This is a genomic window from Prevotella amnii CRIS 21A-A (assembly GCF_000177355.1).
GTDB classification, from domain to species: Bacteria; Bacteroidota; Bacteroidia; order Bacteroidales; family Bacteroidaceae; genus Prevotella; species Prevotella amnii.
Map to the genome: position 1 here is coordinate 115343 of NZ_ADFQ01000086.1, position 57671 is coordinate 173013.

General features: G+C 36.7%; 41 protein-coding genes and 1 pseudogene (2 of these 42 running past the window's edge). 29 read left to right on the forward strand and 13 right to left on the reverse strand.

Annotated elements, in window-relative coordinates:
• A protein-coding gene (locus HMPREF9018_RS08310) for an HU family DNA-binding protein (protein ID WP_008450471.1) crosses the window boundary here: on the reverse strand, positions 1–170 show its 5' portion. The gene continues 109 nt to the left of window position 1, outside the view; the window shows 170 of its 279 coding nt (coding positions 1–170); it begins with the start codon at positions 168–170; its stop codon lies off the left edge, out of view.
• Positions 171–349: 179 nt separating this feature from the next.
• On the opposite strand from HMPREF9018_RS08310, the gene coaW reads away from it, so the two are divergent.
• On the forward strand, positions 350–1198 hold the full coding sequence (coaW, locus tag HMPREF9018_RS08315) for a type II pantothenate kinase (RefSeq protein WP_008450374.1): 849 nt from the start codon (positions 350–352) through the stop codon (positions 1196–1198).
• 75 nt (positions 1199–1273) lie between these two features.
• Here the strand turns inward: coaW and HMPREF9018_RS08320 are convergent, their stop codons facing one another.
• From HMPREF9018_RS08320 to HMPREF9018_RS08345, 6 genes are all read right to left on the reverse strand, one after another.
• Complete coding sequence (locus HMPREF9018_RS08320; RefSeq protein WP_008450295.1) at positions 1274–2977, reverse strand: DEAD/DEAH box helicase; 1704 nt, start codon at positions 2975–2977, stop codon at positions 1274–1276.
• Positions 2978–3053: 76 nt separating this feature from the next.
• Positions 3054–4271 carry an LptF/LptG family permease gene (locus HMPREF9018_RS08325; protein WP_039864707.1) on the reverse strand — a complete coding sequence of 406 codons (1218 nt, stop codon included), beginning with the start codon at positions 4269–4271 and terminating at the stop codon, positions 3054–3056.
• 23 nt (positions 4272–4294) lie between these two features.
• Positions 4295–5422 (reverse strand): tRNA guanosine(34) transglycosylase Tgt, encoded by a 1128-nt coding sequence (gene tgt / locus HMPREF9018_RS08330; protein ID WP_008450233.1) that lies wholly within the window; start codon positions 5420–5422, stop codon positions 4295–4297.
• Positions 5419–7878, reverse strand: a complete 2460-nt coding sequence (gene lon, locus HMPREF9018_RS08335; RefSeq protein ID WP_039864709.1) for an endopeptidase La — start codon at positions 7876–7878, stop codon at positions 5419–5421. Before lon ends, tgt begins: the two co-directional genes overlap by 4 nt.
• Before the next feature lie 83 nt (positions 7879–7961).
• Positions 7962–8666: a tRNA1(Val) (adenine(37)-N6)-methyltransferase gene (locus tag HMPREF9018_RS08340; protein WP_008450447.1), complete on the reverse strand. Its 705-nt coding sequence runs from the start codon at positions 8664–8666 to the stop codon at positions 7962–7964.
• A 2-nt stretch (positions 8667–8668) separates the two neighbouring features.
• Positions 8669–9664: a diacylglycerol/lipid kinase family protein gene (locus tag HMPREF9018_RS08345; RefSeq protein ID WP_008450260.1), complete on the reverse strand. Its 996-nt coding sequence runs from the start codon at positions 9662–9664 to the stop codon at positions 8669–8671.
• A gap of 207 nt (positions 9665–9871) precedes the next feature.
• On the opposite strand from HMPREF9018_RS08345, the gene spt reads away from it, so the two are divergent.
• From spt to gltA, 14 genes are all read left to right on the forward strand, one after another.
• Positions 9872–11062 carry a serine palmitoyltransferase gene (gene spt / locus HMPREF9018_RS08350; protein ID WP_008450250.1) on the forward strand — a complete coding sequence of 397 codons (1191 nt, stop codon included), beginning with the start codon at positions 9872–9874 and terminating at the stop codon, positions 11060–11062.
• 376 nt (positions 11063–11438) lie between these two features.
• Positions 11439–12986 (forward strand): Eco57I restriction-modification methylase domain-containing protein, encoded by a 1548-nt coding sequence (locus HMPREF9018_RS08355; protein WP_008450436.1) that lies wholly within the window; start codon positions 11439–11441, stop codon positions 12984–12986.
• Positions 12987–13000: 14 nt separating this feature from the next.
• Positions 13001–13102 carry a HincII family type II restriction endonuclease gene (locus HMPREF9018_RS11395; RefSeq protein WP_262498017.1) on the forward strand — a complete coding sequence of 34 codons (102 nt, stop codon included), beginning with the start codon at positions 13001–13003 and terminating at the stop codon, positions 13100–13102.
• Between the two features lie 464 nt (positions 13103–13566).
• The gene (ileS, locus tag HMPREF9018_RS08360; RefSeq protein WP_008450351.1) at positions 13567–17229 is read left to right on the forward strand and encodes an isoleucine--tRNA ligase; all 3663 of its coding nucleotides are present in this window, start codon (positions 13567–13569) and stop codon (positions 17227–17229) included.
• Between the two features lie 79 nt (positions 17230–17308).
• A complete protein-coding gene (locus HMPREF9018_RS08365) occupies positions 17309–17692 on the forward strand; it encodes a TraR/DksA family transcriptional regulator (RefSeq protein WP_008450222.1) in 384 nt (127 codons plus the stop codon).
• The gene (locus HMPREF9018_RS08370; RefSeq protein WP_008450310.1) at positions 17692–18357 is read left to right on the forward strand and encodes a lipoprotein signal peptidase; all 666 of its coding nucleotides are present in this window, start codon (positions 17692–17694) and stop codon (positions 18355–18357) included. The genes HMPREF9018_RS08365 and HMPREF9018_RS08370 overlap by 1 nt, the downstream gene beginning before the upstream one ends.
• On the forward strand, positions 18358–19314 hold the full coding sequence (locus tag HMPREF9018_RS08375) for a DUF4296 domain-containing protein (RefSeq protein WP_039864713.1): 957 nt from the start codon (positions 18358–18360) through the stop codon (positions 19312–19314).
• A 15-nt stretch (positions 19315–19329) separates the two neighbouring features.
• Positions 19330–19539, forward strand: a complete 210-nt coding sequence (locus tag HMPREF9018_RS08380) for a hypothetical protein (protein ID WP_008450367.1) — start codon at positions 19330–19332, stop codon at positions 19537–19539.
• A 7-nt stretch (positions 19540–19546) separates the two neighbouring features.
• Positions 19547–21184, forward strand: coding sequence for a M23 family metallopeptidase (locus HMPREF9018_RS08385; protein WP_008450409.1), 1638 nt, complete (start codon positions 19547–19549; stop codon positions 21182–21184).
• Positions 21185–21212: 28 nt separating this feature from the next.
• Positions 21213–22853: a dipeptidase gene (locus tag HMPREF9018_RS08390; protein WP_008450330.1), complete on the forward strand. Its 1641-nt coding sequence runs from the start codon at positions 21213–21215 to the stop codon at positions 22851–22853.
• A 263-nt stretch (positions 22854–23116) separates the two neighbouring features.
• A complete protein-coding gene (gene rplU, locus HMPREF9018_RS08395; RefSeq protein WP_008450517.1) occupies positions 23117–23434 on the forward strand; it encodes a 50S ribosomal protein L21 in 318 nt (105 codons plus the stop codon).
• A gap of 18 nt (positions 23435–23452) precedes the next feature.
• The gene (gene rpmA / locus HMPREF9018_RS08400; RefSeq protein WP_008450267.1) at positions 23453–23743 is read left to right on the forward strand and encodes a 50S ribosomal protein L27; all 291 of its coding nucleotides are present in this window, start codon (positions 23453–23455) and stop codon (positions 23741–23743) included.
• Positions 23744–23969: 226 nt separating this feature from the next.
• The gene (serS, locus tag HMPREF9018_RS08405) at positions 23970–25259 is read left to right on the forward strand and encodes a serine--tRNA ligase (RefSeq protein WP_008450476.1); all 1290 of its coding nucleotides are present in this window, start codon (positions 23970–23972) and stop codon (positions 25257–25259) included.
• A gap of 93 nt (positions 25260–25352) precedes the next feature.
• A complete protein-coding gene (gltA, locus tag HMPREF9018_RS08410; protein ID WP_008450439.1) occupies positions 25353–27653 on the forward strand; it encodes an NADPH-dependent glutamate synthase in 2301 nt (766 codons plus the stop codon).
• 432 nt (positions 27654–28085) lie between these two features.
• Here gltA and HMPREF9018_RS08415 read toward each other — a convergent pair whose 3' ends face one another.
• Both HMPREF9018_RS08415 and HMPREF9018_RS08420 read right to left on the reverse strand, forming a co-directional pair.
• Entirely contained in the window at positions 28086–28766 is a 681-nt protein-coding gene (locus HMPREF9018_RS08415; RefSeq protein ID WP_008450275.1) for a hypothetical protein, read from the reverse strand.
• Between the two features lie 183 nt (positions 28767–28949).
• Positions 28950–30233, reverse strand: a pseudogene (locus HMPREF9018_RS08420) (malic enzyme-like NAD(P)-binding protein); the annotation flags it as partial.
• Positions 30234–30431: 198 nt separating this feature from the next.
• On the opposite strand from HMPREF9018_RS08420, the gene HMPREF9018_RS08425 reads away from it, so the two are divergent.
• From HMPREF9018_RS08425 to HMPREF9018_RS08455, 7 genes are all read left to right on the forward strand, one after another.
• A complete protein-coding gene (locus tag HMPREF9018_RS08425; RefSeq protein WP_036854648.1) occupies positions 30432–31838 on the forward strand; it encodes an SGNH/GDSL hydrolase family protein in 1407 nt (468 codons plus the stop codon).
• Positions 31839–31925: 87 nt separating this feature from the next.
• Complete coding sequence (locus tag HMPREF9018_RS08430) at positions 31926–33413, forward strand: MBOAT family O-acyltransferase (RefSeq protein ID WP_394330090.1); 1488 nt, start codon at positions 31926–31928, stop codon at positions 33411–33413.
• A gap of 89 nt (positions 33414–33502) precedes the next feature.
• Positions 33503–35563, forward strand: coding sequence for a DUF5686 family protein (locus HMPREF9018_RS08435; protein ID WP_008450224.1), 2061 nt, complete (start codon positions 33503–33505; stop codon positions 35561–35563).
• 21 nt (positions 35564–35584) lie between these two features.
• Entirely contained in the window at positions 35585–39007 is a 3423-nt protein-coding gene (locus tag HMPREF9018_RS08440) for a UvrD-helicase domain-containing protein (RefSeq protein ID WP_008450505.1), read from the forward strand.
• A gap of 25 nt (positions 39008–39032) precedes the next feature.
• Positions 39033–41921 carry a PD-(D/E)XK nuclease family protein gene (locus HMPREF9018_RS08445; RefSeq protein WP_008450229.1) on the forward strand — a complete coding sequence of 963 codons (2889 nt, stop codon included), beginning with the start codon at positions 39033–39035 and terminating at the stop codon, positions 41919–41921.
• A 331-nt stretch (positions 41922–42252) separates the two neighbouring features.
• Positions 42253–42957, forward strand: coding sequence for an HAD family hydrolase (locus HMPREF9018_RS08450; protein ID WP_008450308.1), 705 nt, complete (start codon positions 42253–42255; stop codon positions 42955–42957).
• Between the two features lie 61 nt (positions 42958–43018).
• Positions 43019–44119: an Mrp/NBP35 family ATP-binding protein gene (locus tag HMPREF9018_RS08455; protein ID WP_008450265.1), complete on the forward strand. Its 1101-nt coding sequence runs from the start codon at positions 43019–43021 to the stop codon at positions 44117–44119.
• Positions 44120–44168: 49 nt separating this feature from the next.
• On the opposite strand, the gene HMPREF9018_RS08460 is transcribed toward HMPREF9018_RS08455, so the two are convergent.
• Both HMPREF9018_RS08460 and HMPREF9018_RS08465 read right to left on the reverse strand, forming a co-directional pair.
• The gene (locus HMPREF9018_RS08460; protein WP_008450532.1) at positions 44169–44753 is read right to left on the reverse strand and encodes a GDSL-type esterase/lipase family protein; all 585 of its coding nucleotides are present in this window, start codon (positions 44751–44753) and stop codon (positions 44169–44171) included.
• A 245-nt stretch (positions 44754–44998) separates the two neighbouring features.
• Complete coding sequence (locus HMPREF9018_RS08465; RefSeq protein WP_019036237.1) at positions 44999–45427, reverse strand: hypothetical protein; 429 nt, start codon at positions 45425–45427, stop codon at positions 44999–45001.
• A 465-nt stretch (positions 45428–45892) separates the two neighbouring features.
• Here HMPREF9018_RS08465 and HMPREF9018_RS08470 point away from each other — a divergent pair, with 465 nt between their 5' ends.
• The 4 genes from HMPREF9018_RS08470 to HMPREF9018_RS08485 all read left to right on the forward strand — a co-directional run bounded on the left by HMPREF9018_RS08470 (position 45893) and on the right by HMPREF9018_RS08485 (position 50416).
• Complete coding sequence (locus HMPREF9018_RS08470; protein ID WP_008450365.1) at positions 45893–46222, forward strand: hypothetical protein; 330 nt, start codon at positions 45893–45895, stop codon at positions 46220–46222.
• A gap of 198 nt (positions 46223–46420) precedes the next feature.
• Complete coding sequence (locus HMPREF9018_RS08475; RefSeq protein ID WP_008450455.1) at positions 46421–48550, forward strand: TonB-dependent receptor; 2130 nt, start codon at positions 46421–46423, stop codon at positions 48548–48550.
• Between the two features lie 27 nt (positions 48551–48577).
• Positions 48578–49339, forward strand: a complete 762-nt coding sequence (locus tag HMPREF9018_RS08480; protein WP_231725358.1) for a hypothetical protein — start codon at positions 48578–48580, stop codon at positions 49337–49339.
• A 30-nt stretch (positions 49340–49369) separates the two neighbouring features.
• Positions 49370–50416, forward strand: coding sequence for a hypothetical protein (locus tag HMPREF9018_RS08485; RefSeq protein ID WP_008450474.1), 1047 nt, complete (start codon positions 49370–49372; stop codon positions 50414–50416).
• 149 nt (positions 50417–50565) lie between these two features.
• Here the strand turns inward: HMPREF9018_RS08485 and HMPREF9018_RS08490 are convergent, their stop codons facing one another.
• Positions 50566–52530 (reverse strand): beta-N-acetylglucosaminidase domain-containing protein, encoded by a 1965-nt coding sequence (locus HMPREF9018_RS08490; RefSeq protein ID WP_008450492.1) that lies wholly within the window; start codon positions 52528–52530, stop codon positions 50566–50568.
• A 283-nt stretch (positions 52531–52813) separates the two neighbouring features.
• On the opposite strand from HMPREF9018_RS08490, the gene HMPREF9018_RS08495 reads away from it, so the two are divergent.
• Both HMPREF9018_RS08495 and HMPREF9018_RS08500 read left to right on the forward strand, forming a co-directional pair.
• Positions 52814–54715 (forward strand): LptF/LptG family permease, encoded by a 1902-nt coding sequence (locus HMPREF9018_RS08495; protein WP_008450456.1) that lies wholly within the window; start codon positions 52814–52816, stop codon positions 54713–54715.
• Positions 54716–54743: 28 nt separating this feature from the next.
• The gene (locus HMPREF9018_RS08500) at positions 54744–55952 is read left to right on the forward strand and encodes a bifunctional 3,4-dihydroxy-2-butanone-4-phosphate synthase/GTP cyclohydrolase II (RefSeq protein WP_008450380.1); all 1209 of its coding nucleotides are present in this window, start codon (positions 54744–54746) and stop codon (positions 55950–55952) included.
• Between the two features lie 322 nt (positions 55953–56274).
• Here HMPREF9018_RS08500 and HMPREF9018_RS11040 read toward each other — a convergent pair whose 3' ends face one another.
• Positions 56275–56463 carry a hypothetical protein gene (locus HMPREF9018_RS11040; protein ID WP_157794596.1) on the reverse strand — a complete coding sequence of 63 codons (189 nt, stop codon included), beginning with the start codon at positions 56461–56463 and terminating at the stop codon, positions 56275–56277.
• Between the two features lie 228 nt (positions 56464–56691).
• Here HMPREF9018_RS11040 and HMPREF9018_RS08510 point away from each other — a divergent pair, with 228 nt between their 5' ends.
• Positions 56692–57671 carry the 5' portion of an MFS transporter gene (locus HMPREF9018_RS08510; protein ID WP_008450421.1) on the forward strand. The gene runs 409 nt beyond the window's last position, so only the first 980 of its 1389 coding nucleotides appear in the window; it begins with the start codon at positions 56692–56694; its stop codon lies beyond the right edge, outside the window.

The following is a 57671-nucleotide window of genomic DNA, read 5'->3' on the forward strand; positions in this document are numbered from 1 at the left end:
GCACGATGCTTTACTATGAAGCTACCAAAACCACGTAGATATACATTTTCTTTCTTCTCTAAAAGGCTATCTTTAATAGCCTCCATGAAAGACTCTACAACGGCTGAAACATCTTTTTTTGAGATACCTGTTCCTGTAGCTATCTCATTAATAATATCTGCTTTAGTCATTTTAATTTTATTTTTTATAATTTGTTCCTTATTTATCTTAATATATTACGGACTGCAAAGGTATTCATTTTCAGAGAAATAAGGAAATGTTTTTAGTTGTTTTTTAGTTTTTAAGTCTACTTTACTTAGTTATTCTTCTGATTTTTGTAACTTTGTTTCCTTATATTACATTAAGTTTTATGAAAATATCAATAGGTATAGATGTGGGTATTTCTACCACAAAGATTGTAGGGCTACGAGAAGGTAAGGTAGTAAAGCCTATGCGTATTAAGGCTACCGACCCTGTAACATCATTGTATGGAGCATTTGGGAAGTATCTATATGACAACAAAATAGGTCTGTCAGATATAGACAAAGTTTTACTAACAGGAGTAGGTGCTGCTTATATTAATAAGCCAGTATATGGGTTACCTACCTTTAAGGCAGACGAATTTCTTGCAGATGGGTTAGGCGCACAATATGAATCGAAATTGCAAAAGATGATAGTGGTATCGATGGGTACAGGTACATCTCTTGTAAAATGTGATAATAATAATATTAATCATATTGGTGGTATTGGCATAGGTGGTGGAACTTTAAGCGGATTATCACGTTTATTATTAAAAACTGATGATTTTCATGAAATAGTTTCTTTGGCACGAAAAGGCGATATCTCTCATATTAATCTTCAAATAAAAGATATTTCATCAAAGCCTCTGCCGGGTTTGCCTATGGACGCCACTGCTTCTTTGTTTGCAAATGCTCAAGGTACAGCAAGCAGAGAAGATATTGCTTTAGGGCTTATTTGTATGGTATTGCAATCTATAGGCTCAGCGTCAATCCTTAGTGCGCTTAATACCGATATTCAAGACTTTGTTTTAATAGGCAATCTTACTCTGCTCCCACAGTGTGAACATATTTTTTCTTTAATGGAGCAAATTTATAATGTGCATTTTATAATACCGAAATATTCAGAATTTTGTACTACCATAGGAGTTGCTTTGCAGGCTACTATGATAGATGAAAATGATAAGAGTAGAGTTATTTAATACTTATAAATACTATTATATTTTATGCAATGTAGAGCTTTTTTTTTATTATAGTCTGCTACATTGCATAAAAAATTATTTTTTACCTAACCCTTTTAACCACTTCAAAGGTTTTTTTAGTAAAGCTTTTATCCCTTTTTCTTTTGATGTATATTTTCTTGAAATATCTTCGCGAATATCATACTTAGTACTTCTTTTGATATTTTGTTTTTCTTGATTAAAGAGCTTTTGTGAGCGTTTTTTCTTAGGCTTCGTATTATTACTTGCAACTTTTGTTTTTCCTTTATTGCTTGATGGGTTATCGTTGCCTGTAATGTTATGCTCTTTTTTATTATCTTTTGAATATTTTTTTTGCTTAGTTTTATTGTTGTTATTATAAGTATGCTTACTGTTTTGACCTTTATCGATATTAACAACCTCGCCTTTGTTTTCTTCTTGCTTTTTGTTTATCTTAGAATTAATTGTTGGTGTGTTGCTTCTGTCATTTTTTTTAACATCTAACAACTGATTGTCTTTCTGTTGTTTTGTGTGGCAATTATTGTTTTTCTTTTCTTTATTATTGTTCTTTATTTTATTATTGTTCTTATGATTCTTAGCTTTTTTGCTTCTAACAGCTTTACTGTTAAAATTATATTTTGGACCCTCACCTAAAGATTTTGGTAGGGGCTTTTTATCTATTGTCTTTTTTAAGAAAGACTCTATATGCCGGAAATAATATATATCTTCTTCACTAACAAAAGTAATAGCGTTGCCCTCACGGTCAGCTCTTGCTGTACGACCTATACGATGAACATAATCTTCTACATCATGTGGCACGTCATAATTTATAACCATTGCAATATCATCTATGTCAATGCCTCTTGCAACAATATCTGTTGCAACCAAAACATCTATTTGGCTGCTCTTAAATTTGAACATCACATCATCGCGTTGTGCTTGATCTAAGTCTGAATGCATTTCCCCACATTTGATATTTTGTTTATTTAGTGAAGCTGTTATTTTCTTAACCTTTTGTTTGGAACCAGAAAAGATAATTACACGTTTTAAATTGCCAGATTTAAAAATTTCTTTTATTATTCCAATCTTCTGAGTTTCATAGCAAATGTAAGCAGACTGCTGTATCTTTTCGGCAGGCTTACTCACTGCAAGCTTAATAATTTCAGCATTTTTTAATAAGCTCTTTGCAAGACTTTCTATCTTATTAGGCATTGTTGCAGAAAACATAATAGTCTGACAGCTTTTAGGCAAATTATTAGCTATCATCTTAATATCTTCTGAAAAGCCCATGTCAAGCATACGGTCAGCTTCATCTAAGACGAAAAAGCTAACTTTAGATAAGTCGACATTGCCTAAAGAGATATGCGAAATCAGTCGGCCTGGTGTTGCAATAACGATATTAGCTCCCATGCTAAGGCTTTTAATCTCTTGATCATATCTATTGCCATCATTACCACCATATACAGCTACACAAGAAATGCCATTGAGGTAATAAGAAAAGCCTTGTATGGCTTGGTCTATCTGTTGTGCTAATTCGCGTGTTGGCGACATTATGACACAATTTATAGCATCATCAGCATAGTTGCCTTTTGCCAGCTTAGAAAGTATAGGAAGGAGGTAAGCTGCTGTTTTGCCCGTACCTGTTTGAGCTACAGCAAGAATGTCCTTACCTTTTAATATTAGAGGGATACATTTTTCTTGAACAGGGGTACACTTGTCAAAGTGCATATCATATAATGCATCAAGTACATCGTCATTTAAATCTAATTCATCAAAATACATATTTTCTTTTTGTTGTTTACTACCATTTCTTTTGGTAATAAGTATTTTCTTAATAATTTTTATAAGTCTTAAGACCTTAGTTTGGTGCATGTTTATAGCAAAAATATGCTATAAAAACAAATATAAAATTAGGTATCCATGCTGCTAATATAGGAGGAGTATTGGCTTTAATAGCAAATGTAGCAGAAACAGTTTGCAATAAAATATAACTAAAACTCAATCCTAACCCTATGCCAAGATATAATCCCATACCACCTTTACGCTTACGTGCAGATAACGACAAACCTATTATAGTAAGTATAAAAGCAGAAAAAGACATTGCTATGCGTTTATGAAACTCTACTTCATATTGCACCACATTACTTAATCCTCTACTATTTTGCTTTGATATATAGTTAAGTAACTCTGGAGAAGTAAAAGTTTCTTGTTGTCCTTTAGAATAGACTAAATCGGTAGGTTCCATTAAAAGAATGGTGTCTTTTTCATCTCCTGTTGTAATATGTTCTTTTAATCCTTTAAGCTGCCTGATTTTGTAATTGCTTACTTTCCAATGATATTTTGTGTCTGCAACTGTATCATATTGTATTTCCATGGCTGTCATGTGGCTAACAAGCTTTTTATTTTCAAATTTAGCTAAAGAAAAGCCATAGCCACGCTTATAGTGGTCGTCAAAATATTGAATATATGCTACAGTGTTTTTAGCAACCTTTAATTGGACATTTTCGGCAGAAGTGTTCTTCTTGTTGTTACGATAGAGCGACTCAAAGTTTTGTCTAATCACTGTTCCATGTGGAATAACAAAACTATTTAAATAAAACGTAAGTGCAGAAATGACTATACACGAGATCATATAAGGACGCATTAAACGCTTAAATGATACACCTGCTGCCAACATAGCTATTATTTCAGAGTTGCTCGCAAGTTTGGACGTGAAAAAAATTACAGCTATAAAAACAAATAAAGGTGAGAATAAATTGGAATAATAAGGAATGAAATTGGCATAGTAATCGAAGATTATAGCTCTCCATGGGGCATGATATTGTGTAAACTTTGAAAGATTTTCATTAAAGTCGAACACAATAGATATAGATATAATCAAGAGAATGGCAAAAAGATAGGTACCGATAAACTTTTTAATGATATACCAATCAAGCCTTCCTATCCAATGGGAAGGTAGGCAATGTCTAAGGTAAGACCAAATCTTATTTAGAAATGGAAGCCCATGTAAAAGTCCCTTCCTAAGGACTTGTAAGAAATTCTTTATTGCTTTTATTAGATTCTTTATCTTTTGCATGATTATCAAGATACAAAATCTTTCTATATTCTTCTGCCTAACTGTTCTATAACAGATGATTTCCACATTGTGAAATCGCCTTTTTCTATATGTTTGCGAGCATCACTAACAAGGCGAAGGTAAAAAGCAAGATTATGAATACTTGCTATTTGCATAGCTAATAATTCGCCAGCCTTAAATAAATGATGAAGGTAAGCTTTTGTCGTAATTATATCAATATCACAACCGTCTATGTCTATGGGAGAGAAATCTGCCTCCCATTTCTTATTCCTCATATTCATTGTGCCGTTATAAGTAAAAAGCATAGAATTACGTCCATTGCGTGTAGGCATTACACAATCGAACATATCAACACCACGCTCAATAGCTTCTAATATGTTTTGGGGCGTACCTACACCCATTAAATAACGAGGTTTGTCTTTAGGGAGAATATTGTTTACTACTTCTATCATTTCATACATCACTTCCGTTGGCTCTCCTACAGCCAAGCCGCCTATAGCATTTCCGTCGGCACCCTTATCAGCTACAAACTTTGCCGCTTCACTACGTAAGTCCTTATACGTACAGCCTTGAACAATAGGGAACAGACTTTGGTTATATCCATAAAGAGGAGATGTTTTTTCTAATTGCTTAATGCAGCGATCTAACCAGCGTTGCGTAAGCCCTAAACTCTTCTTTGCATATTCGTATGAGCTTTTCCCTGGAGGACATTCGTCAAAAGCCATTATTATGTCTGCACCTATTACGCGCTCTGTGTTCATAACACTTTCAGGGGTGAATATATGTTTAGAGCCATCTATATGACTTCTAAACTCGCACCCCTCTTCTGATAATTTTCTAATACCTGTTAAAGAAAACACCTGAAAGCCACCAGAGTCGGTGAGTATAGGGCGTTCCCAGCCGTTAAACTTATGTAATCCTCCCGCAGCTTTTAATATTTCAAGACCAGGTCGAAGATATAGATGATAAGTATTACCTAAGATAATTTGTGCCTTTACTTGCTTTCTTAATTCTTCAAAGTGAACACCTTTCACTGACCCTACAGTACCAACAGGCATAAATATAGGAGTCTTTATCTCACCATGATCAGTTGTTATAATTCCTGTCCTTGCATCACTTGCAGGATCGGTATGTTGAAGCTCGAATTTCATTTCTTTTCTTCTTCTATTGTGAAATTAACAGGATCGCTAACCAATTCTGTGCTAAGGGCAAAGTCCCATACTTGTTGAACAGTCTCTACATAATGAAAAGTTACTCCTTTCCTGTAAATCTCATTTATTTCATCTATATCTTTTTTATTTAGGGAACACATTACAATATCTGTTATCCCTGCTCGCTTTGCAGCTAATATCTTTTCCTTAATACCACCCACTGGGAGAACTTTTCCACGAAGGGTAATCTCTCCCGTCATAGCCGTGTTTTTACGCACCTTACGTTGAGTAAGAGCAGAAGCAATACTTGTTGCAATAGTAATACCAGCCGAAGGACCATCTTTAGGGGTAGCACCTTCAGGGACATGTATATGTATGTTCCATTGTTCTAATATTTTATAGTCTACACCTAATTTGTCTATATGGGCTTTTACATATTCTAATGCTATGATGGCAGATTCTTTCATTACATCTCCGAGATTACCTGTAATGGTCAGTTTCCCTGCCTTTCCTTTAGATAATGAAGTCTCTACAAATAATATCTCACCCCCAACACTTGTCCATGCTAACCCTGTTACTACACCAGCATATTCGTTACCCTGATAAATGTCGCGAGAGAAAGGGGCTTTACCTATAAGCTCTTCTATCTTTGGTAAAGTGATCTTATCATACTGAGCATTATCGTCTATTGCTTGCTTATATGCTATTTTACGTAAAATCTTATTTATCTGCTTTTCTAATTGGCGAACACCGCTTTCACGGGTATAATCTTCTATTATCTTTTCAAGTATAGCTTTAGAGAATTTAGGCTGAACACTTAGCTTGTCAAGCCCAGTGTTATTAAGCTCTTTGGGGATTAAATGGCGTTTAGCTATTTCTACTTTCTCCTCTGTAATATACCCTGATACGTTTATAATCTCCATTCTGTCAAGCAATGGCCTTGGAATAGTATTCAGGTCATTAGCAGTAGCTATAAATAATACTTTCGACAAATCGTAATCTAAATCAAGATAATTGTCGTGGAAAGCATTATTCTGTTCAGGATCAAGTACTTCTAATAAGGCTGAAGAAGGATCACCATTTAAGGTGTTTTGAGTTACTTTATCTATCTCATCTAAAATAAATACAGGATTTGAAGAGCCCGATTTTTGCAGACTTTTTATAATACGTCCCGGCATTGCACCTATATAGGTCTTACGATGCCCACGAATCTCAGACTCATCATGTACACCACCTAAAGAGATACGTACATATTTACGTTTTAAAGCATTTGCTACGCTCTTTCCCAGACTTGTTTTACCTACTCCGGGAGGACCATATAAGCACAAGATAGGCGACTTTAAGTTACCTCGCAAACGTAATACTGCAATATATTCTAAAATGCGTTCCTTCACCTTCTCCATACCGTAGTGATCTTTATCTAATATGCGTTTTGCACGCTTAAGGTCAAGGTCATCTTCAGTAAATTCGCCCCAAGGGAGAGAAACTATTGTTTGTAGATAGTTTATCTGGACACTATAATCAGGGCTTTGAGGGTTAAGTGTATCTAACTTATCAAGCTCTTTAGTGAAAAATTTAGATATTTGTTCTGACCATTTTTTACCATTAGCTTTTTTTACTAATTCCTTTTTCTCTGGCGAACCTTCACCATTACCTAATTCTTCTTTGATATTTTTTATTTGCTGATGAAGGAAATATTCTCGTTGTTGCTCGTCAAGATCCTCTCTTGTCTTTGAGCGAATATCTTGTTGTAGATGTTGATATTGAATTTCACGATTTAATATTTTCATCAAATGAAACATACGTTTATGCATCATTTGTTCTTCTAAAAGCTCTATCTTTTCTTTCGTAGAAAGAGGCAGATTGGTTGCAATATAATTAATCGTGGCTATAGGATTAGAAATGCCCTCAAGAGCAAAGGCAGAATCGTCGGGAAGCTCTTCATTTCCATGAATATATTCTTTTGTAACATTTTTCAGATCCTTTACAGCTGCTTTAAACATCACTTCTTCTTCCTTGCTTATAGAAGTGTTTTCAGGTAAAGCCTCTGTAAAACCTTTTATAAATGGCTTTTCGGTGCTTATGTCATTAAGCTTACACCGCCCTAATCCCTGAATAATAGCAGTACGTGTGCCTTTCTCAAAGTTAGCAGGCATATCAAAAGCACGTACAAAACGAGCATAGACACCCGTCTGGTATAGATCTTTTAGCTTTGGCTCGTTTACACTTGGATCTTTTTGGCAAACCACAGCAAAGATAGTATCAGGATGTTGTTCCAGATATTTTACTAACTTTAATGTTGGCTTTCTTCCTACAAGGACAGGAGAAAGTATGCCGGGGAAAATAACCAAATTACGAGTAATAAAAACAGGCACTTCGCCATCTACTTTTATATCTAATTCTGGTAAATCACCTTCGTAGTCAGTGAACATTTGAATAGAACTATTTTGTTTCATAAAGTTTTTATCCGAATTTTAGTGTGCAAAGATACAAAATAAAAACCGATTAAGGCTATTTTTTATATACCTTTATGTAAAACCTATTTTATATAGAAATTTGTTGTAAGTTCTTTATACCATTGGGAACGTTCTCCGTCTGTTTCATTCAGAATAACAGTTTGGTTTTGGCAATCTATATTATTATTACTTTTCCTAAAGCATAGCAAGCATCTTTTAGCGCGTGTAGCTTTGGGGGTAGTGAAGATTTTAACAAGTTCTTCTAACTGAAAGCCAGTGAAGATGGCTTCTGTTTTTAAGATAGGCACATTATCCATAGGAATAATAACAGATAATGTTCCATCTTCTTTTAAAAGTTTTTTTGTGCAATGCATTAATTCTGTATACGATAAAGATACCGTATGGCGAGCTTTTGTTCTACTTTCTGAAACAGATTTAAGCGAATTAATAAAAAAAGGAGGATTACATACAATGGCATCGAACGTGTTGTTTTGTGTTTTGCAAAGATCTTGTAAAGAGATAGGTTCTATGCGTATTCTATCATTAAACTTAGAGCTTTTGATGTTTTGAACAGCATCTTTTAAAGCGTTTTCATCAATATCAATACCTGTTACTTTGCTATGTGGAAACCTTTGCGCCATCATTAAAGCGATAAGCCCGGTACCTGTCCCTACGTCTAAGATGTTTTCTCCACCCTTTCCCCATGCTCCTATAAGCACACCATCTGTACCTACCTTCATGGCACAGAAGTCCTGCTCAATGTGAAAAGACTTAAAAGAAAACCCCATTTCTATATTTTCATCTTGTTTAATAAATTGTGATACATGTTTTGTACCTTTCCAAAACTTGCAAATATTTCAGATAAAGCCGTTTGAGCAATATTAGGTTTCATCTTTTCTATATTAAAATCGGGATTCATTATTACCCTAATTCCTTTTTCTACTATACTTATATCTACATCTTGTTCCGTCTCTATAGGGTCGCCATCAAAATGAATAACCCCAGGCTGCTGCCTGTGAATATGTACCTTTCTACATTTAAATGTCTTGACTTTGATATTCTTGTCTAAAGTCTTATTAAACATCTCTATAGCCACCTTAGCCGCGTCTATAATTCCAAAGGGCTCTATTAAAGTAATGTCTAACAGCCCATCACTCATTGTAGCTTGTGGAGCAATATAAGCATTATTACCATATTGAGAGGCATTAGCAGCAGATATTAAAAAAGCTTTGTAATGTAGAGCTTTATTATCTATTTCTATGTCGTAAACTTCAGGTTTATAAGATAAACCTATCTCAAGCACTTTTTGTACATAAGTAAGCGCTCCTCGTTTCCCTGCTTTGGCAAATTGCATGGAAATAAAGGCATCGAACCCCATGCCACAAGTGCAGAAAAAAGGATGCCCGTTTATCAGTCCATAATCTAAATCTTTTATATTGCATTGGTTAATAATGTCAATACATTTTTTTACTTTAGCAGGTATGCAAAGGTGGCGAGCTAATCCGTTACCCGACCCACAAGGAATAATAGCCATTGCTGTGCTTGTATTAATAACAGATCTGCCTACCTCGTTGATAGTCCCATCACCTCCTACAGCCACTACAATATCTACTTTTTCTTGAGCAGCTTGTTTAGCTATAATAGAAGCGTGCCCGGCATATTCTGTTTTTATAAATTGATAATCAAACTTCTCTTTGTCAATATATTTTTCTACATAATATGGGATCTTCGCTTTACTTACTGTTCCTGAAATAGGATTAATTATAAAAATAATTTTTTTCTTCATTTGCTTTTAAAAAGATAGATATCATTTTTTCATACAAATATAAAAAAAAGTTTTTTAAGATACTCGTTTATATAATAAAAAAAACGTCATTATAAATTTTTCTTAAAAATTAATCCATATATTCATTCTTAATTTATTATCTTTGTACTCTAAAATAAAAATTGAAGTGTTGTTGTAAGATGAAATAACACATATTATAAAGATATAATGAGACAATTACAAGAAAGATTTAAAAGCTACACGCAGCCACAAGAATACATGAAAGCAGGTCTTTATCCTTACTTTCGTGAGATAACAAGCAAGCAAGGCACTGAAGTAACAGATATTGACGGGAAAAATATATTAATGTTTGGGTCAAATGCTTATACGGGCTTACCAAACGATCCTCGAGTAATTAAGGCTGGGTGTGATGCAATGCTAAAATATGGTTCAGGATGTGCTGGTAGCCGTTTCTTGAATGGTACATTAGATTTACATGTTCGCTTAGAAAAAGAATTAGCCTCTTTTGTGCATAAAGATGAAACTTTAGTTTTTTCAACTGGTTTCTCTGTAAATGCTGGCGTGTTAGCAGTAGTAGTAGGGCGTGGCGATTATATAATATCAGACGACCGTGATCATGCAAGCATTGTTGATGGAAGACGCTTGAGCTTTGCTACCCAGTTACGTTATAAACATAACGACATGGAGGACTTGGAGCGTATTCTTCAGAAGCTCCCTAAAGACTCTGTTAAGCTTATTGTTGTCGATGGAGTGTTTTCAATGGAAGGAGATGTAGCTAATCTTCCTAAAATCATAGAGCTGAAAAAGAAGTATAACTGCTCGGTGATGGTTGATGAGGCTCATGGTTTAGGTGTTTTTGGTAAGCAAGGGCGTGGTGTTTGCGATCATTTCGGATTAACTGATGAGGTAGATCTTATCATGGGTACATTCTCTAAAAGTCTTGCCTCTATAGGTGGTTTTATAGCTGCTGATAAGGATACTATTAACTTCTTGCGCCATAATTGTCGCACTTACATTTTCTCTGCAAGTAATACCCCCGCTGCCACAGCTGCTGCTTTAGAAGCTTTGCATATATTGCAAAATGAGCCAGAACGCTTAGAACATCTTTGGGAAGTTACTAATTATGCGCTAAAGCGTTTCCGTGAAGAAGGTTTCGAGATAGGCGATACGGAAAGTCCTATTATCCCTCTTTATGTTCGGGATATTCATAAAACTTTCGTTGTAACTAAAAAAGCATACGAAGCTGGTGTGTTTATTAATCCTGTTATACCACCGGCATGCGCTCCGCAAGATACTCTCGTACGTTTTGCCCTTATGGCTACACATACAAAAGAGCAAGTGGAACGTGGTGTAATTGCTCTTAGAGATATTTTTAAAGAAGAAAATATTATAAAATAAAGACAATAGCTATAGCTTTTTATTAGCTGTTGTGTAAGAAAATAAAAAAAACTTTGCTTTCCCGTAGCTATATTGCTCTTGAAAAGAGCAATGTAGCTATGTTTTTATATAATGCTCATAATAGAATAAAAAAGGAGAGGCTTTGCTTAGTTTTGAAAAAATCATGTGAAAAAGTTAAGCATATTTTGCACTTGCTGGTTGACTCTACGCGAACGATTTAGCCAACTATGAAATATCTTTTTAATATGGATGTGTTGCAATGTTAATGTAATTTCTGTATCTTTGTGAACAAAACATGGCATTTATAGAGAAATAATTAACAATTGTTGAAGGTATATAAGGGTTAAAAAAATATATACCCAATAAACGCTTAGGTATGTCAGAAAAGAATAAGTATGGTCAATATTTTACTATAGATGAGATAGCTTCTTTTATGGTAAATTTGATAGGTAAGGACAAAGGTGCTAAGGTGTTAGAACCGTCTTGTGGGGAAGGCGTGTTTTTGAAATATCTTCAAAGATATGGATTTTGCAGTTTATCTGCTTATGAAATCGATAAAAGTCTTATAAGTGAATATGATTTTATTAAATATGAAAGTTTCGTATCTTCTCCATTAGATGAAAAGTTCGATGTGGTGATAGGAAATCCTCCGTATATTAGATGGAAAAATCTGGAGCAAGAGTTAAAGAATGAATTGACAGCTAATCCTTTATGGAATAAATACTTTAATAATCTTTGTGATTATTTGTTTCTGTTTATTCTTAAAAGCATAGAGCAACTAAACGATAATGGTGAATTAATTTTTATTTGTACTGAATATTGGATGAGTACTACTCATTCAGATACTTTGCGGAACTATATGTGTCAGCATGGTTACATTTGTGAAATTTATCATTTCAAGGAAGCTCCTCTTTTTGATAAGGTAACAGCTTCATTTGTTATTTTTAAATATATAAAATCCAATAGTCTGAAAAAAACAATAGACTTTTACACATATAACAAAATAGGGAAACCTAAAGAGGATGAACTCTTATCAAAAAAGTGTTTTAACAAGCAGATTATTCCTCAATTCCGTCAATATGAAAGATGGTTGCTGGCAACAGAAGAAGTACAGAGTAGGCTTAAATCGTTTGAGGAGGTTTGTACAAGGCCTTCAAAGTCTTTTTTTGATAAAGAACTTTATCGGATAGGTGATATTTGCGATATAGGTAATGGTATGGTTTCAGGCGCAGATAAAGCATTTCTTGTTTCAAATATTGATGATCTTAATGAGAAAGAAAGAAGGCATCTTATACGAGTATATAAAGCTAAGGATATAGAGCCTTATAGCGCAAAAAAGGAATCTTATTACTTGTTTATGCAAGATAAAAAAATAAATAAGGAATTGTTTAGGATTGAATATCCACATTTTTATACACAGTTAGAAAGGCATATTGATAAATTATATTCAAGATATAATTATCATCGGGATATTCCTTTTTGGGAATTTGTTTTTTTGCGAAATCAAAAGTTGTTTGAAAGGCAACAAGATAAGATATTTGTTCCATGTAAAGAAAGAATATCGAAAAAAAAGCATTTCCGTTTCTGTTTTGCCCCTGAAGGTGTATATCCGCTGCAAGATGTTACGGCTCTTGTTCCTAAAGAATGTTGCAAAGAGTCTTTGTATTATCTTCTTGCGTATTTAAATTCCAATATTATTTTTGATTGGCTTAACCTAAATGGTATTGTAAAAGGTGCCATTATTGAATTTTCAGAAGCACCTATTGCCAGTATTCCATATAGACCTATTAGGTGGGAGAATAAGGAGGAAGTGGATTTGCATCATAAAATTACAGAAGAGGTGAAAGCATATCTTCAGGATTTAGATTCTAATCATTTAAAGAATGTTAGATTTAATATAAACAAACTATTATTGCGATTATAAATTATTCAGCACTCATAAGGCAGCTTAAAGGGAAAAGAGTTCCTCGTCCTAATCGGATAGAGAACGGCACGTTGTCTGGGCATGCAGCAGGGGAACCTTTTGAAAAAGAGACATAAACCCAAATCGGTCATTAGACTAATTTAGGACTTGTCTATCTATTTACCGAAACTTATGTCTTGTTATGAAAAAGCAAATGCGTTTTCTTGAGAAGAAACATTAGCCAAAATGAAAAATAGATTATTTTTGTAGCATTTTTAATCTATTTTTGCTCAAAAAATAGATTAAAAATGTTTTTTATAGTATGTCTTTCAGTGGTGTATATATGCTATATTTCTTTATACGAATAGATGTTTTTTCTTTTTAAGACTCATGCTTAGTAACGTTTTTTAACACTCACCTTGAAAAAGTATTTATTTTTTATAATCGGCAGTCTTGGTTATATTGTGAAAATGTGCAAATTAAATAATAATAAGCAGGCAATCTATTAAAATCATACCAGTTTTATGAATATTTGGTGGTTTCGCTATAAAATATTATCTTTGCATATCACTTAGCATAAAAGATAAAACAATATACAATTATGGCAAAGAAATTCGCCGAGCATAAGGGATTGGATCTTGTGCAGACTAACAAGAAAGTATTGAAAATGTGGGAGAGTAAGGATATTTTCCACAAGAGTGTTGATGAGCGTGAAGGTGAGCCTAAGTTTATTTTCTTTGAAGGGCCACCCTCTGCAAATGGTCATCCTGGCATTCATCATGTCTTAGCTCGTTCCATAAAAGATACTTTTAACCGCTATAAGACAATGCAGGGCTTTCAGGTTAAGCGTAAAGCAGGTTGGGATACTCATGGGCTTCCTGTAGAGCTGGGTGTAGAGAAGGAATTAGGAATAACAAAGAAAGATATAGATAATCCTGCTTCAGAAAAATATATATCAACAGTAGATTATAATCATAAATGTCGTGAGAATGTAATGAAGTTTACAGCCGAGTGGCGTCAGGTAACAGAAGAGATGGGCTACTTTGTAGATATGGACCATCCTTATATTACTTACGACAACAAGTATATAGAAACTCTTTGGTGGTTATTAAAACAGCTATATAATAAGGGTTTGTTGTATAAAGGGTACACTATTCAGCCTTATTCTCCCGGTGCAGGTACAGGCTTGTCAAGTCATGAGCTTAATCAGCCTGGTTGTTATCGAGATGTGAAAGATACAACGGTAACGGCTCAGTTTGATATTCCCACAGCTGATTGGTTAGAGCTATCAAAGCGTGCAGGTTTAGGTAATGCTACTTGGGGTAAACCTTGCTTTATAGCATGGACTACTACTCCTTGGACTTTAGCATCTAACACAGCTTTGTGTGTAGGTCCTAAGATAGAATATTCTATAATAGAAACTTATAATCCATATAATGGTACTCCCATTACGGTTATTATAGCAAAATCTCGTATAGAGGCATATTTTAAGAAAGAGGCTGAAATAAAAGAAGGCTCATTATCTCCTTTTGAACAAGGTAAAAAAGTAGTACCTTTTAAAGTAGTAGGAACTATAAAAGGAACAGAGCTTGAAGGGTTGCATTATAAGCAGTTAATGCCTTGGGTAAAGCCTGTGGAGAAGGTAGGCGATTTTGCTCCACAGTTTGTTAACGATTATGCAGCAGCACACCCTGAGAAAGTGTTTGTAAGCGAGGAAGGTCGCGATAAGTTTGTAGAAATGGAAAGTGAGGCTTTTCGTGTTATCCTTGGCGATTATGTTACTACTGAAGATGGTACAGGTATAGTGCACATAGCTCCTACTTTTGGAGCTGATGATGCTAAGGTAGCTAAAGACGCTCATATACCTGCGTTATATTTAATATCTAAGCGAGCAGAAACGCGCCCTATGGTAGATCTTCAGGGAAAATATTATGCAATAACCGATTTAGATGCAAGTTTTCTCAAGGCTTGTGTAGATAAGGAGGCGTATGGACATCATGCAGGCGATTATGTGAAAAACAGTTATGATCCTAAATATAATCGTGACGGAGTATGGGATAAAGAGGCTTCAGAGAAAGCAGAAGATCTGAATGTTGTTATCTGTATGGAAATGAAGCAAGAAGGTTCTGCTTTTAACATTCAGAAACATATACATAATTATCCTCATTGTTGGCGTACTGATAAGCCAATACTTTATTATCCTCTTGATAGCTGGTTTATAAAGGATACATCTGTTAAGGCTCGTATGGTGGAATTAAATAAGACCATAAATTGGCAGCCAGAATCTACAGGTACAGGTCGTTTTGGTAATTGGCTCGAGAATTTGAATGACTGGAATTTAAGTCGTTCACGTTTTTGGGGAACCCCATTACCTATTTGGCGTGATGATAACCGTGGCGAAAAATGTATAGGTTCTTTGGAAGAGTTGTATGCAGAGATAGAAAAGTCTGTCGCAGCAGGTGTTATGAAGAGTAATCCTTTTAGGGATAAAGGTTTTATAGTAGGCGACTATAGTCAGGAAAATTACGATAAGATAGATCTGCATCGTCCTTTTGTAGATGATATTGTTCTCGTTAATGAGAAAGGAGAGCCTATGTATCGTGAGAGCGATTTGATAGATGTATGGTTTGATAGTGGTTCAATGCCTTATGCGCAGCTTCATTATCCGTTTGAAGGTAAAATAAATAAGTCAGGCTTAGAGCGACATGGTATGACAGAAGAAGAGTATCGTGAAAAGCTTGTACATTCTACTTATGAAGGTGTAGCAGTTGCGCCTGCTTTCTTTCCAGCAGATTTTATAAATGAGGGTGTAGACCAGACTCGTGGTTGGTTCTTTACTTTACATGCTATTGCTACTATGGTTTTCGATTCTGTAGCTTTTAAGAATGTTATTTCCACAGGTTTAGTTCTTGATGCGAAGGGTAATAAGATGAGTAAGCATGTAGGAAATGTTATTAGCCCCTTTGAGATGCTGGACAGATATGGTGCAGATCCTGTGCGCTTTTATATGATGACTAACAGTGAGCCTTGGGATAACTTAAAGTTCGATCCGGAAGGTGTAGACGAATGTCGTCGTAAGTTTTTTGGAACATTATATAATACATATAGTTTCTTTGCTCTTTATGCTAATGTAGATGGCTATGAGGGAGGTGCTAATGTTAGTATGTCTATAGAAGCACCAGAGATAGACCATTGGATAATATCTAAGCTTAACTCTCTTGTAAAAGGAGTTACTGTAGAGATGAACAATTACGATCCAACTCGTGCCGGCAGATTAATAGACGCTTTTGTTAATAACGATTTAAGTAATTGGTATGTGCGTCTTAATCGTAAGCGTTTTTGGGGCAAGGATATGAGTGAAGATAAGAAGAGTGCATATAGCACTTTGTACACTTGCTTAATGACTGTATCGCGCTTATTGGCACCATTTGCTCCTTTTTATGCCGATGAGTTGTATAAAGATCTTGGTGGAAGTTGTGATAGTGTGCATCTTGCGAAGTGGCCTGTTGCAAAAGAGGCAGATATAGACCATGATTTGGAGGAGCGTATGGATATGGCTCAGCGCATAACATCTATGGTATTGGCTTTGCGTCGTAAGGTAAATATAAAAGTGCGTCAGCCTTTGGCTCAGATAATGATTCCTGCTATAGATGAAAAGCAAAAGCAGCATATAGAGGCTGTAGCTAACCTAATAAAGACTGAGGTAAATGTAAAGGAACTTAACTTTGTAGAGGGTTCTGGTATCTTAGTGAAGAAGGTGAAATGTAATTTCCGAGTAATGGGTAAGAAATATGGCAAACTAATGAAGCAGGTAGCTGCTCGTATGGACATGCTTACTCAAGAGGAAATAGCGGCTTTTGAGAATGAGGGCGAGTTTAAGTTTGATATAGACGGTGCGCCTGTATCTGTTCAGGTATCTGATGTAGATATTATTTCAGAGGATATTCCGGGTTGGTTAGTGAGCAACGAGGGCAATCTTACAGTAGCATTAGAGGTGGAACTTAATGAAGAACTGGTAAACGAAGGTTTGGCACGTGAGCTAATTAACCGTATTCAGAATATTCGCAAAGAGTCCGGATTAGAGATTACTGATCGTATCAATGTAGAGCTAACCCCTAATGAAAAGATTAATGCGGCAGTAGATCAATTTGCAGAATTTATTAAAACACAAATATTGGCAAATGACATTAAGATAGCTAATAATAAAGGTGTTGAGACAGATTTTGATGATTTTAAAATTTGTATTAATATAACTAAAGTATAATATCAATTATAGGGATATGAGGAATGTATAATTTTCTTATATCCCTATTTACGTATAACCTGTTAATACCATTATATTTATGGAAGTGAAGAAGCGATATAGCGATGAGGAGCTGGAAGAGTTTAGGATTATTATAAATGAAAAGTTGGCTATAGCTAAATCCGACTATGAAGAAACAATGAAGGTGCTTAGAAATAAGAACACAAACGATGTAGATGATACTTCTCCCACTTATAAAGCCTTAGAAGAGGGTAGCAGTAACCAAACAAAGGAGGAGTTAGTGCAAATGGCTCAACGTCAGCAGAAGTTTATACAAGGTTTACAAGCTGCACTTGTTCGTATTAATAATAAGACCTATGGTGTAGATCGTCTTACGGGCGAGCTAATACCCAAGGAGCGATTACGTGTTGTTCCTCATGCTACATTAAGTGTGGCATCTAAGGAAGCTAATAAAAATCATTGATGAAATCAGAAAACAAAAAGGCAGTTATAGCCTTAATACTTATATTGATATTGCTACTTATAGATCAAGCTATAAAAGTAGCTATTAAGTTGAATATGAATTTAGGCGACTCTATTCATATTACAGATTGGTTTCAGCTTGTTTTTGTTGAAAACAATGGTATGGCATGGGGAGTAGAAATAGGCAGTAAGCTCTTTTTGAGTATGTTCCGTATTTTAGCAGTAGGAGCTTTAATATGGTATCTGTATCAGCGTATTAGGCGTGGCGCGCGTATAGGTTATATCGTAGTGCTTTCCATGATAACTGCAGGTGCTGCAGGAAACATCTTCGATTCTCTTATATATGGTCAGATTTTCACAGCATCGCAGCCTTATTATCTGTCTACAGCCACCCCTTCTCATCTTGTATCTTGGGGGGAAGGATATGCACCTATGCTTATGGGAAAGGTAGTAGATATGTTTTATTTTCCGCTTTTCCATGGTGTTTTCCCTAATTGGTTTCCTATTTGGGGAGGAGAGAAGTTTGTTTTTTTTTCTCCTGTATTTAATTTTGCCGACTCTTGTATTTCTGTGGGTGTGTTCCTTTTATTTTTGTTTTATCGTAAGGATTTTAATGGTTGGACGCCTAATAATAATATATTGAAAAAAGAAAAACAGTCCAATTAAATGAGAACGTGTATCCAAAAATCAGTATTTATTTGTCTATCTATATTTTCATTTTTGATTATAATAGTTTCGTGTAAGCCTTCCATTCCGTCTAAATATTTACAGCCAGATGAAATGGAGGACATGCTTTACGATTATCATCTTGCTATGTCTATAGCCAATCAGAATGCTGAGGATAGTATACGAATAAAGGCTTATCAGCAAGCTGTTTTTAGTAAATATGGCATAACTGAGGAGCAGTTTGATGCATCGTTGCAATATTATATAAGGCATACCGAGAAGCTGCAAGATATTTATGAGGATCTGAGTAAACGTTATGAAAACGAGGCACGTTTACAAGGTGCGTCTGAAAACGATTTTAATCAGTTTGGTAATATTAGGTCAAAAGGTGATACAACGGATATATGGCGTGGTAATAGAACCTTACTTTTATCGCCTTATGCATTTGTAAACAAGTATAGTTTTTCGTTTAAAGCAGACAGTTCTTTTTATAAGGGCGACCGTTTTGTTTTTCGTTACGATTCGCAATTTATGGTACAAGATGGCATGCGCGATGCTGTAGCCTTACTATCTGTAACATTTAGTAATGATAGTATAGCTACACAAATGGAACATATCTTTTCAGATGGTAGCCAAACTATAACAATAGAGAATAATGACACGCTTGGGATAAAAGCTGTTAAAGGCTATTTTTTGATGTTACATGGTCAGCAGCCTTCTACTACGTTTAAACTTCTTATTATTCGCAACATAGAGTTAGTGCGAATGCATATAAGGAAAACAGACGATACTAAGCAGCATAAAGACTCTTTGACGCAGCAAAATGCTATTAGAACAATAGGTGGAGCCCCTGTATCATCTTCGCATGCGGCAATAGAAGATAAAGATAGTAAATCGCAATCAACGAGAACACCTCAGCAATCTATGCGTGAGCGGGGTATTCCTATAACACGATAGAGAGGTTGTTAATATATGGTTCGTCGAATAGCGTCTAACTTTATCAGAACTCCCAGTGGGGTATATCAGCAAGCTGTTATAGAGCTTGTTGATGGATACGTTTCACGTATATATCCTCTTGTTGGTGAAATATATAATACAGAATGGATACAAGGAATGATAGAGGTAAAAGAACTTTTTGATGGTAGACTCGTTGCTTTTTATGGTTATAACAGAATAGAATAAAACGCTTATGCATATATTATTATCATTCTTACTGGCAGCCCTTTCTTTCGGATCACCTGTTCATATTCCTGTAGAGCTTGCGGGAAACTTTGGCGAGCCACGTCCAAATCATTTTCATGGGGGTATTGATGTAAAAACTAATCGTGAAGTAAATTTAGGTGTTTACTCTATTGCCGATGGTTATATATCAGGTGCAGTAGTGCAAAAACACGGTTATGGCTTAGCTATTTATGTTACTCACCCCAATGGTTATACAAGTCAATATTTTCATTTAAACAAGTTTGTTCCTCAGATAGAGGCAGCTGTACGTAAATATCAGTATAATCATCATAGTTATGCTGTCGATGTTAAGTTCGCCCCGGGCGAGTTTCCTGTCCGTAAAGGTCAGCTTATAGCTTTGAGTGGTAACACAGGAGCTTCAAAAGGTCCACATATTCATATAGAATATCATGAGACAAAAACGGGTAATATGACCGACCCTTTAAATGCTTTAAAAGGTATATTAAAGGATAAAACGCCCCCTGCAGTTTATTCTTTTAAAGTGTATCCGCAAGCAGGAGAAGGTGTTTTCCAGCATTCGCAATCTTCACGTATATTTACTTTTGATAAGGGACATTTTCTTGCTTGGGGTAAAGTGGGCTTTGGCGTTCGTGCTAACGATCACATGGACGATGTTTACAATAGTTTTGGGGTACGCTATACTAAGCTATATTGTGATAACAGATTAATTTTTTATAGTGATGTTAACAATATTCCTGTTACCTATAATCGTATGATCAATTCATGGGGAGATTATGATCATTTTATATCTACTCATATATGGTATTTGAAATCGTTTATAGATCCGGGTAATCGTTTGCCTATTCTTAAAGCTGTGGGTAGAGGTATTATCAATTTTAATGAACCTCGAGAGTATCATCTACGTTATGAGTTAAGTGATGTATATGGTAATACTACTATAAAGAAATTTACAGTGCTTGGTAATCCTGAAGCTATACCTCAGGCTTTAAAACCAAAGAAAGGCACTACTATTTATTATAATAGATATAATAATGTATATTTGGAAGGGTGTCGAGTATCGATAAAGAGAGGTTTGTTAGCTAATAATGGTTATGTTGTTGGGCGAAGAGCTATGCTGCCTTTGGCTTATTCTCCTGCATATAGCTTCTCTACTAAAACATATCCTCTTTTTGGCTGGACTAAAATAAGTATAAAGCTTGATAAAAACATAGGATCAGCCACTTCAAAACTGTATATTGCAGCATTAAATGGTTTAAATAAGGGAGGTGCGCCAATGTATTGTGGCGGCATGTATAAAGATGGTTGGGTAACAGGACGTATGCGCGATTTAGGGCTTTTTTATTATTTAGCAATAGATAATGAAGCTCCACATATTACAGAAATGAGCCTTAACCCACGACATCTTTTTTTTCGTATATTTGATAGAGGGAGTGGTATGAAAAGTTATCAGGCGTATGTAGACGACAAGTTTGTGCTCTTTTCCTTTGGTAAGAATAAGGAAATAATATTTTGTGATCTTGCCGATATACCTATTCATTCTACAGGTAAAGAACATACGCTTAAGATAATAGCCACAGATAATCGTGATAATGAGCGTGTGTTTACAACTAAGGTGCGATATTAAAAAGCTTAAATTTTAAAATATTAATAATATGAAGAAAACGTTTTTAGCAGTGATGTTGTTTGCTATAGCAAGTTATGGTATAGCATGCACTAATTTTATAGCAACAAAAGGAGCTACTATAGATGGTTCTGTGCTTGTTACTTATAATGCCGACGATTATGGCTTGTTTGCAAAGCTTTGCCATTATGCAGGTGGCAAGCATCAAAAAGGTGATAAATATGAGATTATAGATTATGATACACATGCCTCGCATGGATTCATACCTCAAGCTCCCATAACTTATAATGTTATAGGTAATATTAATGAATATCAGGTAAGTATAGGCGAAACTACTTATGGCGGACGTAAGGAGATGATAGATAAGAGCGGACAGATAGATTATGGGTCGCTTATGTATCTTGGCTTGCAGCGTGCAAGAACAGCTCACGAAGCTATTAAGGTAATGACTTCTTTAGCCGAAACTTATGGATATTCTTCTGGTGGTGAAACTTTTACTATTGCCGATCCTAATGAGGTATGGATATTAGAGATGCAGGGCTGCGGTGGAGCTCCTAATAATAAGGTAGTGTGGGTAGCTGTACGTATTCCTGACGGTATGATTTCTGCACATGCTAACCAAAGTCGTATAGGTCAATTCTCTAAATATAATACAGAGGTGATAAAGTCTAAAAACTGTATAAAGTTTGCACGGTCTAAGGGCTGGTTTAAAGGTAAGGATGCAGACTTTAGTTGGAAGAACGTATATGCTAAGCCTACTTTTGGAGGAAGGCGTTGGTGTGAGGCTCGTGTATGGAGCTTTTTTAATCATTTTAAAGATATGAGTCGTTGGTTGCCATGGGCTTTAGGTAAAGATGCTGCTGCTGAAGATATGCCTTTATGGATTGAGCCAAATAAAAAGCTGGACGTATCTGTAATGGCTGCTTGTATGCGCGATCATTACGAAGGTACACCTTTAGCTCTTGATAATGATATTGCAGCAGGTCCTTGGAATACTCCTTATAGGCCTACACCTTTAGTTTATGAGGTAAATGGTAAGAAATATTTTAATGAACGTCCTACCTCAACACAGCAAACAGCCTTTTCTTATATAGCACAGCTTCGCTCATTCCTTCCACGTGAAATAGGAGGTGTTATATGGTGGGGTAATGATGATGGTAACATGGTAGCCTATGTACCTATATATTGTGGTATTACTAAGCAGCCAGAATGTTTTAATACTCCGGGTGTTGATGCTGTAACTTTTTCTGATAAGAATGCATACTGGGTATGTAACTGGGTGGCTAACATGGTGTATCCTCGTTATGCGCAACTTTTCCCAGCATTAAAAAAGGTACGTGATAACATAGAAGGGTCTTTCCTAAGATCACAACCTGAAATAGAAGCTAAAGCTAAAACGCTTTACGATACAGATAAGGCGGCTGCTTTAGAATTGCTTTCAGAGTATTCATCTGTTAAAGCCAGTGAGATGATGGATAGTTGGAGGAAATTAGCTACTTATCTTATTGTAAAGTTTAATGATATGGCAGTAAAACCAGAGAAAGATGGAAAGTTTTTGCTTACTCCTACGGGTATGGGTGCAACTGTTAAGCGTCCTGGTTATAGCGAGTATTTTAAGAAAGAGCTTGTTAAGCAAACAGGTGATCGTTTTGCTTTGCCAGAAGAAGAATAAAGTGAGATATGAGTTTTTGCTTGGTTTGTAGATGTACCTTATAAAGTTAGTCATTATATAAGATAATGTGAACTGATATAATTATTATAAATATAGTATTAGTTAATTTATTATAAACATTAAAGGTAAATAATCTTATACATATATCGTATGTTATGATTTTTTCGTACCTTTGCAAGCAATTATGCTGTATGGGCTAATGTGTTAAGTGCTGGAAAGATGCTCAGCCGCCTATCAGTGAAACCCGTTTAAATAATATTAAAATGTACGCAATTGTAGAAATTAACGGTCAGCAGTTTAAGGCAGAGGAGGGCAAAAAGCTCTTCGTTAACCACATGAAAGATGTGGAAGCTGGCAAAACTGTTGAATTTGACAAGGTATTATTGGTAGACAATAATGGTGATGTCACAGTTGGCGCACCAACTGTAAGTGGTGCAAAAGTAGTAGCTGAGGTTGTTAATCCTTTAGTAAAGGGCGATAAAGTTATCGTTTTTAAGATGAAACGTCGTAAAGACTATCGTAAGAAAAATGGTCATCGTGCTCAGTTTACTCAAGTTGAAATAAAATCAATTAACGCTTAAAAAGAGGAGGATTTAGAAATGGCTCATAAAAAAGGTGTCGGTAGTTCTAAGAATGGTCGTGAATCAGCTTCACAGCGTTTAGGTGTCAAGATTTGGGGTGGTCAGAAGATCATTGCCGGTAACATCATTGTTCGCCAGCGTGGTAATCGTCACTATCCTGGAGAGGGTGTAGCGCAAGGTAAAGATGATACTTTATATGCTCTCACTGATGGTGTAGTATACTTCCATAAAGGTAAGTTTAACAAAAGTACAGTATCTGTACTTTCTGAGGAAGTTTACGCATCTAAGACAAAAAAGCCTGAGGCTTAAATAAAAAAATAACAACTATTCCAAACAAACAACATAGTCCCAATATCTGAAAAGATATTGGGACTTATGCTTTTATATACTAAAGTCTTTACCTCTTTATTTGATATAACTTTATAAGAAATGCTTTAGTAGGTGAAATTCCTTTTTCAAAAACTCTCAACTTTCTTTTTGTTCAAAAAAAAATTGTAACTTTGCTTTCAGTAGTAAAAATTAAATTAATGACATTATGCTTACATTAAAGCTCATCAGTGAGGAAACTGAACGCGTAGTACGAGGTCTTGAGAAGAAACATTTTCAAGGGGCTCGTGACGCAGTGGAAAAGGTTTTGAGCTTAGACCGTATGCGCCGTGAAGCACAGCAAAAGCTCGATAATAACAAGCAACAGCAAAATCTCTTATCTAAGCAGATAGGAGGCTTAATGAAAGAGGGAAAGAAGGCTGATGCTGAAGCTATAAAGCAGAAGGTGGGAGAGTTGAAATCTTTAGACAAATCTTTACAAGAGGAAATGGAAAAAGCTCAGAATGACATGAATGAGCTATTGCTTTCCATTCCTAACATAGCTAATGATGATGTGCCAGAGGGCAAAGATGCTTCTGATAATGTTGTGGTAAAAGAGGGAGGTAAGAAGCCTGATCTTCCCAAGGACGCATTATGCCATTGGGATATTTGTAAGAAATATAATTTGATAGACTTTGAGCTTGGCGTAAAGATAACCGGTGCAGGATTTCCTATTTATATAGGTAAGATGGCTCGTTTTCAGCGTGCTTTAGAGGCATTCTTTCTCGATGAAGCACGTAAGAGTGGATATTTGGAAGTGCAACCTCCATTGGTGGTTAATCAAGCGTCAGGATTGGGTACAGGACAGCTTCCCGATAAAGAAGGACAGATGTATCATGCTACGTTAGATGATTTATATTTAATACCTACAGCAGAAGTCCCTGTAACAAATATTTTTCGTGATGAGATTCTTGACGAGAAAGATTTACCTATAAAGCGTTGTGCTTATTCTGCTTGTTTTCGTCGTGAAGCAGGAAGTTATGGTAAGGATGTACGTGGGCTTAATCGTTTGCATCAGTTTGATAAGGTAGAGATAGTACGTATAGATACTCCAAAGCATTCTTATGACTCGTTGAAGGAAATGCTTGATCATGTAGAAGGTCTGTTAAAGAAATTAGAGCTTCCTTATCATATTCTTCGTCTTTGTGGTGGGGATATGAGCTTTACATCAGCTATTTGTTACGATTTTGAGGTGTGGAGTGCAGCTCAAGAGCGTTGGTTAGAGGTTAGTTCGGTAAGTAATTTTGAAAGTTATCAAGCTAATCGTTTGCATTGTCGTTATCGTCATTTAGAGGATAAGAAGATAGAGTTATGTCATACTTTAAATGGTTCTGCTTTAGCCTTACCTCGTATAGTAGCTGCAATTATAGAAAATAATCAAACCTCAGAGGGTGTACGTGTTCCTAAAGTTTTGGTACCTTATTGTGGTTTTGAGATGCTTGACGATAAGAATTTCTAAAAATCTTATAATTTCGCCTCATTGTTTTATGAAATAGTGGGGCGAAATATCTTTATATAAAATATTACTAACCCCTAACCTTATCGTATATCTATGAACAAGATTTTAAGTAAAAATCAGTTGGCTGCTCATACGTTTAATATTGAGGTGGAAGCCCCACTTATTGCGCGTAGTTATAGAGCAGGTAATTTTGTTATTATTCGCGTAGAAGATAAAAGCGAACGTTTGCCTATTAGTGTGTCTAAAGTTAATCCTGAGAGAGGTTCTATCACAATAGTAGTAAAGGAGGTTAATCATTCTACGGCTCGTTTAGTAAGTTTAGAGCCTGGAGATACTATAAAAGATATAGTAGGACCCTTGGGAACGCCTATAAAAATAGAAACTTATGGTACGATACTTTTTGTTTGTGATGATATAGGCTCGGCTATAGCAATTCCTATTATATCTGCATTGAAAAAGGCTAATAATAGGATTTTAGTACTTTTGTCATCAGAAGACGAAGGCATTGGTTTAATGATGGAAAATATTAGGGAGGTTGCAGATGCTGTGTTTTATATTGGAGCTAATAATGATGACATTACAGAATTTCTGAAAACTGCTTTGACAAATAATAAAGTAGATAAGATTATATGTATAAGTACACAAAAGTTCATGCATCAGTCTTCAATATTTTCTATTAAATATCAAATACCGTGTGATGTATATCTTAGAACTATTATGGTAGATGGTACAGGAATGTGTGGTGCTTGTCGTTTAACAATAGGAGGTAAGATAAGATTTGTTTGTATAGATGGTCCTTGGTTTGATGGGTGTAAGATAAATTGGGAAGAACTTATAATGCGTACAAGTGATGTAAAGGCTTTAAAAATAGAAGATAAAAAACCCAACTATACTATTAATGATTTTGATAAAAACACAATAAATTTAATTCAAGAAGATGATGCTTTAGAGCTGTTGTCTAATCGCAAGACAGAGTGGCGTGAAGCTCTTAGAAAGCAGATAAAGTCTAAGGATCGTATGGCGTTAGAACATATTCCTGTGCCTACTCTTGATCCTATATATAGAGCTACAACAAGAATAGAGGAAGTAGCAAAAGGCTATACAATGCAGATGGCTACTGCTGAGGCTCATCGTTGTTTGGATTGTAGCAATCCTGGCTGTGTAAAGGGCTGCCCTGTTAGTAATGATATACCTGCTTTTATTAAGAATATTGAACGTGGGAATATTCTTGGAGCTTATAAGGTGTTACGTAACACATCTTCTTTGCCTGCTATTTGCGGGCGTGTTTGTCCTCATGAAAAACAATGCGAAGGTGGTTGTATTCATAATAAAATAAGTGGTAAACCTGTATCTATAGGAGGATTAGAACGCTATGTTGCTGATAGTGTACGTGAGCAGCATATTCAAATAGACACACCTTCAGTAGCAAAGAATGGTATAAAAGTAGCAGTAGTAGGTTCAGGTCCCGCAGGGTTAAGTTTTGCTGGCGAGATGATAAAAAAAGGTTTTTCTGTATTTGTTTTTGAGGCATTGCATGAATTGGGTGGAGTATTAAAATATGGAATACCAGAATTTCGTTTGCCAAATAAAATAGTAGATATTGAGATAGATAATTTGCGAAAATCAGGTGTACATTTCTTTACAGATGTTGTAGTGGGGAAGACTATTACGATAGAATCACTTAAGAAGCGAGGGTTTAAAGGTTTTTTTATAGGCAGTGGGGCTGGTGTTCCTAATTTTATGGGCATTCAAGGAGAGAATGCTGTAAATGTGTTATCAAGTAATGAATTTCTTGCTCGTATAAATCTTATGGATGCTACTAATCCAAAAGCAGAAACATCTCTTTATGTGGGTAAGAAAATAATAGTAGTTGGTGGAGGTAATACTGCTATGGATGCATGTCGTATGGCGCGGCGTTTAGGGGCTGAAGTAACAGTGGTTTATCGTCGTTCTGAAATGGAAATGCCTGCTGGTAGGATAGAGATCTTGCAAGCAAAAGAAGAAGGTATCAAGCTCTTGACACTTCATAATCCCAAAAAGTATATAATAGACAAGAAAGGATATGTTACTAATGCTATTCTCGACGTAATGGAACTTGGAGAACCCGATGAAAGTGGGCGTCGTTCACCTAAGACAACAGGTAAAGAAATTATTATCGAATGTGATCAGGTAATAGTTGCAGTAGGGACATCGCCTAATCCCTTAGTGCCAAGATCTATAAAAGGATTAAAGTTAGGCTGGAAAGATACTATTGTGGTGGATAATAATAGACAAAGTTCGTGCTCTGAAATATATGCAGGTGGAGATATCGTAAATGGTCCTGCTACAGTAGTTCTTGCTATGGGAGATGGTAGAAAGGCTGCTAAAGCTATGGCAGAGCAACTTATGATATAGATTGGTATGATGATGGAAAAATAATGTATGAGCGTTGTACTTACGTTGTTTAAAGTTATTAGAGTGTTTAATGTTTTTAATATAATTTGTTAATATGCTTTTAAAAATAGAAAGCTCAAATGGTTTATAAATATATGTAAGTATAGCGTTTAGTAACTTTAGAGATCAAGTGGTAGGAAAAGGCATTAGAAACGAAAATATATTTTGCACACCTACTGCTAATGGTAGAAAGGGCTTATTAAAGTATACTAACAAACCCTATTGATAATATATTCCCTAAAAGAGGGGATTTTAAGGATAAGCAAACTAAAGAATATCAACACAAAACAAAAGCAAGACTAAGAAAAAAGCTGGAATTTAGAACTCTACTTGAGACTTTTTACTTAATTTTGCAAATGTAGTTGCTTTTTGAGGTTGAATTTGTCATTTTCCCTATTTTTCTTGTTTTACATATTTACTACCATCTACGTTTAAGTAAATATGTTTTCCTTTACATTTTGCATCGAAATAAGGAGGTTCTTCCCTAAGGGTAATAGAGTCGTAAATGAAAGGGGCTATGATAGTGTCTTTGCCATCAGGTAGTATTAGCCCCATCTTGTCGTCTTTCTGTGCTATGATAGGTAGCATTTGGAAGGTATCTACATACATATAGCAGGCGCGTAAGAACTTATACTTAGGGGTTACAACGATATTGCCCTTATAGTCTGAAATGCCAAATTTCCCGTTTTCTTCAAATACTTTATGATACCTTATATATATATCATTTATAAGCTGTAGGTATTTTACCACCTTTCGCTTATCGTTTATAAGAGTAAGAAGGTAGCTATAAGTATCACAATAGTTAGCCATGGCTCGTGCTAAAACAAGTTTCATGTCTAAACCCTTTAAAGCTTTGCGGTTAAGATCAAGATATTGGGCAATGACAGTTTCTTTTTCATCTAAGGATAACCCTTCTAAATGTTCTTCAAATAAGAGCATCTGTTGTTTGCTACCATGCATACCTTTTATATAGCGATGAATCTGCCTACTTATCTCTTTACATACGAAGTGGCGTATCTGTTGCACCTCTATAGGGTCTGTATATTCTATGTTAAAATTGTCTTGTGTGATCATAAGCACTTCTCTGCTTTTTGGCAAAGATAGTATTTCTTTTGGGTTTATCCAAAGTTTTATATTTGTTTTTTTATCTTCTTCTTTATAATAGGTAAAATTATATATGTTACGATGTAAAAAAAGGAGCTATATGTGTTAATATAGCTCCTTTATATATAATATATAAGATGTGTATAATCTTTATTTTGTTGCGTTTTCTCTAAGCTGCTGTAGATGTTTTTTGTAGGCATCAAAGTCGGTTATCTTTTTGCGTGCAACACCGCTTTGAATAGCTGCCTTAGCTACTGCTGAGCTTACTTCTGTAATTAAGCGTGGGTCTACAGGGGTAGGAATGAAATAGTGTGTTCCAAAAGTAAGGTCTTTGTTGTTGTATATTTGTTTTACTTCTTGTGGAACAGGCTGCTTTGCAAGGTCAGCAATGGCTGTAACGGCAGCCATTTTCATTTCTTCGTTTATAGCTGTTGCGCTTACGTCAAGAGCTCCGCGGAAGATGTAGGGGAAGCCTAAGACGTTGTTTATCTGGTTAGGATAGTCAGAGCGTCCTGTAGACATTATGACATCTGGTCTTGCCTGAAAGGCTTCTTCATAAGATATTTCTGGTACCGGATTAGCAAGAGCAAAGACAATAGGGCTTTTTGCCATTGAGCGTACCATGTCTTTTGTTAATATCTTACCTTTTGATAATCCTAAGAAGACGTCAGCACCTTTAATAGCTTCTTCTAAGGTGTGCACATCGTTGCGTGTAGTGGCAAAGAGCTTTTTTTCTGCGGTGAGATTGTTACGCTCTGTGGTTATAACACCTTTAGAATCGAGCATTAAGATGTTTTCCTTTTTTAGTCCAAGTGCTATATATAGCTTTGTGCATGATATAGCTGCTGCACCAGCACCATTCACAACAAGTTTTACTTGTTCTATATTTTTCCCTGCCACCTCTAAGGCGTTTCTAAGCCCTGCGGCTGATATTATAGCCGTGCCATGCTGGTCGTCGTGCATAACGGGTATATCCAAAGTGCGTTTTAGCCTGTCTTCTATGTAGAAACATTCAGGTGCTTTGATGTCTTCAAGGTTTATGCCTCCAAAGGTAGGTGCTATGCGTTCTATTGTTTCACAAAACTTTTCCGGATCTTCCTCTGCCACTTCTATGTCGAACACATCTATACCGCCATATATCTTAAACAATAAGCCCTTTCCCTCCATGACGGGCTTACCGCTCATAGCTCCTATGTTGCCTAACCCTAAAACAGCAGTGCCATTACTTATCACTGCTACCAGATTACCTTTATTAGTATATTTGTAAACATCGTTTGCATTTTGCTGTATCTCTAAACATGGGTATGCCACGCCTGGCGAATAAGCCAAACTCAAGTCGGTTTGTGTGCTAAAAGGTTTTGTTGGTCTTACTTCAATTTTTCCCGGGCGCCCTGTGTTATGATATTTCAAGGCATCCTCCTTAGTTACTTTAACCATAATGTTTTGATATAATTTGTTGTTTTTATCCTGCTACGCTTATCTTTTATTTATCAATGTTGCAAAGTTACCAAATTAACGTTGAAACGATGTGAGTATTCATAATTTTTTTGTAATTTTGCCCTTCATAACACATAATATAATAATATAGTTTTTTCTTTAAAAAGAGTCCTTGTGTTTTAAGACAAGGCGTAACGAATGAGGAGTAATATTTATAAGCCGCTATTGCTTGTAGCTTTAGTAATAATAATGTTAACGTTGCTTCACTTTATCCCTACTATAAAAATAGCAGGAACAGAGCTTCGTAAGATAGATATATTAAGCGATTTAACTATAAAAGAAAATAAAGCAAACGCTGCTATAATAACATCTCAAAACGATGTCATTAAGCTGAAAACGAGCAAAGGAGATATTATTTCTTTTAAAGAAGAATGGGGTAAAGGCATAGAGCCTATTATAGATTATGGCATAAATACTAACAACTCTTTAGATAACTTTTATGATGCTATATCAAAGCTGTCAGCTCATAAGAAGCTGGGTCGTGCTGTAAGAATAGCTTATTTTGGCGATTCTTATATAGAAGGCGACATCTTGCTTGCCGACCTTCGTGAGCTTTTGCAACGTAAGTATGGCGGTTGTGGTGTAGGGTGGCTTGATGCTGGTAACGATATTAATGAGTATAAGCACACCACTACTCATAAATACTCTGGCTTAGTGGAGCATATGGTAAAAAAGCCTGCTTCGTACGATGTGTCAAAGGCTGCTATATCAGAGCGTTACTATACCTTAACTGCTCAGGGGCAAATATCTCTCTCGCCTTTTGTTATGCACGAATATAAGCATACCGACCATTGGAACTCTACAAAGCTATATCTACGCCCTATGGCAGGGGCTACTGTAGATATTACGATAGATGGGAAAAGGCATCAAAGGGTGGTTCTTCCTCCGTCTTCTAATGTGCAGCAAGTAGAGCTAAAGGGCAATACATCTAATGCGCTTATTAAGGTAGATGGTAAAAAAGCCATACTCTTTGGTACTGCGCAAGAAGGTTTAGGGGGTGTTGTGATAGACAATTTCAGTATGCGTGGCTCTGATGGTGTGTCGCTTGCAAAGCTGCCCGAGGAGATGTTAAAGCGTTTTGCGGCTATTCGTCCTTACGACTTAATAGTATTTCAGTTTGGTGTTAATGCTGTAGATGCTAATACTACCGAAGAGAGATTAAAAATGTATACAGGTAAGATGCGTGATGTTATTTCTCTTTTTAAGCGTTCTTTCCCTAAAACATCCATTCTTATTATGGGTGTGCCTGATCGTGGGTCGAAAGCCTCTAACAATGGCACTATGAAAGGAATAGTAGAGCTGGAGCTTTTACAGAAGAAGCTATCTAAGGAAAGCAAGGTGGGTTTTTATAGCTTGTTTAATGCCATAGGTGGTGCAGGGTCTATGCTACGCCTTGTAGATGAGAAAGATATGGGTAGTAAGGATTATATTCATATTAACTATAAAGGTGGTGGATTTTTGGCAAACCGTATCTTTAAGTCGATAGTGGCAGGGCAGAAAAACTATGTTCGCCGTAAGGAGCTTATGGAGGGAAAGGGTAAATAGTAAGTCTTTTGTGTTATAAAAAATAATATGGATTTTAATAAGATTATCGATAATATAGTGGCTTTTTTCTGTAGCTTATATGCTAATATGTCAGGTTATTTTTCTTCTATAGATGCCTCAAGGGTATTAACTGTCTTGCAGTACGATCCTCGTAATCCGCTGCTTTTCTCATCGGGTGCTTTTTTGTTTGTAGCATTAGTCTTCTTTTTGTGTTATTGTCTTTTGCGCAAACAGTTGTCGGCTCGCTTATTGTTTGTAACTCTCTTTTCTTATTATTTCTTTTATAAGAGTAGTGGTTTATACTTTCTGTTGTTAGTAGTCATTACTGTTTCCGATTTTTATATTGCTCGTCGTATTGCCCAAAGTAATAAGAAGAAGGTGTGGTTGTGCCTTTCGTTGGTTATAGACTTGGGAATGTTGGCTTACTTTAAGTATACTAACTTCTTTTCGTCTATGGTGAGCCAGATGATAGGTAATAATTTTCAGCCATGGGACATCTTCCTTCCTATAGGCATTAGCTTTTATACTTTTAAAGCAGTGTCGTACACTATAGATGTTTATCGAGGGAAGATGCAGCCTTTAAACAGTATTATGGACTATGCTTTCTATGTTAGTTTTTTCCCTACTCTCTTAGCAGGTCCTATTACACGTGCTAACGATTTTGTTCCTCAGATACGTAAGCCGCTTTGTCTTTCTAACGAAATGTTTGCCAAAGGGGTTTTTCTTATCATCATAGGCTTGTTTAAAAAGGCTGTTATCTCCGATTATCTTTCAGCTAATTTTGTAGATCGTATCTTTGATAACCCTTCGTTGTTTTCAGGTGGTGAGGTCTTGTTAGGTCTTTATGGCTATTGTTTTCAGATCTATTGTGACTTTTCGGGCTATTCTGATATGGCCATAGGCATTGCTTTGCTTCTCGGCTTTACTATTCCTGACAATTTTAATGCTCCACTTCAAGCCGACTCTATGACCGACTTTTGGCGCCGTTGGCACATCTCTCTATCTACATGGATACGCGATTATGTTTACATCTCGTTGGGTGGTAATCGTCATGGGCAGTGGCGTATGTATCTTAACCAGATGATAGCCATGGCTGCTTGTGGCTTGTGGCATGGTGCTTCGCTCAACTTTATAGTATGGGGCGTATTGCATGGGTTGTTTGTTTGTATACATAAGTTTTGGTCGCAAACAGTCTTACACCATGATAAGCGTTATCACCCTAAAGGGTTAAAGAGGTTTTTCTCTGTGTTTATAACCTTTCATGTTATTACGTTCTCGTGGTTGCTGTTTCGTTGTGGGAGCTTCGATTCGGTAAAGGTTATGGTTAGTCAGATCTTTACAAAGTTTAATCTTGCAGTGCTGCCAGATGTTTTTGTAGCCTATAAGTATGTGTTTTTGCTCATGCTCTTTGCTTTGGTTAGTCATTGGCTGCCGTTCTCATGGCACGAGGCAGGCATTAAGCTCATTAGGCGTACGGGTGTTATAGGTGCTGCTATAGCCGTAGTAGTGGTTATCTTTATTATTATGCAGGTAAAAAGCTCTGAGGTGCAGCCGTTTATTTATTTTCAGTTTTGAGCTAAAACAGGTAAATAAGTATTGAGCCATTTGCTTTTTTTAGATAGCTCTTTGCTTTTTCTTGCAAGTTTTATTATCTTTGTTCTCACATGAATAAAGTAAAGGTAACATCTGTCAAAGAAAAGGTATTGGTGCTTTTCCTTGTTTTTTTTGCTGTTATAGTGGCTAAAGCTGGCGAAAAAGAAAAGGTGTTATTGTTACGTGTAACTGCTTATGGTGATAAGGTAAAAGCATCTTTTACAGACTCTTTAGAAAGGAACGTTTATAGAAAGTGTTTCATAGATGTAAAGAAACGCAATTTTACCTTTATAGGTATCCCCACGATGTTTTATATGATGAAGGACGGTAGGCGTAAGGCTGTTATAGAGAGTTATGCCCATGAGGTGCTGTTTCCTGATAAAGCGAAGCGTGTTAGGCGAAACATTTTCTTAAGTACGGTATATCATGGGCGTATGGTCCTTTATAATCTGCTCGATTATGTGTCCCCACGGGTTTACGAAACAGAGGTTTTTCGTGAAAGGATTCTGTCGCCTTTAAATGTTAAGAATTATAGATATTACTCATATAAGCTCACCGAATTTAACGATTCGCTTACGCTCTTAACCTTTAAAAGCAAACGTATACATACCGAGCTTATAAGGCATGGCTGGGCAAAGATAGTTACTTCTACGGGTCGTATAGTAAGTTTTAGCTTAGAGGGCGAAAGCGATATGAACCATTTTACTATAAAAGGCACAATGGGCAGTGATGGCTATGGCGTAATCTTTCCACGAGAGTGTAAGGTAGATGCCTCTATTAAGTGTGTGGGAAATCATATAAAGGCTGTTATAGATACTTATTATGATATGCCAGAAACGCTCTCTGACAGTATAGACTCTTCGCAGGATGTGATGATTATGGCACGTTTGCGCCCCATAGGCTTAAGCCACGACGAGGAAGAACTAATAAAAACCTATTACCCTCGAGAGCAAGATAAAAGCAAAGACACAGTAAGAGTATCTGCAAAAAAGAATTGGTTAAAAACAATATTTTGGGATATTATAGGCGATAATATCCTTAATGACATCTACACATCTATAGATAATGATAAGGGATATATGCGTATAGCTCCTATCTTGAATCCGCTTTATTTTAGTTATAGCCGCAAAAAGGGCGTATCTTATAAGGTAGATATAAGGGCAGGATATGCTTTTAATAGTAATAGCGACATTTATGGGCGTTTGCGCATGGGCTATTCATTTAGGCAAAAACAGTTGTTTTATAATTTTCCTATAACATATACCTTTAATGATGATAGGAACGGATATGTAAAAGTAGAGTTTTCTAACGGCAATAGGATTACCGACTCTCGTGTCTTAGATAGCATAAAGGAGTCAGTCCATAACGATACGATAGACTGGGAGAGTATGAATCTCGACTACTTTAGAGATGCAAGCATCTCTTTAACAGCTGCTTATGATGTCCTTTACACAAGGTTATCTTTAAAGGGCGGTATCTCTATGCATAATCGTTCAGCCATAGATAATAGTGGCTTTATCATAGTGGGAAGACCAAAGGTTTATAGGTCCATAGCTCCTTTTATATCGGTGTTGTGGTATCCTTTCACGCGTAAAGCTCCTTTTGCTGTTGCAGCACAGTATGAGCATGGGGTAAAGATGTTTGGGGGTAACGTTCTATATAGCCGTTTAGAGGCAGATATGCAATATATCTACGGTTTGCCTTGTATGCGGGCATGGTCTTTTCGTATAGGAGCAGGTGGATATTTTAGTAGGAAGGGAGCTACTTATTTTTTAGATTATTATAACTTTCGCGAAAACTATATACCTCAAGGGTGGCATGACGAATGGAGTGGGGGCTTTGAGCTGTTAAACTCTAACTGGTATAACGCCTCTCCTTTTTATGTAAGAGGCAACGTTACTTACGAAAGCCCGTTGTTAGTGTTGTCGTGGTTACCCTTTGTAGGAAGGGTAATAGAGAAGGAGCGTGTTTATATGAGCATATTAGGCGTAAAATATTTGTTCCCTTATGCAGAGGTAGGGTATAGCTTCACTAACAGGCTGTTCTCAATGGCTGTCTTTACAGGCTTCTCCCGCCGCCGATATGAGGGGATAGGAATAAAGTTTGGCTTTGAGCTTTTTAAAGGTTGGTAAATGTATAGATGACATTTTGTAATGAAGAGTATAGCAAATAGTAACAAGACACTTACAGTATATAAGGCATCAGCGGGGTCGGGAAAGACCTTTACGCTCACAGTAGAGTTTATCTCAATACTTGTAAAATATCCAGAGGATTATAACAAGATGCTTGCCGTAACCTTTACTAATAAGGCTACAAGCGAGATGAAGCTGCGAATACTTTCACAGCTATATGGTATAGGGCATGGGTTAGCATCGTCTAAAAGCTATCTTGAGAAGGTAAAGGCTAACACAGCATTGACCGAAGCCACTATAAGAAATAATGCCCTTTATGTGCTGGAAAAGCTAACACACGAATACCATTACTTTAGAGTGCAGACCATAGATGCCTTCTTTCAAGCCGTGTTAAGAAATCTTGGCAAAGAGCTTGGGCTAACGGCTAACCTTAGGGTGGACCTTAACACAGCACAAGTGGAAGCGAAAGCCGTAGACGAACTCATTGATAACCTTAAAGAAAACGACCCTGTCTTAAAGTGGATAGACGATTATATATCATCTAATATAGAGGAAGACAAAAACTGGAATGTGGTAAAAGACATTAAAGAGTTTGGTAAAAAAATCTTTGATGAGCTGTATAAGACGCATGAAAAGCAGTTAGATAGCTTTTTTAAGGACAACAACCTTTCAGCCTATTTTATAAAAACTCTTAGAAGCGAACGCGATACGTATGAAAAAAATATTAAGGAAAAGGCAGAAAAGATAGTGCAGCTCATTGCTGAGAGTGGTTTCCCAACCAGCTATTTTGCCGCCTATCCTTATAAGTATATCGTAAAGCTATCTAAAGGACAGATAGAGAGTGGCGATGTATATAACCCCATACAGCAAATTATAGATGGTAAGAAGCAATGGAACTCATCTAAATGTTCTAAGAAAGCAGACAAGGACAGCCTAAACTCCTTTGTAGAGAGCATAGCCTTAAACAAGATAGTGTACGACATGGAGGCGTACCGCATAGCGGGCTGGAAGAGGTATAACACCTGCAAGGTAGTGTTGCTTCATTTTTCTAAGTTGCGCCTTTTGCATAAGATAGCAAAGCAGGTGGAAGAAGATAATGTGGAGAATCATCGTTTTATGTTAAGTAACACACAGTCGCTTTTAAAGAATCTGATGAAAGATAACGATATTCCTTTTGTCTTTGAGCGTATCGGGGCAATGCTAAAATATATCATGATAGACGAGTTTCAAGACACCTCGCGGGTGCAATGGGACAACTTTAAGAAGCTCTTACTTAATTGTATGGCAGAGGCAGGGTCGCATAATCTTTTAGTGGGCGATGTGAAACAAAGCATTTACAGGTGGCGGCAAGGCGACTGGGAGCTGCTTAACAACATAGAGGAAAGTATTAAGCCCTCTCAAGGAAGCTATGTAGACACGTCTTCCATAGAGGTGAAAACGCTTGCTACCAATTACCGCTCGGAGAAAAATATTATTAGTTTTAATAATGCTTTTTTCTCTCAAGCCATAAATGTTTATGCCCAAACAGAGGATAGTATCACCGATAATAATAGTAAAAAAACTACTTCTTCTAATTCAAAGCACTTGTCTACACAGCAGATCGATAAGCTAAAACTTGCCTATTCTGATGTAGAACAGCAGAGCGCGAAGAGCGAAGAGAGAGGTTTTGTGCATGCCAGCTTATACGGTAAAGATGCTGATAATAACGCAAAGATACTAAGCGACATGGCTGATAACATAAAGCGGCTGCTTGATATGGGATATGCACAGAAGAGTATAGCCATTCTTGTGCGTAGCAAACGTGAGATAGCCGATATAGTAACTACTATCAACTCCACGCCATGGGGTAGGGACATTACAATAGTATCTGAAGAGGCGTTTCGCTTAGATGCATCGTTGGCAGTAAACATATTAGTAGAGGCACTTCGCTTGATAGCACAGCCTTATGACAATCTGACAAGAGCAAAACTTGTAAGAGCTTATTATAAGGTGATAAACCATGATAAAGATTTTGCTAAAGAGCGCACACACATATTAGTTTCAGATGTTGTAGATATACCATACGATGAGAATTATTATGAGAAAAAAGCCGATTTTATAGCAAAACATCTTAACGGCTTCTTGCCAGAAGAATATGTCTTAGAAAGAGATAAGCTATTGCGATTATCTATGGTAGACTTGGTAGACCGTCTTTATCACCTTTTCCAGCTTCATAATCTGCCCACTGAAAACGCGTACATAAGTACCTTCTACGATACTCTTAACGACTATTTGAGTAATAACACATCAGACATAGACGATTTCATTAAGGAGTGGGACGATAACCTTTGTGGGGTGAATATACAGACAGAAGATGTTGATGGCATTCGCATTCTAACCATTCATAAAAGCAAAGGGTTAGAGTTTGATAACGTAGTGATACCTTTTTGCGACTGGGAGTTAGAAAAGTGGACTACTATCTTTTGGGTAGATGGTAAGAAAAAAGAAGCGCCTTTCTCTGAACTACCTATAATACCAGTATCTTTTAAAAAAGATTTAGAAAACAGTGCCTTTGCTTCCGATTATAAAGAAGAGCATTTCCAAAACGTGATAGATAATCTTAACCTGCTATATGTAGCATTTACAAGAGCCGGGAAAAACCTTTTTATATCAGGTAAGAATATTAATGACAGCAACAGGCGTAGCTATCTGTTATGGCACTGCTTAGAAGTTTTAGGAAAAGAGCTGAAAAATGCAGAATACGTAGAAGAGGAGAAACAGGAGCAGCAAGGAGGCGACGAACCTATAACCTTTACCTTTGGCACACTTATACCAGCAGCTGAATACGATAAAACAGAAAGCCAAGAAAAGACTATGCTAAACCCCTTCACCATAGTGCCACAAGCTAAGGAGTTAGATATAGAAACATTTAACAGTGCGGTGAGCTTTCGCCAAAGTAATAAGAGCGATGCTTTTATACATGGTCAAGAGGTAAGCAAGCGGCAGAGGTATATGCAGGTGGGTAGCGTGTTGCATAATATTTTTTCTTCTATAAAGACCTTTGCCGATATAGAACCCCATTTGCAGGCTTTAGAAGCTGAGGGAATTATATATAACGACGATGTTTCATCTAAAGAGCTGAGACAGCAGATAACCTCAGCCGTCAATAACGAGCAGGTGAAGGAATGGTTTTCTCAAGAGTGGAAGGTATATAACGAGTGTGCTATCTTGCAGTATGACAAGACTACCGATAGCTGTTTTGAGCAGCGTCCAGACCGTGTTATAATGAAAGAAGGCAAGGTGGTGGTGATAGATTATAAGTTTGGTAGTCCTCGCGAGGAATATCATGAGCAGGTGCAACGTTATATGCAGCTTCTTAAGAAGATGGGCTATTGTAACATATCGGGCTATCTGTGGTATGTTATGCGTGGAGAAGTAGTGGAAGTAGTAAGCAAGGAAAACTAAAAAAACGGTAAACAATATAGAAAAAATGAAATCTTTCTTATCATACGTAGCAGAAGACTTACTGAGAAAGTATCAGGACAATTTGGCACATGTGGCAGTAGTGTTCCCAAATAAGCGTGCAGCGTTATTTCTTAATCAGGAGATAGCACAGAGAGCAGATGGCCCTGTGTGGTCGCCTAACTATATTACAATATCTGAACTGTTTCGTACACAGTCTGATCTGATCATAGCAGACCCTATTAAGAGCATTTGCATTCTTCATAAGGTATATATGGATATAACACACAAAGCCGAACCTTTAGACCAGTTTTATGGGTGGGGCGAATTGCTCCTTGCCGACTTTGATGATATTGATAAGAATCTTGCACCTACAGAGAAGTTGCTCGGGCTTTTAAGTGCTAATAAAGAGTTGGAATCGTTAGATTATCTTACCCCAGAGCAGATCTCTGAACTAAAAAAAGTATTTACTAACATAAGCGTCGACGAGGATAGCTTGCGGCGTAGGTTTCAAGAGTTTTGGAGCAAGCTCTTTGATATATATACCGAGTATAAACGTCGTCTTCGAGCCTTAGGACTTGCCTATGAGGGTATGCTTTATCGTGATGTGATAGAGAAAGAACGTTTCTCTCTGCCATATAAAAAGTATGTTTTTGTAGGCTTTAATGTGCTGCAAAAGGTAGAGCAAGAGCTCTTTTATAAGCTAAAGGATAAAGCTGCTTTTTATTGGGATTATGATAACTATTATCTTTCTAAAGGGCGCGAGGCAGGCAGATATATACAGCGTTGGTTAGAGATGTTTCCTAACGAGTTGCCTCATTATAACCACGAGGTGTTTAACAATTTAGATGCACCAAAAGATATATCGTTTATAGCTTCTCCTACGGAAAATATGCAGGCACGTTACATAACAACGTGGCTAAAAGAAAACTCTCGATATAAAGATGGGCGCAAAACAGCCATTGTGCTATGCGACGAGAGCTTGTTACAGACAGTTATACACTGCGTTCCTACGGAGGTGGAAGAGCTTAACGTTACCACTGGTTACCCCCTTAGGCAGTCGTTAATAGCTTCTTTCATAGCACAGCTTATAAGGCTACAGGTAGAGGGCTATTCGCTCATGGAGGAAAAGTTTCGCTTACGTTATGCCACACGCGTGCTCAGGCACCCTTATGCTAAATATGTTTGGAGCAATGCAGAGGAGCTTTTAGCAAAGATGAATGCCGACAGACAGTTTTATGTGTTGTGGGAGGGTATAGAATATTGCCCGCACGATGCACAAAACATGCTTGCCTTTGTAAAGTGGCTTGCGCAGATAACTAAGGTAGTGGGCATAAACGGTGCTTCGGAAGGCGATCCTTTCTTCCAAGAGTCGGTCTTTAGAATGTACACTTTGCTAAGCAGACTTATAGAGCTTATGACAGCTGAAGAAGATGGAAGCTATTATCTGGATAGAGATATTATTATTTTCCGTAGGTTGTTTACACAGCTTGTCAATGCTACCAGTGTGCCTTTTCATGGCGAACCAGCAAAGGGAGTGCAGATAATGGGTGTGTTAGAAACGCGTAACCTCGACTTTGAACACGTACTTATCCTATCATGTAACGAGGGTAATATGCCTAAAGGAGTAGACGATGCGTCGTTTATACCTCATGCCATACGTCATGCCTTCGAGCTTACAACGGTAAACAATAAGGTGTCTATCTTTAGTTATTATTTTCATCGACTTATACAGCGTGCTGGCGATGTTACTATCCTTTACAACAATTCTACACAGGGGGTAAAGACGGGAGAGATGAGCCGGTTTATGTTGCAGCTTATGGTAGAATGGAGCAAGCCGTCTTGTTTAGTGCGTAGATACACGCTTAAGGCAGGGCAGCAGCAGCACAAAATATCTATCGAGCCTGTGCAAAAAGATGAGAGGGTAATGGAGAAACTTGTGCATATACCTAAGTTTTCGCCAACGGCAATTAACACTTTTATAACCTGCCCGGTAAAGTTTTTCTATAAGTATGTTGTAGGTATAGAAGAGCAAAACGTAGTAGACGAAGACAGCATAGACAACAGAATTTTTGGTAATATCTTTCATAAGGCTGCCGAGCTTATGTATAATGACATCTTTTGCGCTAAAGAGCTAACCAAAGCCGACATAGAGAAGGTTATCCTTAAGCCGAACGTTCTTGATAGTGTGATAGAAGAAGCCATTGCTTTAGAATTGTTTAACAAAAAAGATTTTAAAAAGGGTAGTAAGCTCAATCTTAACGGCTTGCAGATATTAAACAAAGAGGTAGTTAAGAAATATCTTGTCAGGCTGCTGCGTTTAGATTATGATGTGGCACCTATTAGGGTTATAGCGCATGAGTTTGATGTGGAAGACGAAGTAGAGATAAGCCTCATGGGTAAGCCTTATAAGAAGCGTATAGGGGGGAGAGTGGACAGGCTTGATGTAGCTACCTATATGTTAGAGAAGAACACCATGATAAGACGTATGAGGGTGGTAGATTATAAAACAGGTAGGAAAGAGGCTAAGCCCATGGCAGATGTGCCTTCTATCTTTAGCGCGGATAATATTAAGAATAAAAGCGACTATGTTATGCAGGCGATGCTCTATGGCTTGTTAATAGCAGATAACAAGGTGAAGCAGGCTCCTAAGACGTCCCCAGAACTCTTTAACAAGGAGCATAGACCTGTAGCGCCTGCACTTCTTTTCATTCAGAAAACTAATAAAAAAGCCTATTCTCCCATCGTTGTTATAGATAAGCAAGAGGTAATAGATGTAGCTAAATACAGAGATGAGTTTATGAGCGAGCTGAAAGCCGTCTTAGAGAGGCTTTACGACAAAGAGCAGCCTTTTACGCCTACTGACGACCTTGAGATATGCGCCAGCTGTCCGTTTAAGTTTATGTGCGGAAGATAACGAAGTAAGCCTTTATAGATACTCATTTACGAAGTAAGAAGAGGACTGTAGAAAGCAAAAATAACCTATTTTTAATTCATTTTTAATCTATTTTTGCTCTAAAAATAATTTATTTTTCTTTCTCACCTCTTTCCTTTTACCTTGAAAGCAGTGTGGTAAATATTAGCATTTCAGCAGCAGAAGCAACGGTAATGCTTAGACAAGGGGCAAGATAAAAGAAGGTGATATATTCAGGAAAATAGTGTAAGCACCTATTTCTTTCTTATAATTGGAAGTGTTATTTTTGTATTATAGGTTACTTAGCAGTATCTTTGCAATAAAAATAAAAGTTATGTTTGATATAAAAAAGATAAGGCTAATAGCTTTTGATGCAGATGATACGTTATGGGACTGTCAAAGCTTTTATGATGAGGCTGAAAAGAGTTATATAAAGATATTAGAACAATACGGCATTACTCCTGAAGAAGCGTCATTGACTTTATTTGCTACTGAAACTAAAAACATGCCTTTATTAGGGTATGGCTGTAAAGCTTTTATTTTATCATTAATAGAAAACGCAGTAAATATAACAGATAAAAAGATAAAGGGGGAAGATGTTATGCGTATATTAGAATTGTCTGACACGCTATTAACATCTTTAGGAGAGCCTTTAAAAGGGGTGAAAGAAACGCTAAAGCAGCTTAGGAGCAATAGTAAAATACCCCTAATAGTATTTACAAAGGGGGAGCTGCTCGATCAAAAAAACAAATATTTAAGATCGGGGCTTTCATGTTTTTTTGATAGCTTTATAGTGGTAGAAGATAAGACCCATGAGGAGTATAATAACCTTTGTCATAGTTTTGGAGTAAAGATGGAAGAACTTCTCATGATAGGCAACTCTTTTAAGTCGGACATAAAACCTGTTTTAAAATTAGGTGGGAGTGCTATTCACATACCTTTTCATACGGTTTGGAAACATGAGGTGGTGAAAGAATTTCCACACGATAACCTGTTAGTATTGAAAAGTTTTTCTGATCTAACTCGTTTTCTTTTATAAGATTATTGTTATCTGGCATGATTTTAGCTAAATATTTATATAGATAAAAAAAGTGAACGTTATGACATTATATCCAAAACTCATAATAGATGCTCTGGAAAAAGTAATATATCCAGGGACTAAAACTAACATAATAGCAAGCGGTATGCTTGCAGACACGCCGAGTATAGCAGGGAATAAGGTGAAATTTACACTTGTTTTCCCACGCGAGACGGACCCTTTCCTAAAATCTACTATTAAGGCTGCAGAAGCACAAATACACTATTCTGTAGGGAAGGAAGTAGAGGTAACAATTGATACCGAATTTAAGACTGCCCCACGTCCCGAAGTAGGTAAGCTTCTTCCTAATGTAAAAAATATTATAGCTGTTAGTTCAGGGAAAGGCGGAGTAGGTAAAAGCACAGTATCAGCCAACTTAGCAATAGCACTTGCCAAGCTTGGTTATAAGGTAGGTATATTAGATACTGACATCTTTGGTCCAAGTATGCCAAAAATGTTTGGTGTAGAAGATGCTCGCCCTACTGCAGTAAAGAAGGATAATAGGGATCTTATAGAGCCTATAGAAAAGTATGGAGTAAAGTTGCTATCGATAGGTTTCTTCGTAAATCCTAAGACAGCAACCCTATGGAGAGGTGGTATGGCTACTTCTGCGCTGAAACAGTTAATAGCTGATGCTGACTGGGGGGAGTTAGATTATTTTATTCTTGACACTCCTCCAGGCACAAGTGATATTCATCTTACGTTAATGCAAACTCTTGCTATCACAGGTGCTGTAATAGTATCTACACCACAGGAAGTAGCGTTGGCAGATGCTCGTAAAGGAATAGATATGTATCAAAATGATAAGGTGAATATCCCTATACTTGGCTTAGTGGAAAATATGGCGTGGTTTACACCAAAGGAGCTTCCTGAGAACAAATATTATATCTTTGGCAAAGATGGTTGTAAAAATCTTGCTAAGGAAATGAATACTCCACTGTTGGCTCAAATACCTATTGTACAAAGTATTCGTGAGGGTGGAGATAAAGGCGAACCTATTGTAACAAATCTAAACACTATGATAGGGCAGGCTTTTATTAACTTAGCACAGGCTATAGTGACTGTAGTTAATCGGCGCAATGCTTCTCAGGCACCAACAAAGATAGTTAAGACAAACTCATAAAAGCATATTAGCCTAAACAGCTGTTTAGGCTAATACTTTTAGATTAGCATTACTTTGTAACGATATATTTTTTTATTTCATCTACCCAAACATTATAACCTTCTTTAGAAAGGTGTAGTCCATCTATGGAAAAGATAGGGTTCATATATTCTGAGTTTATAGATAAAAGCAGCTTTTTATAGAGGTCGATAAATGTATATCTGTGCTGAAAGCAATATTGCTCTAACTTTTTGTTTAATTCTTTTATCATCTTTTCTTTACCTGATAGCAGTTTCCACACACCTTTAGAAGGACAAAGAGGAAACAGGCTACAAACAAAAATTTGTGTATGAGGGCTTCCATTGTGTAATCTTTCGATAGTCTTGACAATGTTACAAAACACCTTGTCTATGGGTAAATTATGGCTTAAATCGTTCGTGCCACAGCTAAAGAACACCGCACGAGGCTTAGCTTTAATGACCATTGACAGCCTATGATACATTCCTATGGCATCATCTCCAACAATACCTCTGTTTATAATAAGGTGGTCGGTGTGGAAAAAACGATTCCAATCGCCTCCATATTCCAGATGGCTATCACCAAACATTATCACTTTGCCTGTAGGCAATTTGCCTTCTTTTAGAAAAGTCTCCATTCTCTTTGCATAATGCGTAGAACTGCTAAAAGCTTGTTCTTGAGCTCTTATCACTTGTAAGCAGGGAAAAAACGTAATATATAATGCTATTATTATACGATAAAACAATTTCATCTTTATTTATTATTTATGCAAAGGTAAATAATAATGGTAATAAAAAAAACTGGCTTACTCTTTTTTTTTTAAAAAGAATAAGCCAGAAAAAATACAAATTTATGAATCTTGAGTTTATTTAAAAACCTGCATTATTTCATAACAGCAAAAACTTTTTGCACATATTTTTGAGTTTTGGCAATGCTGTATCTTATGCCTCCAGCCCAAATACGAATGCCTTTCTCTATATTGTTCAAAGGGTTATGAAATGACTGAATAACCAAAAACATCTCTTTTGATTTTTGAACATTGAAGCGATCGGACAGGGTATAACGCTTTTTGCTACCTCTTGCTTGCAAAATGTTATTACACTCTTTTACAAGAACAGGAGATATTTGTAATACTCCGGCATATTGCCCATTAACAGCTTTTGCTTTTCCTCTACTCTCTAAATGAATAATGGCGTCTATTACTGGTTTCCAATTAAACTCATTACCATTTACTTTTTCTTCAGCATTAACACTTACAGAAAACAAATTAATTAATAAACTGAATACAATTACTTTTAAAAATCTCATCATTAAATACTTTCGAAGCATCTGAATTAAAACCCTTTAAAAGGGTATAATTACACAGTACGTTCCTATGTGAGAAAGAGTTACCACCGTACCTCCGCTTCATGTTATTGATGCAAAGGTATAAAAATACAATCAAAAATATTCATAACTTGTTTACAAACAGCAGTTTTCTTTGTAATTCTTAACACAGATCATGTGCGATAGCTTTGAAAAAACATTTTATTATAGAAATGAAAGATTTATAAACACCAAAACATATAGTAGGTAAAACACCTTTCTTTTTAAGCGTTTTGCATCAATGTCTTTAATGTTTTATCACAGCATATAAAGGCATATATACATTATTATTATAGCAGGTGAAATCTTAATATTAGCTAAATAATAGATGTTATATACGTGATAATGCATGAAAAATAATACTTTTGTCAATAGATATTATTAGATTTGTAAAATCTATATAGCAGCAAGATGAGTTTAGTAAAGAAAAGGAGTTATAGCTTGTTTTATGCGTGGATACTGTTATTAGTGTTCACAGCATCTCATATAAGCAAAAGTCTTGACCTACACCTTTACCAAAACATCTCACAAACATCTAAAACTCAAAAGGTATATCAGGACACAGATATAAAGCCTTATTGTTCTATCTGTCATTTTATATGGCTAAAGTCAGAATCAGTAAAGAATATTATCTTTACTCCTATTCTTGTAGGTATTCTTATAGCACATTATGAAATAAAAGAAATTACTGTTTGGCGTCCTGTTAGTTCTGTTAATGCTCATTCTCCACCCACTTTTTAGTCTTGTCTAAGATTTGCTTAGACGCTTGTTTCTTTTTATTAGGCACAATGTTTTTATGTCGTTTGTATATAAAATAGGATATTATATATACAAAGGTGTGTTTATTAATAATCTGTGTTTATACTAACGTTGTTGCTTTAAGAAGAAGTGTTGTGCCAAGTTGTTTAATATATTTTTTAAAAATTTTATAGTGTAGGAATGAATAAAAAAGCCTATGTTAGTTTTACTTTTTTTTGTATTACTAACTTTAGTTTGATTCCTTCTATTAAGAGCTATGCGCAAAAACCGCAACATGCAGGTGTGCAGACAGACTCTGTTCAGTCTAAAACATATAGCTTGGGAGGGATAACTGTAAGTGGAGAAAGAAAACTTGTTAGTGTAAACGCCATTAGCAGCCAGATAGATAAAACTACGATAGATCGTTCTTTAGGTCAGTCGCTTGCTACTATGCTTGAGCGTATTAGTGGTGTAAGTGCCATACGAACGGGTACAACGATATCAAAGCCTGTGGTGCATGGAATGTATGGAAACCGCTTGCTTATGATAGTAAACGGTGCGCGCCAAACGGGACAACAATGGGGCGACGATCATGCTCCTGAGGTAGATAAAAACAGTAGCGATAAGATAGAGGTTGTTAAAGGTGCAGAAGCGGTGAGATATGGATCGGAAGCTCTTGGCGGAGTTATTGTTATGCAGCAAGCTATGTTGCCTTATGGTAAGAGGCATGTAAAGGGTAAGCTGCTTACTATGTATGGCGATAATGGTAAACGCTATCAGGTAGTAGGTAGGGCAGAGGGTTCTGCGCCTTTTCTTAATGATTTAGCATGGAGAGTGCAAGCTACATATAGTAATAGTGGCGACCAACACTCTGCAAAGTATATACTTAACAACACTGGGACGCGTGAGCTTAATTTCTCCGGAGCATTAGGATTTAAGCATAAAAGCCTACGTATGGAAACCTTCTTTACGAGATACGACCTTAAGCTGGGTGTGCTCTTTAATGCACAGATGGGAGAAGCCTCCCTTCTTGCAGAACGTATCTCGCTCGGAAAGCCTGTCGTCTTTACGCCTTTTACCAGACATATAACATATCCTTTTCAGCATGTGGTACATAACAATGTAACTTTTAAGATGTATTACGCTGCTAACGGTATAGGAGACTTTAGCTGGTTATCTTCTTTTCAGAAAGATGATCGTAAAGAAAACAGAATACGTAGAGAGAATCTTTCTGAAATACCTGCGGTAAGTTTGCATTTACAATCACTGCAAAACAAAATACGTTGGCATAAAAGGTATGATGAATGGCAGTCAGAAATGGGAATACAACATTGTTATACTAATCACAAAAACGAACGCGGCACAGGTGTAGTACCTATTATACCTAACTATACAGAAAACACTTTAGGTATATATGCTATTCAAAAATATAATAAAAACAAATGGAATGTGGAGCTTGGAGCAAGATACGACAAGCAGGATACTAAGGCAGCAGGATACGATTGGACTGGACATTATTATGGTGGACATCGCTCTTTCTCTAATTTTACTTATAACATAGGTACACAATATAAAGTAAACAGGCTATTAACAGTTTATTCTAATTTCGGAGCTGCATGGCGCGCACCACACGTTTACGAGCTTTATAGCAATGGTAACGAACTTGGATCGGGTAGATATATCATTGGCGACTCTACTCTTAGCTCTGAAAATAGCTATAAGTGGGTTACGTCAGTGCAATATAAAAGTATTTATATTAAGCTACGCCTTGATGCTTATCTACAATGGATAAGAAACTATATGTACGACAGACCTGCACATGAAAATATCACTGTAATATCAGGCACATACCCTATATTTAAATATATGCAGACTAATGCCTTCTTTCGTGGTATGGACTTCGATTTACATATATTACCTATAAACTCTATAGACTACCATTTTATGACCTCTATGATATGGGCTAACGAGCAGAGTACAGGCAACTACCTACCATATATACCCTCTTTTCGCTTTAGTCATAGCATTACTTATACACCTAAACCTATAAGGCAATGGGCACCATGGATAGCTCTTAACCACAACTTTGTAGCACGGCAGTATAGGTTCGACCCAAGTACCGACCTCATAAACACAGCTCCTGAGGCATATAATCTTTTTGGTTTTGAAGCTGGAGTGTCATGGACTATAGATGCTCATAACACTTTATCTCTTAGCGTAATAGGCGAGAATGTCTTTAATAAAGAGTATAAAGAATATACTAACCGAGCACGTTATTATTCGCACGATCTCGGAAGAAACATCAGTATAACAATGGGCTGGAAATTTTAATAATAACTATTAATACTTTTATAAACAATGAAAAGATTAACATTTACAACATTACTGAGTAGCTTACTCATATTAAGTAGCATAATGATAGCAAGTTGTAGCAGCGATCCTGCTCAGCCTGAAAACGAAATTGACAACAAGCATCATGAAGATCCTTTCTCTTCTGTGTTTACACTCATAGAAGGTAAGCTCAAAGAGGGGAAGAGCTTTTCTGCTAATCTCTTGCCAGAAGATGTAATACTTACTAACAATACGCAGGTTATCTATTATACAGTAGATAATAATCATGATAAGAAAAGTCAGGGGTTTCATATAGATACTTCTAAGGGTAGTGATAAGTTTGTAGTAAAAAACAACACTAAAGATTCAAGGACGGTATACATGTTAAAGATAGATTATTATAATAAAGACCATCAGCTTATGAACGATCAGTTCTTTGAAAACGACCAAGATAAAATACATCAACATTTCTTTCAACTATTTAAAACAGATAAAAATAATATATCTATTCGTGAAAAGGATAAAAGCAAGTTGCCTTTCGATTATGTCTATGCAGATGATTACAAAGGAAAATTTATAGGGAAAGAAAACCCAATGGGATTTAAAGGGTTTGTTATCTTTAAGGAAGCAGGAAGGAAATTTGATTTAAAAATATCTTTAATGCACTCTGGAAATATGAGCAAATTTGATAAAAACCATAAAGCGTCCGATTTTTATATCCCCTCAAATGGTCAGATTACTAACGCCCTGTGGGACTTTCAGGCTATATTACCTATAGAGATTAAGTAAAGAAAAATAACAATTAAAAACATATCAACAATGAAAAAAACTTTTAACATATTACTCTCCCTTACCATCGTAGTCCTTATAGTGGTATCGTTTATAGCATGCAGCAGCGAAATGCCTGTAGATAATAGCAAGAAGACAGAAGGACAGCACCTCTCAGGACCTATACCTGCAAGCGTAGAGGTTAAGATAGTTTACGGACATCTACATGGTTATACAGGTTTTCATGAAAACGCCAGAATGGCAGGCACTACGTTTATAACGCCAAAGCCTACTTTTAAGTTCAGATTAGAAAACAACCAGTGGGTAGCCGATAAAAACAATCCAAAATATCTTTATGCCTTTAGCTCTAACAGTAGTTTTAACACTGAGGGTGCAAGGGCTTATGCTTTAGATATACACTATTTTGATGCTAATGGAAAAGATATTACAGCAGAAATGGTTGCTAACGGGAAAGAAGACAAGTTACAACACTTCTTTGTGCCAGAAGATGTAAAACCTTTAAACGATTTTGATAAAAATATAGATAATCCTAATAATAACGACTTCTTTAGATATGATTATATTGATCCTACACCGTTTGGAAAGACCATGCACGATGATAATGCAAAATATAACGGACTAAAAAACCCAATGGGATTTAAGGGATATATGACCTTTGGATATAGTCGACAAACCTTCAAACTTGCCGTTAAGCTGATGGAAGCGAAAGGAAAAAAGGATATAACTTACAAGAAGGTAGACTTTATTACTAACGACCATATAAACGAACACACACATAACTATAAGCAGGTAGCATCATGGACTCCAACGAAAGAGCAGAAAGAAGATAACTTGTGGTACCCTACATTCTATATACCTGTGATGGTTTATGCTTGTTGGGGAGAAGAATATTCTGGAGATGTGGAAATGGGCGAAGACGGATCTTTACCCAAAATAGAAACTTTAGAGCCAAAGACGCAGCGATTAATAAAAACTATACAAAACAATCTTGGGCTTAGTTACAAAGAGATAATAGAAAACTTATATTACCAACTAAAAGGTGATGCTAACCCAGAGGCTGGTACATACTGGTTTTAAGTAAACCTTTCTTTAAGGTATAACATATTAAAGAAAACAAGAAAGGTACTTTTTTCTAACGCAATAATGTAAGAAGAAAGTAAGAAGAAGCCACGAGGTAAACCTGATTTACTTCGTGGCTTACATATAAAAGCATAAAGTATAAAGAATTATTCTCCTTGCAATTGTTTTGCTAAGAAAGTTATAAATGGGCGCATAACCTTTTGTGAAGGCTCTGCCAATATACGACTTAGCTTTATATCATCACCCATACCATCAAGAATGCTAAACTTATATTTGCCGTTGTCGTCTAAATCGGCAGCAAGCGATAAGAGCTTGTTTTGATAGAAAGCAGCAAAAGGCTTACCTTCTCTTTTTGCGTCTATAGCTGTAAGCATCTCATGTATAAGAAAAGCCATATCGCTCACCTTTTCTATCCAAGGCTTAATGTCGGCATAAAGCAAGCTATCTGGCTTGTTAGCAGAACGCTTCATCACCTCAAAGGTGTTACATTCGTTTATCAAAAGCTCCATTTCAGCTTTTAAAGCTGTAGCTTTCCCATCTTTCTTATACGCGGCAATAAGGTCTTTTAGAGGGTTGTCGTCATAATAACGCAGATATTTTGACACATGACAAAAAGCCTTAGCACGCTGTTTACCTACTACGGCACACAAGGCTGCCCTGTAGCTCTTCTCATTATCAAACCCTTTATGGTTCCAAGCATAGTCGCCTAAGCCGAAAAGGGCTATCTTAGAGGCTGTTCCTTGCTGCATGGGGTTAGAGATTAATGCACTTGCACCATTTAAAGTAGCTTCTAACCTTGCGTTGTTGTCTATCCAACGTTCGTCGGCAAAGTTAGTATAAGTATCGCTAACGAAAAGTTTGCTCATATCGTTATCATTACATGGATAGTTCCACCACCATGCTAAAGAACGCCCAAAGCTCTTTGATACTACAGATAAGTCGTGCGAATTAGGTACACTCCATATCTTAGCCCCAGTAATATATACCACAACCTGTTTCGGGGTGTGGCTTAAAGCCTTGAAAAAGTTATGTCGCACGGTGTCGTTAAACCATGAATAAGCGTATAGCTGCGGCACAAAGTTGATAGGTTTTACCGTGTCGGCAGCCGATTTATATGTTTTGTTCCACATAGCTTCCACAGCCTGCTGAGCTTCTGTGAGCCTTTTTGCGTTCAGTGAAAGACTAATACTATCTAAAGGTACGCCAATATCATCTACAAAAATGCCAAACTGGCGCACGCCAAGCTGATACATCTTCTCAAACTTATTCATTATCCTGCCTATAACATTGTTGTCCTTGTTCTGGGTGAAAGCACTACCAGGGTGAATAGCCCAAATAAAGTTCACCTTATTATTATGGGCTGTCTTGGTAATATCACGCAGCATAGGGGCAGACAGATAGCCTATAGCTTTTTGCTCAGAAGTAATAGAGTCGGGGTAAGGGTCTTCCCACTTTTGCGAATGATAAGGATCGCTCTTTGCACCATACATATAGCTATTCATCTTATAACGTGCCATAAAGCGGAAAAGGTCTTTTGTAGTTTCGGCAGTATAAGGCACACCATAATAGCCTTCTATAACGCCACGATATTGTATGTCAGCATAATCGTCTATCTTTACACAAGCTAAGTTTTGCGTGCCATTATCTAATATCTGCTCAAGAGACGCTATACCATAAAAGGTAGCATCGGTGTTCTCGCCAAGTATAAGCACGTTAGCCCTACCTTTTTGAGAGGTAAGATAAAGCAAGTGCTTATCAAACTTACCCTTTTTATCAATCACATCTGGCGTTATATGCCATTTTTTTGCTATCTTGTTAGCTACACCATTGCTGTGAGCCACACCAAGAAAGACGTTTGAAAGACCATTCTTAGCTTCCTTACCAAGCCGTACGCTTAGCCCTTTAGATGCTAATAGCTCTTTAATACGCCCCACAGTAACATTATCTATAGAAGCATCTGCTACTACATTTACCACCTTTGTAAAAGAAGCCCTTGTTCCTAAGAGCTGTTGGCTGTGAGGTACAGGATAAATAGTATACACGTTTTGCGCTGCTATTAACAACGAAGTAGCAAAGAAAAACATACATGCTACAGTTTTTTTAACACACATTTTAGCTTTTATATTTAGGTTTATATTATTTGCTATAATAGAAAAAAGTGATATTAGTGTTATACATCTTTATATATATAAAATGTATATTCCCCTACAAAGGTATAACTTTTTTTGATAATACATCAGAATGTTAATAAGGAATAAGTCTTTTCACTATCAAAAAAAAGTATATCCTTTTGAAAGGTATTGGTAAGAATAAAAAGTAAAAAAGCAAAGTTCTCCCTTTTTTTATGTACTTTTGCACCTAATATAAAATATCAATGCATCGGTGCATTAATAAATGTTACGCTTCAAAAAATTAGATATATTCATTGCCAAGCAGTTTGGTTTACTCTTTGTAGGCACTTTCTTCATCAGTCTTTTTGTACTGATGATGCAGTTTTTATGGCGTTTTGTAGACGACCTTATAGGTAAAGGGCTTACCATAGATGTGCTTGCACAGTTTTTTGGTTACATGGCTTTAATGATGGTGCCACAGGCTCTTCCGCTTGCTGTGTTGCTATCGTCGCTGATGACTTATGGTAACCTTGGCGAAAGTTCGGAGCTAACAGCCATAAAGGCGGCAGGAATATCTTTGTTTCAGTCTTTTAGAGGGTTAATAGGCATAACCATTCTTATAACACTATTATCGTTTTATTTCCAGAATAATATTGCTCCTGTAGCGCAGAAGCATCTCTATCAGCTTATTATATCTATGAAGCAAAAGAGTCCAGAGCTGGAAATACCGGAAGGAGTGTTTTATAGTGGCATTCCACAAACTAACCTCTATGTTGAGAAAAAAAATCTTAAAACAGGCCATTTATATAATATAATGGTGTATCGTATGACCGATAGCTACGAAGATCAGGCTATAATACTTGCCGATTCGGGTATGCTTCAGTCTACAGCAGAGAAAAAACACCTCGTTCTTAACCTATGGAATGGAGAGTGGTTTGAAAATATGCGCGACCAAGAGATAGGAAACAGCTCAAGCGTGCCATATCGTAGAGAAACTTTTGCGCATAAAAAGATAGTTATAGACTTCAATGGCGACTTTAGTCTTACTGAGGTTGCTGGCCTCTCTAACGATGCACGTACAAAGAGTTTAGCCAAGATACAACACGATAAAGACTCTCTAATACAAGTATATGACAGCGTAGGAAAAGCATATTATAAAGATATGCAGAAGGCATATTATCCACACCCTATACTAAAAACGGCGCAACAGGAAAAGGTTAGAAGGATAGAAAGTTCTAAACATTTTAATATCGATTCCCTTTTTGCTCATCTGCCCACCGATAAACGGCGAACAGTAGTGGATATGGCTCTGGCTAACGTTCAGCAAGAAGTGGGAGAACTGGAGTTTAAAAGCATGATAACCAGTGATGCTGATAAGATAATAAGGCAGCATACTATAGAGGAGATTAACAAGTTTACACTTGCCCTGACCTGTCTTATCTTCTTTTTCATAGGTGCTCCGCTTGGGGCTATTATACGTAAAGGAGGGCTCGGGCTGCCTATTATAGTAAGTGTTATAGTTTTTATAATATTCTATATCTTAGATAATACAGGGTATAAGATGTCTCAGCAAGGTGCTTGGGCTATATGGTTTGGTAAAGGACTCTCGCCGGCAGTACTGATACCTATGGCTTTGTTCTTTACATATAAGGCTAATAACGATTCTATGTTCTTTAATGCCGACTTATATAAGAACACCTTAAAACGCATCTTGGGCATTAGAATGAAGCGAAACATATTAAGAAAAGAAGTGCTTATCTCTGATCCTGATTATCATAAAGATGCTCTGACACTTAAGCAGATTAATGAAGATATTGCAAGATACCACAAGGATAAGCGGCTCACATCGCCTCCTAATCCTATAAAAGTGTTCTTTAAATATCATGCCGACCATAAGATAGAACAGCTAAACGCACTTTTGGAAGATATTATAGACGATTTGAGTAATACTAAAGATCGCTTTATACTAAGCGAACTAAACAAGTATCCTATCATTGCTACTAAGGCACACACACGCCCATTTGAGAAAAAATGGCTGAACATTGTTTCAGCACTCATAATACCTCTGGGCATATTCTTTTACTTAAGAATGTGGCGTTTCAGATTTCGCTTATACAGAAACCTAAAAGAAATAACAAAAGTTAATAATAATATCATAGAAAGAATACAGAAAAGCAGAAGTTAAAGAAAAATGAATTATAAATAGTAACTATATGGAAAACTTTAAATTAGATAGCATTGAAGATGCACTACAAGACTTTAAAAAAGGTAAATTCATTATCGTTGTAGACGATGAAGATCGTGAAAACGAAGGCGACTTAATAATGCCAGCGGAGTTTATAACTCCTGAAAAGGTGAATTTCATGCTTAAAAATGCGCGTGGAGTGCTATGCGTACCTATCACTAAAGTAAGAGCTACAGAACTGGAGCTGCCACATCAGGTACCTAACAACACCTCTATGCTGGAAACTCCTTTCACGGTTACTGTAGACAAACTTGAAGGCTGCTCTACGGGAGTATCTGCTCACGATAGAGCCGAAACCATAAAAGCTCTTGCCGACCCCACTTCAAAGCCCGAAACCTTTGGACGTCCGGGGCACATAAACCCTCTTTACGCACAAGAGAATGGTGTGTTGCAGCGCTCAGGACATACAGAAGCAGCTGTAGACCTATGCCGCTTAGCCGGCTGTTACCCTGCAGGAGTGTTAATGGAGATAATGAACGAAGACGGCACTATGGCACGAATGCCCGATTTGCAGGTGAAAGCCAAAGAGTGGGGAATGAAGATTATTAGCATTAAAGACCTTATTGCCTATCGCTTAGACAGAGAAGCTGGTATCAAAGTGGGCGAAAAGGTAGAACTACCCACCATGTATGGAAACTTTCAGCTCATTCCTTTCCAACAAAAAAACAATGGCATAGAACACATGGCTTTAGTAAAAGGAGAGTGGAAAGAAGATGAAAGCATATTGGTGCGAGTACACTCTTCATGCGCTACGGGAGATATACTTGGAAGCTGTCGGTGCGATTGCGGCGAACAGTTGCACAAGGCTATGAAGATGATAGAGGAAGAAGGCAAGGGAGTACTGATATATATGCAGCAAGAAGGACGTGGCATCGGACTTATGAATAAGATAGCTGCCTACAAACTGCAAGAACAAGGCTTAGACACCGTTGATGCTAATATACACCTCGGATTTCGACCAGATGAGAGAGAATATGGTAGCGGCGCAGAGATGCTCCGACACCTTGGCGTACACAAAATGAGGTTAATAACTAACAATCCCACCAAAAGAGTGGGCTTAGAAGCATACGGACTGGAAATAACCGAAAACGTTCCTATTGAGATTACCCCTAACAAGTACGACTATCGTTACCTAAAAACGAAGCAAACACGTATGGGGCATAATCTTCATTTGTAAACAATGTTATAAAGCTTTTTAATTGTTATAATAAGCGTAGCCTCTTTTTTAGAGGCTACGCTGCTTTATATAGTATACTTGTTGCCTTATAAAAGCCATACTATAGCCTTATAATCATACGAGTATAGCTCACCCTAAAAGCCACAGAAAGCCTACTTTTATAAAGAAAAACATTATAGGCGGGAAATAAAAATAAATTAATTTTACTGCATTTTTAATCTATTTTTATATCAAAAATAATTTATTTTTTCTTTTTATTCGATTCTTTCTCCTTGCAAAATGTTTACCTCTTATTTATATATAGATGTGCTTTGGTATCTTATTACCATGTAGCAATAGCAATACTGAATAATAATATTCTTTTTCTTTTGTTTATATATAATGTAAGGCAGGTATATTCCTTCCATGTAAAGATACCTGTTTCTGCCGTTTTTGTAGCTATAGTGAAGGTTAAGCGTCTTTTCGTATCGAAGCCAAAAAAGTCCGTTTCTAACCTTATAGGAAACGCCACTTCTTCGCAAAGTAAAATTTTTAATGTAAAATATGGCTTTTTTCTTTTGTTATATAAAATAATTGTTTATCTTTGCCTCTGAGTTCTATAAGATGTATCAGAGACGCTTAAAAGGACGCCCACTTTTTAATATAAGAGGTGGATAAAATCTTTTTAGAAACCTAAATTTAGATAAAATCTATAAACTAACATTTTAAAATAACAACAAAATAAACAATTTAAAAAGTTATGTGGAAATTCTTAAATCCTCCTAAGTATAAGGAGGCTCAAACAGGAGTTGAAGCCGACTCACGTTATCGCTCATTGCGGTGGCAAGTATTTATTGGTATATTCATAGGATATGCAGGCTTTTATATAGTTCGTAAGAACTTTTCTATGGCCATTCCTATGTTAGATGGGTTAGGTTTTGGAAAAGATGAGCTTGGTATTGTTTTATCAATGAATGCTATAGCTTATGGTTTTTCAAAATTTATCATGGCAAGTATTTCCGATAGGAGCAATGCTCGTACATTCTTACCTTTGGGGTTAATACTTGCTGCTGTAGCTATGCTGTTTATGATAGTGCCTGTGCAGTGTTTGGGTGCTGAGCATAAGTCGCTGGCTATAATCTTAATGGCAGCACTTAACTTCCTCGTTGGTTGGTTTAATGGTATGGGCTGGCCTCCGTGTGGTAGGGTTATGACCCACTGGTTTTCTATTAAGGAGCGTGGAACATGGATGTCTTTTTGGAATTGTGCCCATAACGTAGGTGGTGCTTTGGTAGGTCCTATGGCAGTATATGGTGCTGTATGGTTTGGCTCATTATTTTATGGAGCCGACAAAGATCGTTATTTCCTTATAGGTACTTACGCTTTCCCTGCAGCAGTAGCTGGAATTATAGCTATCATAGCTTACTGTTTGATACGCGATACACCGCAGTCGTGCGCTTTGCCTTCTATAGAAAAGTGGTCTGGCGAGGCTTCAAAGGGGTATAGTGAAAAGTCGGAGGAAGTGCTTTCTACTAAAGAGATTTTCCGTACTGTGCTTTCAAATAAGTTTTTATGGTATATTGCCTTTGCTAACGCTTTCGTTTATATGGTGCGTTATGGCTGTTTAGACTGGGCTCCTGCCATTCTTACCGAAAAGGGTATTAACATAAAAAGTGCAGGTTGGGCTTATTTTGCTTACGAAATGGCAGCTATTCCCGGAACAATAATCTGTGGCTGGCT

What these genes read in the sequence shown, in the direction of transcription:
- rpmA (WP_008450267.1), top strand. Translation starts at nt 23,453, where the DNA reads ATGGCTCATAAAAAAGGTGTCGGTAGTTCTAAGAATGGTCGTGAATCA.
- HMPREF9018_RS08345 (WP_008450260.1), bottom strand. Translation starts at nt 9,664, where the DNA reads ATGAAGAAAAAAATTATTTTTATAATTAATCCTATTTCAGGAACAGTA.
- HMPREF9018_RS08485 (WP_008450474.1), top strand. Translation starts at nt 49,370, where the DNA reads ATGAAAAAAACTTTTAACATATTACTCTCCCTTACCATCGTAGTCCTT.
- HMPREF9018_RS08380 (WP_008450367.1), top strand. Translation starts at nt 19,330, where the DNA reads ATGGTTCGTCGAATAGCGTCTAACTTTATCAGAACTCCCAGTGGGGTA.
- HMPREF9018_RS08450 (WP_008450308.1), top strand. Translation starts at nt 42,253, where the DNA reads ATGTTTGATATAAAAAAGATAAGGCTAATAGCTTTTGATGCAGATGAT.
- HMPREF9018_RS08425 (WP_036854648.1), top strand. Translation starts at nt 30,432, where the DNA reads ATGAGGAGTAATATTTATAAGCCGCTATTGCTTGTAGCTTTAGTAATA.
- HMPREF9018_RS08430 (WP_394330090.1), top strand. Translation starts at nt 31,926, where the DNA reads ATGTCAGGTTATTTTTCTTCTATAGATGCCTCAAGGGTATTAACTGTC.
- lon (WP_039864709.1), bottom strand. Translation starts at nt 7,878, where the DNA reads ATGAAACAAAATAGTTCTATTCAAATGTTCACTGACTACGAAGGTGAT.
- HMPREF9018_RS08470 (WP_008450365.1), top strand. Translation starts at nt 45,893, where the DNA reads ATGAGTTTAGTAAAGAAAAGGAGTTATAGCTTGTTTTATGCGTGGATA.
- coaW (WP_008450374.1), top strand. Translation starts at nt 350, where the DNA reads ATGAAAATATCAATAGGTATAGATGTGGGTATTTCTACCACAAAGATT.
- HMPREF9018_RS08370 (WP_008450310.1), top strand. Translation starts at nt 17,692, where the DNA reads ATGAAATCAGAAAACAAAAAGGCAGTTATAGCCTTAATACTTATATTG.
- HMPREF9018_RS08340 (WP_008450447.1), bottom strand. Translation starts at nt 8,666, where the DNA reads ATGGGGTTTTCTTTTAAGTCTTTTCACATTGAGCAGGACTTCTGTGCC.
- tgt (WP_008450233.1), bottom strand. Translation starts at nt 5,422, where the DNA reads ATGAAATTCGAGCTTCAACATACCGATCCTGCAAGTGATGCAAGGACA.
- HMPREF9018_RS08490 (WP_008450492.1), bottom strand. Translation starts at nt 52,530, where the DNA reads ATGTGTGTTAAAAAAACTGTAGCATGTATGTTTTTCTTTGCTACTTCG.
- HMPREF9018_RS08385 (WP_008450409.1), top strand. Translation starts at nt 19,547, where the DNA reads ATGCATATATTATTATCATTCTTACTGGCAGCCCTTTCTTTCGGATCA.
- HMPREF9018_RS08500 (WP_008450380.1), top strand. Translation starts at nt 54,744, where the DNA reads ATGGAAAACTTTAAATTAGATAGCATTGAAGATGCACTACAAGACTTT.
- HMPREF9018_RS08495 (WP_008450456.1), top strand. Translation starts at nt 52,814, where the DNA reads ATGTTACGCTTCAAAAAATTAGATATATTCATTGCCAAGCAGTTTGGT.
- rplU (WP_008450517.1), top strand. Translation starts at nt 23,117, where the DNA reads ATGTACGCAATTGTAGAAATTAACGGTCAGCAGTTTAAGGCAGAGGAG.
- HMPREF9018_RS08445 (WP_008450229.1), top strand. Translation starts at nt 39,033, where the DNA reads ATGAAATCTTTCTTATCATACGTAGCAGAAGACTTACTGAGAAAGTAT.
- HMPREF9018_RS08365 (WP_008450222.1), top strand. Translation starts at nt 17,309, where the DNA reads ATGGAAGTGAAGAAGCGATATAGCGATGAGGAGCTGGAAGAGTTTAGG.
- HMPREF9018_RS08455 (WP_008450265.1), top strand. Translation starts at nt 43,019, where the DNA reads ATGACATTATATCCAAAACTCATAATAGATGCTCTGGAAAAAGTAATA.
- HMPREF9018_RS08480 (WP_231725358.1), top strand. Translation starts at nt 48,578, where the DNA reads ATGAAAAGATTAACATTTACAACATTACTGAGTAGCTTACTCATATTA.
- HMPREF9018_RS08465 (WP_019036237.1), bottom strand. Translation starts at nt 45,427, where the DNA reads ATGATGAGATTTTTAAAAGTAATTGTATTCAGTTTATTAATTAATTTG.
- HMPREF9018_RS08390 (WP_008450330.1), top strand. Translation starts at nt 21,213, where the DNA reads ATGAAGAAAACGTTTTTAGCAGTGATGTTGTTTGCTATAGCAAGTTAT.
- HMPREF9018_RS08320 (WP_008450295.1), bottom strand. Translation starts at nt 2,977, where the DNA reads ATGTATTTTGATGAATTAGATTTAAATGACGATGTACTTGATGCATTA.
- HMPREF9018_RS08325 (WP_039864707.1), bottom strand. Translation starts at nt 4,271, where the DNA reads ATGCAAAAGATAAAGAATCTAATAAAAGCAATAAAGAATTTCTTACAA.
- serS (WP_008450476.1), top strand. Translation starts at nt 23,970, where the DNA reads ATGCTTACATTAAAGCTCATCAGTGAGGAAACTGAACGCGTAGTACGA.
- spt (WP_008450250.1), top strand. Translation starts at nt 9,872, where the DNA reads ATGAGACAATTACAAGAAAGATTTAAAAGCTACACGCAGCCACAAGAA.
- HMPREF9018_RS08415 (WP_008450275.1), bottom strand. Translation starts at nt 28,766, where the DNA reads ATGATCACACAAGACAATTTTAACATAGAATATACAGACCCTATAGAG.
- HMPREF9018_RS08440 (WP_008450505.1), top strand. Translation starts at nt 35,585, where the DNA reads ATGAAGAGTATAGCAAATAGTAACAAGACACTTACAGTATATAAGGCA.
- ileS (WP_008450351.1), top strand. Translation starts at nt 13,567, where the DNA reads ATGGCAAAGAAATTCGCCGAGCATAAGGGATTGGATCTTGTGCAGACT.
- HMPREF9018_RS08435 (WP_008450224.1), top strand. Translation starts at nt 33,503, where the DNA reads ATGAATAAAGTAAAGGTAACATCTGTCAAAGAAAAGGTATTGGTGCTT.
- gltA (WP_008450439.1), top strand. Translation starts at nt 25,353, where the DNA reads ATGAACAAGATTTTAAGTAAAAATCAGTTGGCTGCTCATACGTTTAAT.
- HMPREF9018_RS08355 (WP_008450436.1), top strand. Translation starts at nt 11,439, where the DNA reads ATGTCAGAAAAGAATAAGTATGGTCAATATTTTACTATAGATGAGATA.
- HMPREF9018_RS08375 (WP_039864713.1), top strand. Translation starts at nt 18,358, where the DNA reads ATGAGAACGTGTATCCAAAAATCAGTATTTATTTGTCTATCTATATTT.
- HMPREF9018_RS08475 (WP_008450455.1), top strand. Translation starts at nt 46,421, where the DNA reads ATGAATAAAAAAGCCTATGTTAGTTTTACTTTTTTTTGTATTACTAAC.
- HMPREF9018_RS08460 (WP_008450532.1), bottom strand. Translation starts at nt 44,753, where the DNA reads ATGGAGACTTTTCTAAAAGAAGGCAAATTGCCTACAGGCAAAGTGATA.